The 53,377-nt window shown below is 54.7% G+C and carries 42 protein-coding genes, 1 tRNA gene and 3 pseudogenes; 22 read left to right on the top strand and 24 right to left on the bottom strand.

Features of this window, described 5'->3' with window-relative positions; all coding sequences use genetic code 11:
* Positions 1–414 precede the first annotated feature (414 nt).
* Complete coding sequence (locus BMX68_RS26015; protein WP_017131496.1) at positions 415–666, bottom strand: hypothetical protein; 252 nt, start codon at positions 664–666, stop codon at positions 415–417.
* Positions 667–773: 107 nt separating this feature from the next.
* On the opposite strand from BMX68_RS26015, the gene BMX68_RS21560 reads away from it, so the two are divergent.
* The 8 genes and pseudogenes from BMX68_RS21560 to BMX68_RS25695 all read left to right on the top strand — a co-directional run.
* Entirely contained in the window at positions 774–1,085 is a 312-nt protein-coding gene (locus tag BMX68_RS21560; RefSeq protein ID WP_017131495.1) for a hypothetical protein, read from the top strand.
* A gap of 336 nt (positions 1,086–1,421) precedes the next feature.
* The gene (locus BMX68_RS21555) at positions 1,422–2,111 is read left to right on the top strand and encodes a fumarylacetoacetate hydrolase family protein (protein ID WP_017131493.1); all 690 of its coding nucleotides are present in this window, start codon (positions 1,422–1,424) and stop codon (positions 2,109–2,111) included.
* A gap of 295 nt (positions 2,112–2,406) precedes the next feature.
* Positions 2,407–3,311 (top strand): annotated as a pseudogene (locus BMX68_RS21550) (helix-turn-helix transcriptional regulator).
* 140 nt (positions 3,312–3,451) lie between these two features.
* On the top strand, positions 3,452–4,207 hold the full coding sequence (locus tag BMX68_RS21545) for a YkgJ family cysteine cluster protein (protein ID WP_026013118.1): 756 nt from the start codon (positions 3,452–3,454) through the stop codon (positions 4,205–4,207).
* Positions 4,208–4,376: 169 nt separating this feature from the next.
* Positions 4,377–4,820, top strand: a complete 444-nt coding sequence (locus BMX68_RS21540; RefSeq protein ID WP_017131491.1) for a CBS domain-containing protein — start codon at positions 4,377–4,379, stop codon at positions 4,818–4,820.
* Between the two features lie 321 nt (positions 4,821–5,141).
* Positions 5,142–5,738 (top strand): lipopolysaccharide core heptose(II)-phosphate phosphatase PmrG, encoded by a 597-nt coding sequence (gene pmrG, locus BMX68_RS21535; protein WP_017131490.1) that lies wholly within the window; start codon positions 5,142–5,144, stop codon positions 5,736–5,738.
* A 302-nt stretch (positions 5,739–6,040) separates the two neighbouring features.
* Positions 6,041–6,207: pseudogene (locus BMX68_RS26785) on the top strand (hypothetical protein); the annotation flags it as partial.
* A pseudogene (locus BMX68_RS25695) lies at positions 6,191–6,496 on the top strand (hypothetical protein); the annotation flags it as partial. The pseudogenes BMX68_RS26785 and BMX68_RS25695, both read left to right, overlap by 17 nt.
* Positions 6,497–6,565: 69 nt before the next feature.
* Here the strand turns inward: BMX68_RS25695 and ggt are convergent.
* Entirely contained in the window at positions 6,566–8,293 is a 1,728-nt protein-coding gene (ggt, locus tag BMX68_RS21525; protein ID WP_060782546.1) for a gamma-glutamyltransferase, read from the bottom strand.
* A gap of 231 nt (positions 8,294–8,524) precedes the next feature.
* Between ggt and BMX68_RS21520 the strand changes: the two genes are divergently transcribed.
* Together BMX68_RS21520 and BMX68_RS21515 are read left to right on the top strand one after the other, a co-directional pair.
* Positions 8,525–9,970, top strand: coding sequence for a SulP family inorganic anion transporter (locus BMX68_RS21520; protein ID WP_017131486.1), 1,446 nt, complete (start codon positions 8,525–8,527; stop codon positions 9,968–9,970).
* Between the two features lie 304 nt (positions 9,971–10,274).
* The gene (locus BMX68_RS21515; protein ID WP_017131485.1) at positions 10,275–10,673 is read left to right on the top strand and encodes a hypothetical protein; all 399 of its coding nucleotides are present in this window, start codon (positions 10,275–10,277) and stop codon (positions 10,671–10,673) included.
* A 5-nt stretch (positions 10,674–10,678) separates the two neighbouring features.
* On the opposite strand, the gene BMX68_RS21510 is transcribed toward BMX68_RS21515, so the two are convergent.
* The 5 genes from BMX68_RS21510 to BMX68_RS21490 all read right to left on the bottom strand — a co-directional run bounded on the left by BMX68_RS21510 (position 10,679) and on the right by BMX68_RS21490 (position 15,603).
* Positions 10,679–11,659, bottom strand: coding sequence for an arsenic resistance protein (locus BMX68_RS21510; RefSeq protein WP_017131484.1), 981 nt, complete (start codon positions 11,657–11,659; stop codon positions 10,679–10,681).
* Positions 11,660–11,906: 247 nt separating this feature from the next.
* Positions 11,907–13,262, bottom strand: a complete 1,356-nt coding sequence (locus BMX68_RS21505; protein ID WP_017131483.1) for an MATE family efflux transporter — start codon at positions 13,260–13,262, stop codon at positions 11,907–11,909.
* Positions 13,263–13,350: 88 nt separating this feature from the next.
* Positions 13,351–14,385, bottom strand: coding sequence for a hypothetical protein (locus tag BMX68_RS21500; RefSeq protein WP_017131482.1), 1,035 nt, complete (start codon positions 14,383–14,385; stop codon positions 13,351–13,353).
* Between the two features lie 90 nt (positions 14,386–14,475).
* A complete protein-coding gene (locus BMX68_RS21495; protein ID WP_017131481.1) occupies positions 14,476–15,006 on the bottom strand; it encodes a DUF3087 domain-containing protein in 531 nt (176 codons plus the stop codon).
* A 129-nt stretch (positions 15,007–15,135) separates the two neighbouring features.
* Positions 15,136–15,603 (bottom strand): Lrp/AsnC family transcriptional regulator, encoded by a 468-nt coding sequence (locus tag BMX68_RS21490; protein ID WP_017131480.1) that lies wholly within the window; start codon positions 15,601–15,603, stop codon positions 15,136–15,138.
* A 143-nt stretch (positions 15,604–15,746) separates the two neighbouring features.
* Between BMX68_RS21490 and BMX68_RS21485 the strand changes: the two genes are divergently transcribed.
* Positions 15,747–17,009: a Zn-dependent hydrolase gene (locus BMX68_RS21485; protein ID WP_017131479.1), complete on the top strand. Its 1,263-nt coding sequence runs from the start codon at positions 15,747–15,749 to the stop codon at positions 17,007–17,009.
* Between the two features lie 46 nt (positions 17,010–17,055).
* On the top strand, positions 17,056–18,276 hold the full coding sequence (locus BMX68_RS21480; RefSeq protein WP_017131478.1) for a diaminopropionate ammonia-lyase: 1,221 nt from the start codon (positions 17,056–17,058) through the stop codon (positions 18,274–18,276).
* 186 nt (positions 18,277–18,462) lie between these two features.
* Here BMX68_RS21480 and BMX68_RS21475 read toward each other — a convergent pair whose 3' ends face one another.
* From BMX68_RS21475 to BMX68_RS21465, 3 genes are all read right to left on the bottom strand, one after another.
* On the bottom strand, positions 18,463–19,311 hold the full coding sequence (locus tag BMX68_RS21475; protein WP_017131477.1) for a TIGR03915 family putative DNA repair protein: 849 nt from the start codon (positions 19,309–19,311) through the stop codon (positions 18,463–18,465).
* The gene (locus BMX68_RS21470) at positions 19,308–20,528 is read right to left on the bottom strand and encodes a putative DNA modification/repair radical SAM protein (protein WP_017131476.1); all 1,221 of its coding nucleotides are present in this window, start codon (positions 20,526–20,528) and stop codon (positions 19,308–19,310) included. Before BMX68_RS21470 ends, BMX68_RS21475 begins: the two co-directional genes overlap by 4 nt.
* Before the next feature lie 201 nt (positions 20,529–20,729).
* Positions 20,730–20,806, bottom strand: a tRNA-Val gene (locus BMX68_RS21465).
* Between the two features lie 183 nt (positions 20,807–20,989).
* Here BMX68_RS21465 and BMX68_RS21460 point away from each other — a divergent pair.
* Positions 20,990–22,273, top strand: coding sequence for an NAD(P)/FAD-dependent oxidoreductase (locus tag BMX68_RS21460; protein ID WP_074862601.1), 1,284 nt, complete (start codon positions 20,990–20,992; stop codon positions 22,271–22,273).
* A gap of 67 nt (positions 22,274–22,340) precedes the next feature.
* Here BMX68_RS21460 and BMX68_RS21455 read toward each other — a convergent pair whose 3' ends face one another.
* The gene (locus BMX68_RS21455; protein WP_017134029.1) at positions 22,341–23,084 is read right to left on the bottom strand and encodes a peptidase C39 family protein; all 744 of its coding nucleotides are present in this window, start codon (positions 23,082–23,084) and stop codon (positions 22,341–22,343) included.
* Between the two features lie 169 nt (positions 23,085–23,253).
* Between BMX68_RS21455 and BMX68_RS26010 the strand changes: the two genes are divergently transcribed.
* Positions 23,254–23,421, top strand: coding sequence for a hypothetical protein (locus BMX68_RS26010; RefSeq protein WP_017134030.1), 168 nt, complete (start codon positions 23,254–23,256; stop codon positions 23,419–23,421).
* A 58-nt stretch (positions 23,422–23,479) separates the two neighbouring features.
* Here BMX68_RS26010 and BMX68_RS21450 read toward each other — a convergent pair whose 3' ends face one another.
* Together BMX68_RS21450 and BMX68_RS21445 are read right to left on the bottom strand one after the other, a co-directional pair.
* The gene (locus BMX68_RS21450; RefSeq protein ID WP_017134031.1) at positions 23,480–24,229 is read right to left on the bottom strand and encodes a TerC family protein; all 750 of its coding nucleotides are present in this window, start codon (positions 24,227–24,229) and stop codon (positions 23,480–23,482) included.
* Between the two features lie 28 nt (positions 24,230–24,257).
* Positions 24,258–24,500, bottom strand: a complete 243-nt coding sequence (locus tag BMX68_RS21445; RefSeq protein ID WP_017134032.1) for a hypothetical protein — start codon at positions 24,498–24,500, stop codon at positions 24,258–24,260.
* A gap of 138 nt (positions 24,501–24,638) precedes the next feature.
* Here BMX68_RS21445 and nhaR point away from each other — a divergent pair, with 138 nt between their 5' ends.
* Positions 24,639–25,544, top strand: coding sequence for a transcriptional activator NhaR (nhaR, locus tag BMX68_RS21440; RefSeq protein ID WP_017134033.1), 906 nt, complete (start codon positions 24,639–24,641; stop codon positions 25,542–25,544).
* 120 nt (positions 25,545–25,664) lie between these two features.
* Here nhaR and BMX68_RS21435 read toward each other — a convergent pair whose 3' ends face one another.
* Positions 25,665–26,819, bottom strand: coding sequence for an MFS transporter (locus BMX68_RS21435; protein WP_017134034.1), 1,155 nt, complete (start codon positions 26,817–26,819; stop codon positions 25,665–25,667).
* 286 nt (positions 26,820–27,105) lie between these two features.
* Positions 27,106–27,612: a DUF1993 domain-containing protein gene (locus tag BMX68_RS21430; protein ID WP_017134035.1), complete on the bottom strand. Its 507-nt coding sequence runs from the start codon at positions 27,610–27,612 to the stop codon at positions 27,106–27,108.
* A gap of 130 nt (positions 27,613–27,742) precedes the next feature.
* Here BMX68_RS21430 and BMX68_RS21425 point away from each other — a divergent pair, with 130 nt between their 5' ends.
* A complete protein-coding gene (locus BMX68_RS21425) occupies positions 27,743–28,393 on the top strand; it encodes a YceH family protein (RefSeq protein ID WP_017134036.1) in 651 nt (216 codons plus the stop codon).
* Between the two features lie 1,268 nt (positions 28,394–29,661).
* The gene (locus tag BMX68_RS21415; protein ID WP_060783757.1) at positions 29,662–30,618 is read left to right on the top strand and encodes a hypothetical protein; all 957 of its coding nucleotides are present in this window, start codon (positions 29,662–29,664) and stop codon (positions 30,616–30,618) included.
* 333 nt (positions 30,619–30,951) lie between these two features.
* Here BMX68_RS21415 and BMX68_RS21410 read toward each other — a convergent pair whose 3' ends face one another.
* Complete coding sequence (locus tag BMX68_RS21410; RefSeq protein ID WP_060783758.1) at positions 30,952–31,671, bottom strand: helix-turn-helix transcriptional regulator; 720 nt, start codon at positions 31,669–31,671, stop codon at positions 30,952–30,954.
* 724 nt (positions 31,672–32,395) lie between these two features.
* A complete protein-coding gene (locus BMX68_RS21405; RefSeq protein ID WP_060783759.1) occupies positions 32,396–33,100 on the bottom strand; it encodes a LuxR family transcriptional regulator in 705 nt (234 codons plus the stop codon).
* A 1,523-nt stretch (positions 33,101–34,623) separates the two neighbouring features.
* On the opposite strand from BMX68_RS21405, the gene BMX68_RS21400 reads away from it, so the two are divergent.
* Positions 34,624–35,724 carry a hypothetical protein gene (locus tag BMX68_RS21400; protein WP_060783760.1) on the top strand — a complete coding sequence of 367 codons (1,101 nt, stop codon included), beginning with the start codon at positions 34,624–34,626 and terminating at the stop codon, positions 35,722–35,724.
* 654 nt (positions 35,725–36,378) lie between these two features.
* Here BMX68_RS21400 and BMX68_RS21395 read toward each other — a convergent pair.
* Positions 36,379–37,521 (bottom strand): hypothetical protein, encoded by a 1,143-nt coding sequence (locus BMX68_RS21395; protein WP_017134038.1) that lies wholly within the window; start codon positions 37,519–37,521, stop codon positions 36,379–36,381.
* Between the two features lie 71 nt (positions 37,522–37,592).
* The gene (locus BMX68_RS21390; protein ID WP_074862598.1) at positions 37,593–42,479 is read right to left on the bottom strand and encodes an RHS repeat-associated core domain-containing protein; all 4,887 of its coding nucleotides are present in this window, start codon (positions 42,477–42,479) and stop codon (positions 37,593–37,595) included.
* 790 nt (positions 42,480–43,269) lie between these two features.
* On the opposite strand from BMX68_RS21390, the gene BMX68_RS21385 reads away from it, so the two are divergent.
* Positions 43,270–44,199: an AEC family transporter gene (locus BMX68_RS21385; protein ID WP_017134040.1), complete on the top strand. Its 930-nt coding sequence runs from the start codon at positions 43,270–43,272 to the stop codon at positions 44,197–44,199.
* A gap of 151 nt (positions 44,200–44,350) precedes the next feature.
* Entirely contained in the window at positions 44,351–45,406 is a 1,056-nt protein-coding gene (locus BMX68_RS21380; RefSeq protein WP_017134041.1) for a permease, read from the top strand.
* Between the two features lie 19 nt (positions 45,407–45,425).
* Here BMX68_RS21380 and mnmH read toward each other — a convergent pair whose 3' ends face one another.
* The 3 genes from mnmH to fabV form a co-directional block, all read right to left on the bottom strand.
* Positions 45,426–46,520 (bottom strand): tRNA 2-selenouridine(34) synthase MnmH, encoded by a 1,095-nt coding sequence (gene mnmH, locus BMX68_RS21375; RefSeq protein WP_017134042.1) that lies wholly within the window; start codon positions 46,518–46,520, stop codon positions 45,426–45,428.
* Complete coding sequence (selD, locus tag BMX68_RS21370) at positions 46,520–47,554, bottom strand: selenide, water dikinase SelD (RefSeq protein WP_017134043.1); 1,035 nt, start codon at positions 47,552–47,554, stop codon at positions 46,520–46,522. The genes mnmH and selD overlap by 1 nt, the downstream gene beginning before the upstream one ends.
* A 284-nt stretch (positions 47,555–47,838) precedes the next feature.
* A complete protein-coding gene (fabV, locus tag BMX68_RS21365) occupies positions 47,839–49,035 on the bottom strand; it encodes an enoyl-ACP reductase FabV (RefSeq protein WP_017134044.1) in 1,197 nt (398 codons plus the stop codon).
* 523 nt (positions 49,036–49,558) lie between these two features.
* On the opposite strand from fabV, the gene ppnN reads away from it, so the two are divergent.
* On the top strand, positions 49,559–50,932 hold the full coding sequence (gene ppnN / locus BMX68_RS21360; RefSeq protein ID WP_017134045.1) for a nucleotide 5'-monophosphate nucleosidase PpnN: 1,374 nt from the start codon (positions 49,559–49,561) through the stop codon (positions 50,930–50,932).
* Between the two features lie 70 nt (positions 50,933–51,002).
* On the opposite strand, the gene BMX68_RS21355 is transcribed toward ppnN, so the two are convergent.
* Both BMX68_RS21355 and tam read right to left on the bottom strand, forming a co-directional pair.
* Positions 51,003–51,638, bottom strand: a complete 636-nt coding sequence (locus tag BMX68_RS21355) for a DNA-3-methyladenine glycosylase I (protein WP_017134046.1) — start codon at positions 51,636–51,638, stop codon at positions 51,003–51,005.
* Positions 51,639–51,728: 90 nt separating this feature from the next.
* The gene (gene tam / locus BMX68_RS21350; protein WP_017134047.1) at positions 51,729–52,493 is read right to left on the bottom strand and encodes a trans-aconitate 2-methyltransferase; all 765 of its coding nucleotides are present in this window, start codon (positions 52,491–52,493) and stop codon (positions 51,729–51,731) included.
* Positions 52,494–52,978: 485 nt separating this feature from the next.
* Between tam and BMX68_RS21345 the strand changes: the two genes are divergently transcribed.
* On the top strand, positions 52,979–53,377 hold a 399-nt coding region (locus BMX68_RS21345; protein WP_177178871.1), incomplete at its 3' end, for a ribonucleotide-diphosphate reductase subunit beta.

Raw genomic sequence — 53,377 nt, 5'->3', positions numbered from 1 at the left:
GAAGGTGGCTCCGATCGTTTGATCGAAAACCGCATGGCTGAAGGTGGCTCCGATCGTTTGATCGAAAACCATGCATGAGTGGCTTTACCGCAACATCCAACCCAAAGCCCGGCCTTGTCAGCCGGGTTTTTTTTCGTGCTTTTGTCCCGTCCTGAATAAGCTTTACACCTTCCGGTCTATTTTCAGGAGGGCGCAATGAGTTCTGGGAAAAAGGCGCGACCGGCACGTACTTCCTGAAGAACCAAGACCACATGGTCATATTTCGCCTACTTGGTCCCTTTTCAGTGTTACAAGAAGTGTTGGATCAGCAATATGTAGTGCTATAAAATATTCACTACAAAACGATTGACGCCTGCTTTCCGCACTTGCATGATGAGCTCGTCTCCCTGATCGGGAGCGTTGCAAAAGTGGTTGTTACAACAAGCTCGACAAGCCGTCGAGCTGTTCCGGATCTGTACTGCCCACAAGGCAGATTGATGAAGCTGACCTGTCGTGATCGTCCAAACGGGCGAGAAGCACCGGCCTAACGTCCTCAAAATGCTTGTGGCTGACTCCGTTGCTGTGGTCGGCGCCGTTCAAGGATTGCGCTGCCGCTTCGTCTCGTTGAAACGCCATGTAGCGGCATTTTTTAGTCACTACATGAATCACGCCCAGGGCCGGCGCCATGCTTCACGGACACGATTGTCCGCGCATGGCATCGCAGCAATTCGCCGTCTTGGCAATGATGCACACGTAAACCAGACAGATTAACGAGTGGTCAAAGGGGCTTTAACATGAATCTGAACAATCAACCGACTATCGATGAACTGGCTCGACTATTCGCCTCGCGCAAAGACAGCCACGACGATCATATCCTCTGGATTAACCGGGCCGGGGATGTAAGACTCGACGCCCGCTCACCCTACACCGACGAGCACGCCTTTACCCAGGCCCGCTCCGAACTGTTCGCCTACCTCAAGATGTACCGTCGCGGCCAGGGCTACGTTGGCAAGAAAGCGGCAGCGGACAAGGATTTCATAAGCGACGTCCTACAAGCGCTGAAGGCCAAATGGGCTTTCCACCAAGCCTTGGCGAAGAGCGCCTAGCCGCTCACTCCGAATGTTGTGGCGAATGGGCTTACCCATGCTGGGTCGAAGTGCCCCTGAAACCAGAAAATTCGCGGCATCAGTCAAACCGGGGCAATTGGTTTGGTAGCTGCTTCGCCGCTCAACGCGGCGAGGCGGCGTTCCACCAAACGCCTTATCGCCATAATTCTTCAGTCAATACTCCTTGATCGCCACACTTTGCGCCTCTCACAGAAGTATGACTGCCTGGGAAAGTCCAGAAGCTTGTTGGATTTGTCCAATTTACGCCGCTCCTGCTGCCCCACACTTGAGTCGTGACCAATCACCCACGGCCAGACTTCCACGAGGAAAACCCGCATGAGCGACTATGTATTCACCCCCCATCCCACCCCTTCCATGGCCGTCGAAGGCGAATCGACACGTTTCCCCATCCGCCGGGTGTTCTGTGTCGGTCGCAACTACTCCGAACATGCTCGGGAAATGGGCCATGACCCTGACCGCGAGCCGCCGTTCTTTTTCATGAAACCCGCCGATGCGGTGGTGCCGGCAACTGGCGTGATCACTTACCCGCCACTGACTCAGGACTTGCACCACGAAATCGAACTGGTGGTAGCCATCGGTGAAGGCGGTACCGGAATCGATCCGGCCGACGCTCTTCGCCATGTCTGGGGCTACGGCGTCGGCCTCGACCTGACCCGTCGGGACATCCAGGCCCAAGCCAAGAAGCTCGGCCGGCCATGGGACTGGGCCAAGGGCTTCGACGAGTCGGCACCCTGCACCGCCTTGCGCCGCGCCACGGCACTGGGGCACCCAGACAGCGGGGCCATCTGGCTAAAGGTCAACGATGTCGAGCGCCAACGCGGCGACCTGACGGACCAGATCTGGTCGGTCCGCGATGTGATCAGCCATGTATCGCACTCGGTCGGACTGCAGCCTGGCGACCTGATCTTCACCGGCACACCGGCGGGCGTCGGCCCGTTGCTACCAGGCGACCGGGTCAACGCCGGAATCGAGGGCATCGCCAGCTTCGAGTTGACCATCGGCTAGTGACCTGTACGGTGAGTTTATTAGCTTAAGTTCAAATGCCAGAAGTCCATGACCAAGGCGCTGTGACGAGTCATAGCCGGGATATGGCGAGGAACAGCAACGTCGGCCATGGGTTTCTGGCATTCGAAATTGGCTAATAGAACTCACCACACAGGCCACTAGCCCTGATCGAGGACTGGTAGCCTATGTGATCTGCACCCGCCCGCGCTGCGATGCAAGCAGGTCCTCGCTCGAAAACATTTCGTACAAAGCCTAAAATGACGACATCCCGCTTCCGCCATCCAGGACCGTGTCGATGTCGATCCCTTCACGTGTGCGCACCTACGGCATGCAACAACGTAGCGACCGCACGGATTTCTATATTCGTGACAAACAGGCCCGGCCAGCCATTGTCACCCCGCACCGGCATGACTACTTCCAGATCCAGATCAATCTCGGGGGCGATACCGTGCAACACATCGGCGGCGCCATCCGGCCTTATCCGCGCCAGGCATTGGCCTTTATCCTGCCCCATCGTCTGCACCTGATTCCGCACCCGCAAGAGAGCAACTTTGTCCTGATCAATTTTTCCCAGGCGTTTTTTCTGCCTCACCTGGACTGCGATCCGTTGGACCTGGAGGATCTTTCCATTCATGACCTACCGCAGTTGTCGCCGTTTCAGCATCAGGAGCACCTGGATTTCATCCTCGCCGACCACGACTTTGCCGAGGTCCAGGCGTTGTTGGAGAAAATGCGCGAACTGGATCGGGGCCGCGATCTCGGCACTCGCCAGGCACTCAAGGGCTGCCTGTGCAACTGACCGGCAAGGTTTGTAGCCTGTATGCCGATGAACTGCTGACCCTATCAGCGAACAGGGCGGCGCGGCGTGGGCGACGGGATGCGTTGGCGCGGGTATCGAGCTACCTGCGCGAGCATATCGCCGACCCGACACTGAACCTTAAAGACACCGCCGAAGCGGCCTTTCTGTCGCCCAACTACCTGACGCACCTGTTGCGCAAGGAAACCGGTAACACCTTCTCGGAGTTGGTCCTGGAGCGTCGCATGCACCTGGCGCGCACTTACCTGCTCAACAGCGAGCGACCGGTGAGCCAGATTGCCCAACTGTGCGGATTCGCCGACGACGCTTACTTCTCGCGTCGCTTCAAGGCCACCCAAGGCCTGCCTCCGGGGCAGTTTCGGCGCAGCCGGCACAGCATCTGAACAGCGGCGCCTGAAGTTTATTTCAGTCCGCCTGTAACGAAATGTAATATCACACCCTCCACAGGCAAAACCCCGTGCAATCACGGGTGCCGGCACGCGCGCGTCGGTTCAAAAAAAGAATTGGATGAGGTAGCGAGTTGATCAACACACGATTTTCCTGCGTGGGCTGCGGCAAGTGCTGTAACGATCATTACGTTCCATTGACCCTTGAGGAGTCCCGCCAATGGGCCGTGGATGGCGGTACAGTCATCGTGCTGCTGGAGGCATTCCTGGAAAACGGTCATGGCGTGGCCGAGGAGCAGTTCGAGCACGCCCACCGCCGTTCCGTGCTGATCACCAGTGGAACGATCCAAGCATGGTTAGCGGTGACGTTCGCGGCCTACAACAACGGGCCGTGTCGCCACCTCGATGTCGACAATCGTTGCGGTATCTACGAACGGCGACCGCTGGTCTGCCGTATTTATCCGGCGGAGATCAACCCGCATATCAGGTTGCGTATCGACCATAAGGATTGTCCGCCGCAATCGTGGGAACAAGGCTCGGTCCTGATTGCCGGCGGGAAATTGGTGGACCAGGAACTGGCCGAACTGATTGACCGCTCGCGCCAGGCCGACCGCGAGGATATCGCGGCCAAGGCGGCAATCTGTGTCCGCCTCGGTATCGCTACTACCGCCCTCAAGGGCAACGGCTTTGCCACTTATCTGCCCGATATGGACGCGTTCCTGGCCGCTATCGAGCAGACGGCAGCGGATCAGGCGGGCGAGCACCCACAACAGCAATGGGCTTTTCAACTGGCGGATATGCACAGCACCCAGGTACTGCTTGCCCACGGGGCTGAAATTACCTCATCGGGCACGGGTCACTACCGCTTTATCCCCTTGCAGGCTGTCGATTGAGGCTTGGCTCAATGAGCAGCGAAAAGATCGGGCCACGACTTTTTTCAGCGCCTATAGGCTGCTTTCTGCATCGTCCTCGCGGGATCCGTCTACGATTCTGTAAGAACGGTCGCGATGGAGTGTGGCCGTGTCATAGCCACCGCACGAGAGCCGCACGGGAGAGCCATCCATGAAAACCGTTGCAGAACTGCTGAAGCTCAAGGGTAGCCAGCATCAGGAAGTCTACACAATCCACAACGACCACACGGTGTTCGAGGCGCTGATCAAGATGGCCGAGAAAAACATCGGTGCCCTGCCGGTGATCGGCAAAAACGGCGAGGTGCTCGGCATCATCAGCGAGCGGGACTATGCGCGCAAGGTGATCCTCAAAGGACTCAGCTCGGTCTCCACTCAGGTCGGCGAGATCATGAACGCACCGGTCATCACCGTGGACTCCCACCAGAGTGTCGAGACCTGCATGGCCCTCATGACCGATAAACACCTGCGCCATCTGCCGGTGGTCGAAGAAGGCCAATTGATCGGCCTGCTGTCCATAGGCGACCTGGTCAAAGAGGCTATCACCGAACAGGCCGACCTGATTCGTCAGCTCGAGCAATATATCCGCGGCGAATAACCCTTCCCTCAGTGCGTCAACCGCCGCAATCCCCTGCCAAAATGTTTCCACACGCTGCAAAAGACAACGGAAATATGGGGATTGACGGACTTCCAAATTTTTCACAACGCTTTCACTTCGCTCCCACTTGCGCCTTCGTAAATTACTACCACGCAACATCCATTGGATATTGCGTGATGGTCATTGTCATTTTCCGGGCGGGTTTGCAAATACGCCTTTTCTGAATTGCCAGAGGGTGAGTTTGTGGTTATCCCTGATGTCATGCGACCGGTCATTCAATGCCGGTTCAAGCCTATGTTTCTGGCAGGTGCTATAGCACTTATGGCGTTGCTCATGACCGGCTTTGCCTTGTGGCCCAAATCGCACCTCGACCTGGCGCTCAACGACCCGATGAGCAGCGCCAGCGTTTATGCTCACTGGAAGGCTGGTGACATTATCGTATTGGTACGCCATGCCGAGCGCTGCGATCGTTCAAGCCATGCGTGCCTGGGTCCCGAGGATGGCATTACCCGACTGGGCAGCCGCTCCGCGGTCGACGTGGGCCAAGCCTTCCAGGCTGTCGGCATGGACAATACCGATGTGCTGAGCAGTCCGACCACCCGGACCACTCAAACCGCACAAGCAATGTTCGGCAAAACCGCGATCAGCGCTGACTGGCTGCTGAGCTGCGGGCCGGCCCTGGGCCGGGACGCAGTCGCGCACAAGGCAGCACATCGCAATCTGGTGCTGGTGACCCACAGCGGTTGTATTGATGACCTCGAAAAAGAGTTGGGTTATCGGCATGAGGTGAAAAGCGAATACACCAGTTCGATCCTTGTTTCCGTGGGCGCCGATGGTCAGTTGAAAATGCTCGGAGTCATCAATGCGGAGAATTGGCAAACCACTCTCGGCAACAAAAAAATGAACGGCATGCAATAAATATTTTGCAACTTTAAACGCCTAAAAAATGCAACAAGCCGTAGTGTGAATGCACTTTTTTAACAACTTTTCTTAAAACAATTCTCATCGTCTGAAACCGATCCACTGCACTCGCCACGGCCACCTTATCCAGTGGGCAACCGGACTTGAGTGCCCGTGGGCGAGCGTTCGTCAAAGGCCTGTCACACTTCACTATTAAACAACTCGATTGCTGAGCAACTTGATCACCGAACATCAGAGTTGCCAAGTTCTCACCTTTGGTTAAAACCGCTTGAAGCGGTATATACCGCTAAGGTCGGCTCATGAACACACACTGCTTTCCTCTCTCTCTCGCAACACTCAAGCGCTGGTCGCTACCGGTATTGATACTGGCCTTCGGGTTGTTCTACCTGCTGCCCACGATGTTCACGGCCTGTGGATTCCCGACGAAACCCGTTATGCCCAGATCAGCCAAGAGTTTCGCCTCGGCGTTGCTGTTCATGAGTTTCAGCCTGATCGCCGGTCAGGCCGGCTATGCCAACCTCGATCCGCGGTTCATGCTATACGGCCTGGATTATCCAGACGCCACGGGACGTCGCGTCACCTTCGAGGACATCGGCCAGTGGATGAATGAAGCACGCAGACAGAGCTCGGTCGGCGTGATCATGCGGGTCAGGAATGTTGAAGAAATACAGGAACTCGCGCTACTGCCAGTGGATGGAAAACGCTATAAGAATAGGGATGTCGAGATCATCATCTTCCCGCAAACCCGACCATGAACCGCCAACAACTCCGACTAAGCGGGACAGACTCGCAATGCACGCACCTGCCCCGCCACTTGCCAGAACTCAGTAACCCAGCGACAGCCCGGTATTGCGACGAGGGTCATTCGCCCCGTAGAAGCGGTTGTTACCCACCGGCTTGCCGTCGAGAGAAGGCGCGCCAACCAGGATGGCCGCCAGGTGATTCAACGGTTGGGGACCGGCAAACTTGTGGCCCCAACCTTCAAGAATCTTCTGCGTGTCCGGGCTTAGTGCGAAGGCCTCGATATTGGTTTCCTCCGGCAACCACTGCTGGTGGAAACGCGGCGCATCCACCGCTTCCTGAATATTCATCTTATAGTCAATGACATTGAGGATAGTCAACAAGGTCGCAGTGATTATCCGACTGCCACCCGGAGTACCGACCACCATGACGGTCTTGCCGTCCTTAGTGACGATGGTCGGGCTCATCGACGACAGTGGCGTCTTGCCCGGAGCGATAGCGTTCGCTTCGCCCTGGACCAGACCGTACATGTTCGGCGCACCGACCTTGGAGGTGAAGTCGTCCATCTCGTCATTGAGGAGGATCCCGGTCTTGCTCGCCATGACGCCAGCACCGAACCAGCCGTTGAGGGTATAAGTCACTGACACCGCGTTGCCCCATTTGTCGATGATCGAGTAATGGGTGGTGTTGTTACCTTCATGGGGCGCCACGCCTGGATTGATGTCCTTGGAGATCCCGGCTTTGTGCGGATCGATGGCGGCTCGTAGCTTCTCGGCGTAACCCTTGTCCAACAGGTGGGCTACCGGGTTCTTGACGAAATCGGGATCGCCCAGATAGCTGTTGCGGTCGACATAGGCGTGACGCATGGCCTCGATCTGATAGTGCAGGCCCTGGGCCGAATGATAGCCCAGCTTGTCCATCGGATAGCCTTCGAGGATATTCATAATCTGGCAGATCACCACCCCGCCCGAACTGGGTGGGGGAGCCGAGACGACATGATAGCCACGATAATCGCACTCGATGGGCGCCAGTTCGCGGGTCTTGTACTTGTCGAGGTCGACCTGGGTAATAATGCCCTTGCCGGCCTGGCTCGAATCGACAATAGCCTTGGCGACCCAGCCCTTGTAAAAACCATCGGTGCCCTTGGCCGAGATCTCGCGTAGCGTCTTGGCCAGGTCTTTCTGCACCAGTTTCTGACCCACCTGCATCGGCTCGCCCTTGTTCAGGAAGATCGAGCCCGAGTCGTGGATATCCTTCTTGAAGTCGGCGGTAGCGGTGTGCAGCAGGTCGATATCGCCCTGCTCCAGCACAAAACCTTGCTCGGCGAGCTTGATCGCCGGGGCGATAACTTCAGCACGTTTTTTTGTGCCGTATTTTTCCAGCGCCAGCTCCATGCCTGAAACGGTACCCGGCACGGCGACCGCCAGATGCCCTTTGGCACTCAGGTCCGGAATGACATTACCGTCCTTGTCCAGATACATGTTGGCGGTGGCGGCCAGGGGTGCTTTTTCGCGGAAATCGAGGAAGGTCTTGCGGCCATCGGCCAACTGCACGGTCATGAAACCGCCACCGCCGAGGTTGCCCGCCGCCGGGTAGACCACCGCCAGCGCATAACCCACCGCGACGGCGGCATCAACCGCGTTGCCGCCGGCCTTGAGTACGTCGACACCGACATGAGTCGCCAGATGCTGCGCCGTAACCACCATGCCGTTTTCCCCGGCGACGGGTGTCTGGGAAGCGGCGTGGACAGGGGAAACAGCCAAAATCAGCGCTATCGCCAGAAGCGAGCGCGAAAGGGGTTCAAACTTCATAAGCCGACTCTCTTGCTTTTATTTGCTGGAAACACAGGCTCCTGCCTGCGCGGGCTTGTACAAAGTAGCTGCTGTAGGACTATTCAACTAGTATCCATCCCCGATTTTTTTCGCCATACCGGCCAACAACGCAGTTGTACCGGACTGGCCGCATCGTCGGTATTTGCGTACCATTCCTTGCTCTTCGCCCTGCCCTCGCTTGCCCCCGCTGGCTTCCACTTCAGGTAAACCATGAAACCCGCCCGTCTACGCGCTGATGTCCTGGCCGGACTCACCACCTCCTTTGCCCTGGTGCCCGAATGCATCGCCTTTGCCCTCGTCGCCCACCTCAACCCACTGATGGGCCTGTACGGCGCTTTTATCATCTGTACCCTGACCGCCCTGTTCGGCGGACGCCCGGGGATGATCTCCGGAGCCGCCGGGTCCATGGCCGTGGTCATCGTCGCGCTGGTGGTACAGCACGGCGCGCAATACCTGTTGGCAACGGTGCTGCTGGGTGGTTTGATCATGGTTGCGTTCGGCCTGTTGCGCCTGGGCAAGCTGGTGCGCATGGTGCCGCACTCGGTGATGCTCGGCTTCGTCAACGGGCTGGCGATCATTATCGCCCTGGCCCAACTGGAGCAATTCAAGGTGGGGGATGGTTGGTTGAGCGGCGAGCCATTGGCATTGATGCTCGGGCTGGTAGCGCTGACCATGGCCATCGTCTACCTGCTGCCACGCCTGAATCGTGCGGTACCGCCGGCGTTGGTGGCGATCCTCGGAGTCGGCCTGCTGGTCTACCTATTTGGCCTGCCGACTCGCACCCTGGGGGACATGGCTCATATCGCCGGTGGCCTACCCGCCCCCACGCTGCCGCAGATTCCGTGGAATCTGGAAACCCTGCATATCATCGCTCCCTACGCGCTGTTGATGGCGCTGGTGGGCCTGCTGGAAACCCTGCTGACTCTCAACCTCACCGACGAAATCACCGAGACCCGCAGCTATCCGGATCGCGAATGCGTGGCGCTCGGCGCGGCCAATATGGTCTCCGGCCTGTTCGGCGGCATGGCCGGTTGCGCCATGATCGGCCAGACCGTGATCAACCTCAGTTCCGGTGGCCGTGGCCGCTTATCCGGCGTGGTAGCTGGGGTGATGATCCTGCTGTTCGTGTTGTTCCTCTCTCCGTTGATCGAGCGCATCCCGCTGGCCGCGCTGGTGGGGGTGATGTTCGTGGTGTCCCAACAGACTTTCGCCTGGGCCTCGTTGCGAGTGTTGAACAAGGTGCCGCTCAACGATGTACTGGTGATCATTGCCGTCACGCTGATCACCGTATTGACCGACCTGGCGACGGCGGTTTTGTGCGGGATCCTGATAGCCGCGCTCAACTTCGCCTGGCAGCACGCCCGCGAGTTGTATGCCGACACCCATGAAGAAGCCGACGGCAGCAAGCTGTACCGCTTGCATGGCACACTGTTCTTTGCCTCGACGACGCCGTTCCAGAACCTGTTCGATCCCAGCAACGATCCACAGAAGGTGGTACTCGATTGTCGCCACCTAAGCTTCGTCGACTACTCGGCGATTGCCGCGCTAAAGAGCCTGCGCGAGCGTTATGCCAAGGCAGGCAAGCATTTACGGGTGGAGCATCTGTCCGAACGCTGCAAGCAATTGCTGAAACGGGCTGGGGTGCAGCACGGGTAAAACGGTCCCGAGCCGCCCTTTCACCAAGGTGATCTATTGCTATCAACTGCCCTGAACCTATTGGGTTTCCGCCGCCGACAGCCTGTAGCCTGACAGCATAAAGATTGTTTATTCAATAGCGCTTTATACCCGACCCAACCGACAACAACTCAAAGAACAATTACAGATTATCGAGACAAAGCCTACACCCATCGAAACAACAGTCCTGCACAATATTCAATACAAAACACCCTATCCACCTAGCCGTTTCGGTCAGTAACCGCTGATGGAAAGCGCAACGTGTGATGAAACAAGGAATGTCAGGATGAAAGCCCTTTTATTGATAATCGCCGGCCTGCCCCTGGTCGCCTGTGGCAACGATGCCACGCCCACCGTCCAGACGGTACTCAATGCCCTGAAAGCCAACGGTGTCCCTTTCGGTGCCGTGAGCTATCCCAAGCGCAAGCCCCTGAGCCTGCTGCCCAACACCTACAAGGAACGGGTGGAAGTGGCCTTTCCGAGTATTGCGCCCAAGGGCGGACAGTTCTTTGTCTGCGAAACCCGTGAGTACTGTGACCATCTGCAAGAGCATTTCCAAGCCTTGGAGGCCCTGGCGGGGCCGCATGTCTATCGTTCGAAAAGCGGCCGGGTCCTGGCACAGCTCTACAGCACACTGGAACAACCGGTCGCCGATCAGATCCGTGCGGCCATCGAGGAGCTGTGATCCGCTCAGCTGGCCGGCCCTTGCGGCTGATTGCGCCAGACCAGTGTCGGAATGACGCGGATATAGATCAACTGTGCCACCAGCTCGAGCAATGTCTGGGTGATCACGGCGGTGGCGGCCAGACCGCGGATATCCTCGGGCAACGCCAGGGCCAATGGCAGCACCACCAGGGAATTGCGCGTCGAAGCACTGAAGGTGACAGCGCGCGCGGTGCTCGCCGGCAATCCACAGAGTCGCGAAGCCAGAGCCCCCATGACCGGCGCCAGCAGCATGAAGCCGATATACACCGGAATCACTGGCGCGAGCCGGTCGATATCGCGCACCACCGAGGTAACCTGGGAACCGACCACCACCAGCAAGACCGCCGCCATCGCCGGCACCGGCAACCAGGCCCAGGCCTCGTTCCAGACATTGACGATCCGTGAGCGCCGGGACAGCGCGCAAGTTGCCACGGCCAACAGCAGAGGCGCAACGATCAGTGCAAGAAATGTCTCGACAAACGGGTCGATGGAGATCACCACCCCGGCCTGGCTACCCAGCATAAAAGCCAAGTAAATCGGCAACAAAATCAACTGAAGCAACAAGAGGATCGGCGTGGCCGCCAGAATGCTCCGCGAGTCACCCTTGCCAATATGAGTGAACACCACCACATAGTCGATGCAGGGTGTCAGTAGCACCATCAGCGCCCCCGTCAGAATCGCTGGATGTGCCACCAGGCCTCGGCTCAGGGCCCAGACCAGCAGCGGAATCAAAACGAAATTGGCTAGCAGCAACGCCACCATGAAGTCCCGGTCTCCGAGGCCACGGCGTAGATCGAGAAAGGGGATTTGCAGGAACATTGCATACATCAATAACGCGATGCTCGGTGTTACCAGGGCGTTTAGTCCCTGGGCGATACCAGGCGCCTTCAGTCCGAGCAACGCCGCAATGACCACGGCGACGAAGTAGACCGGTATTTGGCTCCGCTCAAGTGTGTCGCGATTCAAGACACGTTCCCCTGCCGCAAAAAAGCCGTCAGCCTATGCAAACGTAAAATGCTCGTCTAGCACCAAATGACTCAATCACGAAGAACCGCCTCACCACGTTGTTCAGCACGCATCCCTGTCAATGAACACTCAGCTAGTGCCTTGGTGTGAGAAACGCCAGGCACCGCGCCCCTGTCACGCCATCGTGCGCCATTTGAGCGAGGTTCCAATACCCTCCTAAGAGAGATACCACCAGGCTCATTCAGGGTCAGATCAAGCGCTCGATTCGCTTGTGGCGCCATACCAACCGGTAGTAAGCCACCTGCAAAAGCAACATGCCGATATACGTCGCCGGAAATGCCATCCACACACCTTCCAGGCCAAGGTGGGCGTCGAGCAGGTAGGCCACCGGCAATTCGATCCCAAGGATGCAGAAGATGATGATCACAACTGGCACCATTACCGTGCCGCTGGCGCGCATGACGCCGCCGATCACAGCCTGGTAACCGAACACCAGCAGGCTCCAAAGCATGATATGCAGCAGATGCTCGGCAGTCGCCTGAGTGGAGGGCTCGGTGATGAACAGACCCAGCAACCAGTGGGAAAGCCCATAGCCGAAAACTATCAGGCCACCGGTCAGACAGGTGTTGATCAACAGGCCGCTACGTAGGATCGCACCGATCCGTTCCTGGCGCCCGGCACCGATCGCCTGAGCACCGAGAATCGAGGCAGTGATAGCAATCGACAGCGCCGGGAACTGCACATAGTTGACGATCTGCGTGACCGCACCATAGGCCGCCGTGGCTTGGGAACCGTGGCGGTTGACCAGCGAGAGAATCACCAGTTCGGACAACGACAACACGATCATCTGCAGTCCGGTGGGCAAGCCGATGCGCAGGACCTTGCCGAGGATCGCCCGATCCAGGCGCATTGCCGTCAACAGGGCGCGGTCCGGAGCCATGACGCTGTTCTTGTGCCGCAGGCGCAGCGCAAGGAACAGCATGGCGCAAGCCGTCCCCGCCAGGCCGGCCAATGCGGCGCTCCGAATACCCATCTGCGGCAACCCCAGCCAGCCGCGAATCAACGCCGGAGTCAGCAACAAACCGACCCCGGTAGACACCAGCAACGCCAGCAGCGGCGATACCGTATCACTGATCCCGCGCAGCAACTGCGTGAACAGCACAAAAACCAGCAGCAACGGCATGATCAGCATCATCATCTGCGCATAACCGACAGCATCGTCCAGCACATCGGCAGGTGTTCCAAGCCCCTGCAACGCCGGTCGGGCGAAGATACTCCCGAGCACCGCGGCCGTCAGCCCGATCAACGCACCCAGCGCCAGCGTCGTGCCAACAACTGACTTGACGGTTTGCGGCTCACGCGCCCCCCAGGCCTGGCCGATCAGTACCGAGGCACCGGCGCCCAGGCCGATGATCAAAGCAATGAAGAAGAACACCACCGGGAACATGCCGGACACCGCTGCCAGGGCTTGGGTGCCGAGCATCTGCCCGATATAGATACTGTTGAGGGTGCCGGAAAATGACTGCAGGAAGTTGGACAGCACCATGGGTGCCAGGAAAACCAGGTAGACCTGCCAGAGAGGGCGTTGTGGGCGTGAGGACATGAAAGACTCGAATCCCTGATGATGTGTATCGACGTAGGCGCCGAGTCTATCTTAATAGAAGACGTCGAGATGAGTTGGCGTCAGCTGTTCAGGGGCGAGAAGACTTCCAGGATACCGGCTCGGGTAACACCGGTTCCCTGGCGGGAATCGCCAGGTTGCCTTCGATCTGCGCCGAGAGATAATAGACGCCAGCCATGACCCCGGTGCCGGGGTTGTTCAGCGACTTGAGCCAGGCCTGGTCGAAGGCCGCTCCCAGGGTTTGGCGAATCTGCGCATCAGTATTGGGCCGGTTGTTCTGCAGGCTCATCGCTCGGACGCCTGCCATGCCGATGGAAATCATTGCCCCGGCCACGCGTCCCACCGCCGCCGCGACAGCACCGACGGTGCCTCGGCCTGCAAACTGAGCCTCAAGCTCCTCGTGCGTCTGCTTAGCCACCGCCGAAATGCCGACACCCGGCTGGTCTGACACGCTTCCGGCGGCGGCGTGCACCCTTTCGATCAATGCCCCATAGGCTGGCAGTGTGCTCAGGGGCTGGGCCTGCAGCAACTGATACAGGGAAGCATTGCGCGCTGAGGGCGGGCCCAGTGATAGGGCGGGAATGGCATGGAGGTGTCGACTCCATTGCTCTGGTGGCACACCATAACGCTGGGCGATGGCCTGCGCCTGATGCCCCAGCAGTTCCACATAGAATTGCGCCGATTGTTCAACAATCGCCTCGGGATCGATCTCTACCGCGACCGGCGCCAGCACGCGCCGTTGATATTGATCTTGCAGATACGCCGCCAGGCGCATGGCCGATGGGTCAGGTTCGCCGCGCTCGTTGAGCTTGTACCAACCGACCTTGATCGACAGCCACTCCTGGGTCCAGTAGTTGTTGTACCAGGGCAGGAATTTTTCCTCGGTTTGCTGGTAAACCCTTGTTCGCCAGTGGTTCATGGCGCCGTGCGCATAGACTTCAGCCTGGCGAGTAGCCTCCTGTGAAGCGAGCACCAGCTCGACGTCGATTTGCTGCCAGGTTTGTGGGGTGAGGCTGATCGCCGCTGGAACCTGTCGGGCACGCTCATGGGCGGTGCATCCGACCAGCACCACGATCAAGGCGACGATCCATCCACGCCGGCTCACGCTTGCCACTCCTTGAAACAGGCACGGCCACGGTCGGCCGCACGCCTTGGAATACCTTGAGTATAGGTCGCGAAAGCCCCGCGGCGGGCGTTAACGCGTCTCGGTTTTGTTGATCGATTCCAGCCACCGCAGATCCAGGCCCAGTTGTTCGGTGTCGAGTCCGAGCGCTTCCATAGCAGACTTGTGCTGTTCGATCTCATGCAACATCTGGTCGTGGCTGCTGGAGTTGCCATCCAACTGATGCATCTGGGTCAACCCCAGGTGATAGAAGCGCAGCAGCTTCATTGCCAGTGGATCATGCGCCTGCACGTTGGCCGTCACCCGGTGCATGACGTTGGTGATTCGCATCAGGCTGCGCTTGAGCTGCCAGCCGTAGACGGCCGCCGCCATCCACGGCTGCTTCCAGAACACTTGGCGCATCAGCGCCGCCATCAGCAGGACCGCCACGAACACGCCAGCGGCGTTGAGCCGCAAGTTATCGCCACCGGGGGTGCCGAACAGCATCACTGTCAACCCAGACAACAGCATCGCCAGCAGGACGAAAATCACCGCGATGATCAGGGTAGCGCGACGGGTCTGCTGTCGATAGGTCTCGGGATTGAAGGGCTTGATTTCGAACATGAGGGAGACGCCTGAAGTGAGGGTAGTCCGGCATTATCGGGTCGAATGGGCGACGCGCCGACATTCAAGTCAATCAAAAGTGTTTCAGTACTGTCGATGAGCAGTGTCGATGATAGCCGCGCCGTAGCGCTACACCTCGTCGACCGGCACTTGCAGGCCGACCTTGACGCTGCTCATGGAGACCAGCGTCTTGAAGCGTTTGACGTTGTTGTTCTCGAAGAACAACCGCCGAGTCAGCTCGGTGTAGTGCTCCATGCTCCTGACCGCCAGGATCAACACGAAATCCCATTCTCCGGTCGTGTAGTAGCACTGTTGGACTTGAGGACAATCGGCAAAGCCGCGCTTCATCGCATCCAGCAGATCCAGGCGCTCGCTTTCCACCTCGACCTCGGCAATGATCGTCAGCGGATAGCCCAGCGCGACAGGATCGACCAGGGCAACGCTCTTGCGGATGGCACCGATCTGGCTCAGACGCTTGAGCCGACGATTGACTGCGGCGGAGGACAGATTGACCCGTTCGCCCAATTGGCTCTGGGACAGTCCCGCATCTTCCTGGACCGCGGCGATCAGTTGGCGGTCGAACTCATCCAGGCCCACGGTACACCTCGCATTAAGATTGATGAAAGCCTCTGCATGATGCAAAAAACCATCGCCTACACCCTCAATATCAAGAAAAGAGTGCGCAGAGGGCGAGATATTATTTCATTCATACCCAAAACCTCTACACAAGAGAGTTGCCAATGAGCTGTTCCACCTTCCCCGCCGCCCTGCGCTTGAACAGCGCCGAACTCCTGCGACAGATTGAGGCGCTTGGTGAGATCGGTCGCGATCATGAGGCCGGGGGACGCACACGCATCGCTTTTTCCGATACGGAAAAGGCTGGGCGCGACCAGTTGGTCGAATGGATGAACGAGCTGAAACTCATGGTGCAGATCGACCGCATCGGTAATATCTTCGGCACCCTGCAACCTCGACACGACACCCCGCTGGCACCGTTGATGGTCGGTTCGCATATTGACACCGTGACCAACGCCGGCGCGCTGGATGGTTGCTACGGCGTACTGGCAGGGCTAGCGGTGGCCCGTGCCTTTCGCGAGGCCGGCCAATACCCTGCCCGACCGCTGGTGATTGCTGCTTTCAGCAATGAAGAAGGTGTGCGCTACCAGCCGGACATGATGGGTTCACTGGTGCACGCCGGTGGCCTGACACTCGAAGCCGCGCTGTCGACCCAAGGCACCGACGGCACTCGCCTGGGTGATGAACTGGCCCGTATCGGCTATGCCGGCCAATTGTTGCCAGGCACCATCAGGCCCCATGAGTACCTGGAACTGCACATCGAGCAAGGGCCGATCCTGGAGGCGGAAAATACCCTGATCGGCGTGGTTGAGAACCTGCAAGGCATTTCCTGGCAACGGGTCACGGTACAGGGCAACGCCAACCACGCCGGCACCACCCCGATCAGCCTGCGCCATGATGCCGGCTGGGCCGCCTGCACCCTTGTCAGCCAATTACGCGATCTCGCCCAGGCCTCGTCCGGCACCACCCTGGCGACTGTCGGTTGCATGCGTTTTGAACCGGATGTGATCAACGTGATCCCGCGCAAGGCGACCTTCACCATCGACCTGCGCGATCCGGACGAGGCTCGTCTGCGGGCCGCCGAGCAACGCTTGAACACGATCATTGGGCACGTCGCCGAGCAGGAAGGCGTACACATCCAGTGTGAACAACTGGTGCGCTTCCAACCGGTGGTCTTCGATGCTGGGCTAGCGGACGAAATCGAGACCTCGGCCCGGCGTCTGGGGTTCTCGTCGCGGCGCATGACTTCCGGTGCCGGGCATGACGCGCAGATGATCGCCCGCATCGCCCCAGCGGCGATGATCTTCGTTCCCAGCCGCGGCGGCATCAGCCACAACCCACGGGAACACACCGACGACGAGCAACTGCTCAAAGGCGCCGAGGTGTTACTCGATGTCGTGACTCGGCGCCTCGCCGTCAGCCGCTGATGGCCGGCAAACCCTGCCTCCGTTTCCCCCTCCTATGGAGTCTGCAATGCTGATCAGCAATGACAATGCCTGCCGCCAGCGCTACCCCGATGAGCTGAAGGCGATTCTCAGCATCGAGCAGGCCCACCAGAGCCGTGCCTGGCTAGCCAACTGGAGCCAGTTGAACCCAGGCCCTACGCCGTTGTTCGAATTGCCGGACCTGGCGGCCAGCCTGGGCATCGATCAACTGTACGTGAAGGATGAGTCGGCACGCTCCAAACTGGGCAGTTTCAAGGCCCTCGGCGCGCCGGTCGCCCTGGTGCGTCTGCTGCTTGGGCAGTTTAGCTCGAGGCACTTCGAAGTGCGCCGCTTACTCAATGGCGAATATCGCGACGCGCTGGCCGATTTCACAGTCATCAGCGCCACCGACGGCAATCACGGACGCGCCCTGGCTGCGGCGGCACAAAGTGTCGGTTGCCGTTGCGTCATCGTGTTGCATGCCAATGTCAGTCACGAACGGGAAACCGCCATCGCCGCTTATGGCGCGCGGATCGTGCGTATCAGCGGTCACTATGACGACTCCGTCGAAGAAGCCGCGAGGTTGGCGACCCTCAACGGCTGGTGGGTCGTTTCCGATACGTCCTATGAAGGGTACGAAGAGATCCCCCGCGACGTGATGCAGGGCTACGGCACCATTGCCGCCGAAGTGCTCGAACAGCGCCTCGAACAACCTGCCTTTACCCATGTACTGTTACAAGGCGGGGTCGGTGGTTTGGCCGCGGGTATTGCCAGCTACTTCTGGGAATACCATGGACAGGCTCGACCGCATATGACGGTGGTGGAGCCGCGACAAGCCGACTGCCTGTTGCAGAGCGCCCTGAGTGGTCATGCCAGCCGTACCCAAGGTTCGGTGGACTCGGTGATGGCCGGATTGGCCTGCGGCGAAACCTCACCCCTGGCGTGGAAATTCCTGCGTCCGGCCATCGATCATTTCCTGACCATCGAGGACCATGAAGCAATCAACGCAATGCGCATCCTGGCCCGTGGCAGCCGCCGCGACACACCGCTGATAGCCGGCGAGTCGGCGGTTGCCGGGTTGGCCGGATTGATTCACCTGATCAAAGTTCCGGCGCTCAAGGCCCAGGTTGGCCTCGATGAGCACTCACGGGTGTTGTTGATCAGCACCGAGGGCGCCACCGCTCCCTCTGTCTACCAGGCGCTGGTGGGAGAAACCGCCCAGGCAGTTGCCCGGCGTCAACGAGACTGGAAGCCCTGCCAGGCTCTATAGAGACGATCAACTGAACGTAAAAAGGCTCAGTAACTTACCTACAGCTTTGTCGCCGATTATCGAACCAGAATCGCTATCGTTTATGACGGGGCAACGGTGAGGCTCTCCTGATCGTGGGAAATACCTGGGCCGGAACTCTCCAGCAACGCCTGCACCCGATTGGGCCAAACCAAAAACCGCACGGTCCTAGCGCCCGCACCTGCCCTCCCTGGCTGCAATCTGCTTGCCGCCCTGCTGCCCTACTTCTTGCGCCTGCCCATCACGCTGCTTGCCTTGTCGTGCCAGGCCCACCAACCGTGGAATCAGCGGCCCTTCCGGCAGGTGCCGCCAGAAACGTCCGGGCAGGTGCTGGCGCATCGCATCGGGGTTGACCCGGGCCGGATTGAAGGTGTGTCGGTAGTAGGTTAGCCATAATTCGGCACCCGGATCGTCGGCATGGCGAGCCCACTGTCGCCACTCCTCGGGACAACAGCGTCGATAGTCCAACACCTGCCCATCGAAACGGATAGCGTCACGAGATGTCGCAATCAGCCAACGGTGCCGCCCCAATCGCTCGGCGAAATGGCCACTGGCGCTTTCGAGGATGTCGTGGGCCGGCTCGTGGAAAGCCACCAGATCCAGTTGCAGCCGTTCGGCGAGTGCTTCAGGCAATGGTACGAAACGCACAAAGGCATGCAGATGATGGGCTTCGCGGCGGACCTGCCGGATCCGTCGCTGCAGCTCGCTGCCCAGACGATCACCAGCGAGCATGGCGGTGCGATCGCCGTGGGCGACACGCCAGAGCACTTCGTAGAGCAGGTTCCAGCGCTGCTCACCGCGATAGCGCCCAGCCTGTTCGAGCTGGGCCAGCAAAGTCGCCGGGACTCGTGCGAAAAACAGCCCACAGCCTTCTGGCAACGGTGTCGGCACGGCCAGCAGATCGTCCATCGGACCTTGCGCCCAAGTCACATCGACCGGATCGATACCGTGGCCAAGCAGTACCCGCGCCTGATCGCGCCAGATGCCGAAGTCGTCATTACAGTCCAGCGCGATCATCCCCACAACCCCATCTGCAGCGGTGCCTGGGGCTCGCGCAAGCGCGCCCGCAACAGGCCGCTGCACATCTGCGCCTGAGGCGGTCGATAGTCGCTGGTGACGATGAAGGGCCGGGCCTTGTCCAACACGCAGCGCAGCTGGATCAGGTCGTCATAGCGGATACGTCGCTCACGGCGCAGCGCCACCAGGCGTTGCACGCTGCGCAGGCCAATCCCCGGAATACGTGCCAGCAACGCCGGCTCGGCGCGGTTCACATCCAGCGGAAAGATCTCGCGATTAGCCAGTGCCCAGGCGAGCTTAGGGTCAATGTCCAGCGCCAGGTGGGTGGATTGGGTCAACAGCTCGCTGGCCTTGTAGCCATAACCGCGCATGAGGAAGTCGGCCTGGTACAAACGATGTTCACGCAACAATGGCGGCGCAGCGAGAGGTACGCTGCTGGGGCTGTCGGGGATCGGACTGAATGCCGAGTAGTAAACGCGCCTCAAGCCATACCCCTGATAGAGCGATTCGGCGTTGCGCAGAATGGTACGGTCGTCGCTGGCATCGGCACCGACGATCATCTGGGTGCTCTGCCCCGCCGGGGTAAAGCGCGGCGCTTTGATCTCGCCGGCCACCGCCTGTTGGCCGTGGTGGATGGTGCCCATAGCCTGACGAATGGTGGTCAATTGCTTCTCCGGCGCCAACAGCTTGAGGCCCGCCGCCGTGGGTAACTCGATGTTCACGCTCAGGCGGTCCGCCAGGCGCCCGGCCTCCTCGATCAACAACGGGTCGGCGTCGGGAATGGTCTTGAGATGGATGTAGCCCCGAAACTGGTGCTCCTCGCGCAGCAACCGCGCCACCCGCACCAACTGTTCCATCGTGTAGTCGGCCGATCGGATAATGCCCGAGCTCAGGAACAGCCCGCTGATGCAGTTGCGCCGATAGAAGTCGAGGGTCAGACGCACCACCTCCTCCGGCGTGAAACGCGCCCTCGGCACGTTACTGGAACGGCGATTGACGCAGTACTGGCAGTCGTAGAGGCAGAAGTTGGTCAGTAGCACCTTGAGCAACGAAACACAGCGACCATCGGGGGTGTAGCTATGACAGATACCCATGCCATCGGTGGCACCGATCCCTTCACGACCTCGGGAGCTGCGCTTGGGGGCGCCGCTGCTGGCGCACGAAGCGTCGTACTTGGCGGCGTCGGCGAGGATGCCGAGCTTGGCGATAAGCTGCATGGGATCTATCTCTATACTGATTATTCATACAGTATTCCGAGATACGATTCCGTGCAAGCGTCTTCAAGAACCGGATAAAAAAGCGAATAGGTCGCTCATCATCAAAAACAGATAAACCTTATTCAGGACGGGACAACACCAACAAAAAAGGCCCACCTTTCGGTGAGCCTTTCTAGACCGCCCAGCAGAGCGGATTTTATCTGGTAGGCGCGATTGGACTCGAACCAACGACCCCCACCATGTCAAGGTGGTGCTCTAACCAACTGAGCTACGTGCCTGCTGTGAGGCGGCATTCTACGGATTTGCGCAAGTGTGTCAATCTCTTTTTGCCGCTAAGTCTATGAATAAGCGAATTTTTATTTTTGCCTTCGACAGCGCCGATGTTTCGAGTGGCTGGCGGGGGTATTGCATCTGAGGTAGGATCGGGCCACTCGTAAAAAATATAAAACAGAGGTTGCAGGATGGCGAACACCCCCTACCCCCAGTCCTATTACGCCGCATCGGCCAATCCGGCTACCGGGCGCCCGGCCCTCCAGGACGATATCGAGACCGACGTATGCGTGATCGGCGCCGGCTATACCGGCCTCTCCAGTGCTCTATTCCTGCTGGAAAACGGTTTTCGGGTCACGGTACTGGAAGCCGCCAAGGTCGGCTTTGGCGCCTCGGGCCGCAACGGCGGTCAAATCGTCAACAGCTACAGCCGTGACATCGATGTGATCGAACGCAGTGTCAATACCAAACAGGCGCAACTACTCGGGCAGATGGCCTTTGAAGGTGGCCGGATCATTCGGCAACGAGTCGCCAAGTACAACATCCAGTGCGACCTGAAGGACGGCGGCGTCTTCGCGGCCATTACCCCAAAACAGATGGACCACCTCCAATCCCAGAAGAAACTCTGGGAGCGTTATGGACATACCCAGTTGGAATTGCTGGATCGGCGCCGTATCCGCGAAGTGGTCGATTGCGGTCACTATCTGGGGGGCATGCTCGACATGAGCGGCGGCCATATCCATCCACTCAACCTGGCGCTGGGCGAGGCGGCGGCGGTCGAATCCCTCGGCGGCACGATCTACGAGCAATCGCCGGCAGTACGTATCGAGCGCGGTGCCCACCCGCAAGTGCATACGCCGCAAGGCAAGGTCAGGGCCAGGTTCATCATCGTCGCGGGCAACGCCTATCTGGGCAACCTGGTACCGGAGCTGGCCGCTAAGTCGATGCCGTGCGGCACCCAGGTGATCGCCACCGAGCCACTGAACGAAGAACTGGCGAAGTCGTTGCTGCCGCAGGATTACTGCGTGGAGGATTGCAACTACCTGCTGGACTACTACCGTCTTTCCGGCGACAAGCGCCTGATCTTCGGGGGAGGAGTAGTTTATGGCGCACGGGATCCGGCGAATATCGAGGCGATCATCCGGCCGAAAATGCTCAAGGCCTTCCCGCAACTCAAGCATGTGAAGATCGACTATGCCTGGACCGGCAATTTCCTGCTGACCTTGTCGCGCCTGCCTCAGGTGGGTCGCCTGGGTGACAACATCTACTACTCCCAGGGCTGCAGCGGCCATGGCGTGACCTATACGCATCTGGCGGGCAAGGTGCTGGCCGAAGCCCTGCGCGGACAGGCCGAGCGTTTCGATGCCTTTGCCGACTTGCCGCATTATCCGTTCCCCGGTGGCCGGCTGTTGCGCACGCCGTTTACTGCACTGGGGGCGTGGTACTACACGATGCGGGACAAACTCGGGGTTTAAGAGTCTGAAGGCGCTGCGCCCAACGACCGTTCCCAGGCGAAAACGTGGGAACGCTCATGGCAAGCGATCAATGCCCGGCAAGGGCCTTGGTCGCCTTGGCGGCCGCCTGCTCCTGTCCTGCCCGGGCCAATTCATCGGCGGCTTGCAACCAGCGCCGTTGATCGACTTGAGCCGGCAATTGTGCCGGCGACTGGATCAGCACCGCCCAGCCACCGGCACTCTTCCAGGCCGAAGTGAAGGTGGCGAAATCCATCAGCATCCGACGGTTCATCCCCGCCCGCAACAATACCGTCTGCTTGGTCCGGTTGTAGCCAGCCAATACGGCATAACGCGGCTCGGACCAGAAACGCCCCTCATTGAATCGCACCATCACCGGATAGCCGGCCGCGACCTGAGTCAACAACGCCGGCAACTCGGAGTCCAGCGGATAGACCACCATTGCATACTCGCGCGCCAGCACCTGCATATTGCGCTGCAGATCCGCCTCGCCCCCCGGCAACCTCAATGGCTTGTCCAGAAGCCCCGGCGTCACGCTCACGCCCTGCTGCGAAAGCATGCTGGCCAGCGCCCCCGGACCGCCCTGATAAGCCTCGCCACGGAAGAACGGCACCCCGTTAAGCTCCACACGCTCCGGCAAATTCTGGATTGGCGGCTGGACGCTGCCGGCACAGCCGCCCAGGGCTAACAACAAAGCTCCCACCATCAACAATCGACGGGATGGCATGGGGCGCAAATGGGTCAATCCCTCAAACATCTTCACTCTCTTGATCAGGTGCCAGGCAAGGTCAGCCCCGGCTCGGGTCTTGATCATAGGTCCCGCTTACGCGCAGGTATAGCTTTTCATCACAGTTTATCTAATGCCATAGAACGAAATGACTGGGCGAACACGACCTTTGGTCAATAGCCTGAAACATGCCAGCGGCTAGACTAATCCTCAAGCGAAACGAAGTGAGCGGCCCTTCGGGGCGAAGGAGGCACTGATGAGCCTTATCGTGACAGTTACACTGTTGATCCTGGGTTGGCTGGCGGTCGCGGCAGCCATGCTGTGGGCAATCCTGAGAATCTCGCGGCGCCATCCCCCGCAGGCCGCGCCCTCGCAACCGAAAGAAGCCGCCCCATCACAGGGACGCACCGTCAGCGCCCACTAATGAGATTTCCCACAAAAGCCGCCTGAAACCAGACGGCCTTGATGATTATGGAGGCGAATCAGGCCTCCACCGCCTCGCGATTTTGCCGGGCACGACGAGCCAGCATGTTCAGGCCCTCGATCACCGCCGAAAAGGTCATGGCGGCGTACACATAACCCTTGGGCACATGGGCACCAAAACCTTCGGCAATCAGCGTCATGCCGATCATGATCAGGAAACCCAGGGCCAGCATCACGACAGTCGGGTTGTCGTTGATGAACTTCGCCAGCGGCTCGGAAGCCAGCAACATCACGGCCACCGCCACCACCACCGCGATCACCATGATCGGCAGGTGTTCGGTCATGCCTACCGCAGTAATGATGCTGTCGATCGAGAAGACCAGGTCGAGCATCAGGATCTGGCCGATAGCCGCGGCGAAACCCAAGGCAACCCGCGAGCTCTTGTCCTCGGATTCCTTGGCTCGTGGGTCCATGCTGTGATGAATCTCCGTGGTGGCTTTCCAGACGAGGAACAGGCCGCCGGCGATCAAGATCATGTCCTTCCACGAAAACCCCTGGCCGAACACGTCGATCACCGGTGCCGTGAGCTTGACGATATAGGCGATAGTACCAAGCAGGGCCAGGCGCAGGATCAGTGCCATGCCGATACCGACTCGCCGCGCCTGGGTGCGAAACTGCGCGGGCAGCTTATTGGTCAGGATCGAAATGAAGATCAGGTTATCGATGCCCAGCACGACTTCCATGACGATCAACGTCGCCAGGGCAATCCAGGCGGTGGGGCTGACAGCGAGTTCCAACAGGTATTCCATGATTCAGTCCTGGCTCCGGGTAAGCGACTTAGATTTCCTGGGACGACTTTTCAGTCTCTTCCGCAGGTTTCGACGGGTTGAGCGGCAATCCCTTGATCACCTCACTGAGAGCCTGGTCGGCAGCCTTGTGCGTGTCGTCGAGGGCTTGCTTGGCCGTTTCAGCCGCTTTGCCCAGCAGTTGCTGGGCGCTTTTCTCCGCCTGGTCGCAACCACCGAGCAGCAGCAAGGTGGCCATCAGCAGCGAAGTAGTCATGATCGAAGGGTGTTTCATCCAGGGCTCCTACTAATTGTTCCCAGGCGCGCCTCTCAGTTGGCTCGCCGATAGCGCTGTATTGTAGAGAGCGCAATACTTCAGAAAAATTCGTATTTTCAAGCGCTATACTTCGGTTTTTACGAAGTGATGATCGCAATGCTCAATTATCGACAACTGCACTATTTTTGGGTGGTGGCCAAGACCGGCAGCATCGTGCGCGCCTGCGAACAACTGAACCTGACCCCACAAACCATCAGCGGCCAGATCAGCCTGTTGGAACAGACCTTCGGTGTAGAGCTGTTGCGCAAGGCCGGACGCCAACTCGAACTGACCGAGGCCGGCCGCCAGACCCTACCCTATGCCGAGCAGATGTTTCAGTTGGGCAACGAGCTGGAGGCCATGCTGCGGGCAGAACCCAAAGAACAGCAGGTGCTCTTTCGGGTCGGAGTGGCGGATGTGGTGCCCAAGTCCATCGTCTATCGACTGATTGCCCCGACTATGGAACTGGACGAACCGATCCGAATTACCTGCCGCGAAGATAAGCTCGAACGCCTGCTGGCGGACCTGGCCATCCAGCGCCTGGACCTGGTGATTTCCGATAGCCCGATGCCGACCCACTTGGATATCAAAGGTTACAGCCAGAAGCTGGGTGAGTGCGGGATCAGCTTTTTCGCTACCAGGGCGCTGGCGCAACGCTACGGCGACACCTTCCCGAACTGCCTGCAGGGTGCGCCGCTACTGATTCCCGGTCAGGAAACCGTCGTGCGCAGCCGGTTATTGCGTTGGCTTGCCGAACAGAAGATCCAACCGAAAATTGTTGGAGAGTTCGACGACAGTGCCTTGATGCAGGCTTTCGGACAATCCGGCAGTGGCTTCTTTATCGCTCCGAGTGTCATCGCCGATGAAGTGTGCAAGCAGTATGGCGTCAAGCTGATGGGCCAAACCGATGCAGTGAGCGAATCCTTCTATGCGATCTCGGTGGAGCGCAAGGTCAAGCATCCGAGCATCCTGGCGATCACCGAAGGCGCCCGGCGCGAGCTGTTCAGTGGCCTGTACGGTTAGGCAGTCCATGGCCGAGACGCTGGGACGAGTCATAGCCGGGCTATGGCGGGCAACGGCAACGCAGGCCAGGGTTGGGTGGTGACTGCCGAAATTGCCTAACAGAACTCACCACACAGGCCGCTAGGCAGTCACCATGCGCGACTTGACGCCGATCAGAATCAGGCTTAGCACCATCGCCAACAGGATAAAGCCGGCGGCAGCAAAACCGAGGCTGCCCAAGCCCACACTGTCGATCACCCGTCCACCCACTATGGCTCCCAGACCGATTCCCAGGTTGGCGCCGGCGATATTCAGTGATGCGGCAAAGGCCGGCGCGCGCGGCGCAACCTTCATCAGCCGGACATGACTAACCACGAACAACGCCGACTGGGTCACCCCCCAAACACCTAGCGCCACCGTCAGGCCCAACGTGGAATGAATATTGGGCACCAGCGCTACCATCGCACCGATCATAAAGGCGCAGAACACCAGCGAGGCAATCAACGGATGGCGGTCGACCAGGCGCCCGCCCAAGGAGTTGCCGATCAGCCCGACCGCGCCGAATGCCATCAGACACCAACCGACGATGGTGCCGTTGAAACCGGCCAGGCGCTCGAGAATATCCGCCAGGTAGGTGTAGACCGTGAACATGCCGCTGAAGACCAGGACCGACAGCATCACATGACCGATCATCAAGGGCTGACGCAGTATCCCAAACTGCGCGCGTAGCGACACCTGTTCCAGGTGCAAACGGGTCGCGGGCAAGTATCGCCACAGCAACAAGGCCTTGATCAAGGCCACCACCGCCAGGATCGAAAAAGCCACGCGCCAGCCCCACGCATCAGAGATCAACGTGCCCACTGGGATACCGAATACCGTGGCACAAACGATGCCCAGGCCGATCTGCTCAATCGCCCGGCCCGCATAATCCGGCCCGACAATATCCACTGCTGTTTCACTGGCAAGGGCCCAGAACACCGGCAATCCCAGTGCCGGCAGCAAACGGGCACTCGCCATGACCCAGATGTTCGGAGCCAGCGCCGCCACGGTATTAGCCAACCCGAACATCACCAGGATGGCAATGAACAGGCGCCGCCGTTCGAAGCGGGAAAAGTAGGCGGTCAGGAACGGACCAAAGGTCGCCACGGTGAAGGCAAACAGAGTCACCAACAAACCGGCCTGGGGAATGCTGATCTCCAAGTCGCGAGCAATCGAGGGCAAGATCCCGACAATGACGAATTCGGTGGTCAGCACGGTAAAACCGGCGGCCGACAACAGGAGAATGGGTAACAGCATGGATAACTCCGCAAACCAGAACGTCAGCGACTGCCCGAAGGCTCGCTGAAAAGAGGAAAAGTGAGGATGGAGCGATTGTAACAGAGCATTTATGACAAAACGCGAATCATGGTCTGTCGCTGAAGGATATTGTGAAGGGAAGCCATGACACGCGCCCGGGGAAATCGTGGGCCCTTCGTGGACAAGCTCCGCGCCACCGGGGCTATATTCTTCATAAGCTCGCTATCTTCGAGCACACGGCATTACCCCGAGGCACTTCAGTACCAAGCGCCCCAGGGCGATTACATTAAGCGCCGATAAAATCGCGCTTGCCGATTTCCACGCCGTTGTGACGCAGGATTGCGTAGGTCGTGGTCACGTGGAAGAAGAAGTGTGGCAGAGCATAGCTCAGCAGGTACGACTGGCCGCTGAAGCGCTTCTCTTTCGGGGTGCCCGGACGGGTTACGATCTCAATGCCCTCGTTGCCATCGATCTGCTCGGCACTAATGCTGTCCAGATGAGCCAATACCTTGCTGATCAGCGCTTGCAGTTCAGCGAAGCTGGTTTCGGTATCCGGGTAGGACGGTACCTCGATCTGCGCCAGACGCGAAGACACGCCCTTGGCAAAATCGACCGCGATCTGCACTTGGCGCGCCAGTGGGAACATGTCAGGAGCCAGACGAGCTTGCACAAATACGCTTGGGTCAATGTTCTTGCTCGTTGCGTGGGCCTGCGCCTTGTTCAGAACATCGCTCAGGGCACTGAGCATCTGTTTGAAGACTGGGACGGAGGCGGCGTACAAGGAAATGGTCATGAGAATCTCACAGCGAAGATGGCAGGAATGAAACCACGCGATTATAGACAGGCTCGGCGGCATGGCGGCTTGTCTTTTTACACCGGGAAGTCCTAGGCTAGTGGCCTTTCAACGCAGAGGGGACAGCACAATGAGCACCGAGCAAGAGACTTGCGTCGACCAATCACGACTGACCAGCACGGAAATCCGCATCCTCGGCTCCTTGATTGAAAAGCAGGCCACCAACCCGGAAACCTATCCGCTGACGCTCAATGCGCTGGTCCTCGCCTGCAACCAGAAAACCAGCCGCGAACCGGTGACCTACCTCAGTCAGGGCCAAGTCGGACAAGGCCTTCGCACCCTTGAAGGTCAGGGGTTCACTCGGCTGGTGATGGGCAGCCGAGCCGACCGCTGGGAGCATCGGATCGACAAGGCGCTGGAGCTAGTGCCAGCGCAGGTGGTATTGCTCGGTCTGTTGTTCCTGCGTGGACCGCAGACAGTCAATGAACTGTTGACCCGCAGCGGCCGAATGCACGAATTCGAGGACACCGAGCAGGTGGCGCACCAGCTGGAGCGCCTGATCGCTCGCGGCCTGGCACTGTTGATTGCACGCCAGGCCGGACAGCGCGAAGATCGCTACACCCACGCCCTGGGCGACCCGGTTGATATCGAAACGATCATCGCCGCTCGCCAGCAGGGCTCTGAACGCGGGAGTTCCGTCAGTGTGTCGGCGGAGCGAATCGCAGAGCTGGAAGCACGAATTGCTGAGCTGGAAGAGCGACTTACCCGGCTGGAGCAGTAACCTCCAGGATTCGGCTGACGCCATCAAACACGATCTACCCCTGCCCTCGAGTACCTGAAAAATCCGCGAGTCTACTTTCGACTCCGCTAAAGCAGATTTATTTATGGCGCAGCCTAATTCAAACTTGCGGTTTTTACAGGCTCGTATCTTATGCAAGCCATTGCCGCACCATCCACGTAAAAAGCCGGTATTATTTCCTCATAATCGATCTTTGCGAGTTTGTCATATATTTGCTTTAAGTCCCTAATCTGCTTGGCAGTTAGCGACAACGAGCCTTCTTGATATTCATCAACAAACTCCCGAAGATCTACCAAATGAAATCAATGACATCCTTTGTCCTTTTTACTCTAGTAGCTATATCCTTCGAAACGTAAATTGTAGCTGGTTTCCACTAGAAAAACGCTTTAACGCGCCATATGCAGAGAAATATTGTCCCCAGTTAATATTAATGCTGTCATTAACGGCAGAAAACTCATCAAAAAAGCTGGGGCGCTGTTTTTACTGAATTCAGTCTATTTTTTATTAACTTATCCAGCATCTCATAAAGCCTCTTTAAACTTCCAGAAGCTCCTGAAATATCAAATTAGCCGCAATTTGCCATTGAGCCAAAATAAGAAAACATAGGATAAACATCAATACTAAGTGCAGCATAGTCAAACAGCATCCTGAGGATGCTCATCGTTAGTAGTCACAACTTACCCTTCCCATTTAATAGATTACGACAGGATTCATTGCGTAATAATTTAGAAACACAAGCACTTAAAATATCGAACAGACTTATTTCTACAAAAATATAGCAATAATGCGCTACGATGAACTTAGCCTCGCTACTATTTCTGATAGATTTCTGGAAACTCATGAAAAATTTCCAAATACCTCCACCGCGCGTTTGATGTGCGAGCCCCAAGCAAGAGCAGGTGCCGAAGCTGAACGCCATATATTAGTGAATTGAACTGAGAGACCATGACACCTAGCCGCGATTCCTGTGGCTTGAGTCATCGTTTCGATAGCGTATTTGCAGCATCAATGCCCGAAAAAGGCGAGCACCCACTCTAAAAATGCCGGCCAAGAAAAGGTGTCATTTCTTCGGCCAAAGCGACTATCGCCCACTAATTTGTGAGCATATCCATAAAAATTTATAAAAATTAATAGTTACAGCGATTAAATGTAAAATTATAATCACAGTCAATCACGTCATTTATCACCACTTAGCTATTTCAGGACTTTACAGAGAGCAAATTATAAATCAGCCTATAGAGGCCCCACAAATGAGCTATCATTATATATTTCTCCAATTAAAATCCGACCGGGATTATGGGAGTTTAGTTAGGTCTAATATAGATCAGACAGCATGGACACCACCGAAAAAGATCAAAGCAACTGAGCTAGAGTGCAAATATGCCAATCCAACCGGCATCAGATACAAGGAAAAAATATACTTGGTTATCAGAGAAGATCGAATTGTTAATTTTTTCAATAAAATTATCTTCATTGAAATCAAAGAAGGCACTGTAATCGAAACAGACTTTACGTCTCATGAAACCATTGTTCCATTTCATATATCATCAGCTTCTTATGTGTTTTACCAAGAAAGTCGCGGGACCTTGAACGTGGCTTCTCTAGGCTGGGAAAACAACACCCCGAAACTCGCCAGCCTCAGCACTCTGGACAAAAAACTAAAATCTTATGACATCATTGGCTATCCATCTATTGCGCAATATGTTGGTCAACCGGGAAATAGCCCACGAGTTTTCTATGTCAATACCAATGGAAAGCTCGCTAGCTTTCAGATTAACTGTACTCGTCAAACAATTGGCAATCCAAAAGACTACGACCTGGAGATCGCTGGCAGCCCTAGCGCGGTAGTCTGGCAGGACAACTATATAGTTCTATATAGGACCAACAATAACAATTTGTATTGCGCCCTTTTTAACGCAATTGAATCCGGCGACGCCGAAGAAGGAGATTTCATTGAAAAATATAATCTTTCGGAGAGCAGCATAATCAGAGCATTTAGTTCACCTTCGATCATTCTCGACGATGAGAATAATTTACTATACATCTATTTTATAGGCGGAGACAGCAAACTCAGAAAGAGCACTATTGATATGAGTATGAAATTACCTAATATTTCAGTCTCCACGGTTATTGATTCTGAATATGATTTTTCTTATAGTTCAGGAGCCGCCCCATTTGCGATTTCCTCTGATAAGCGCCTAGATTAACGACTTAGCTCTATAACTCACTGCGTAGCACTGGAACGAATCACAATCCGACATGGGAGGAACAGCAGCTTGTGGTACCGAAATTGACGAACAAAACTAGCTGCACAGACACTAGTAGCCCTTGTAGTTATTTCGTTTACCCAAAAGCACCGCGAAGACAGTGCATTTTTTGAAATAGATAAAATATTAACCAACCAGGCTACTAGACCATGATCTTTTTATCGGCAATGACGCTCTTAGAAAACTTATCTGTCAATGACTATCTTGACCTCACCTCACAGAAAGATAATTTTGATTCAGTAAAAAGTCCAAGCTAGCTAAATTTCTAATCAATCATAAAAGACTCATGAGTGCGGCTTTTGCAATTATTTGTGTTTTGTTATGACACGCCATTTTTTTGCTTATAATCTTTAAATGATAATCAACTGCAGCTTTGGTGAGAAAAATTTCGCGTGCGATTTGTTGTGCTGTCATTCCGTCGGCTGTAAGGCGGAGTATGCCAAGCTGCTGAGGTGATAAGTCACTGGCGACAAGTTTATATTTTGTTTTTTTTCCTAATTCAGCTATGTCGATAGCTGTTTTGCAAATCAGATAAGCATCTGCCGCCATGGCTTGCACTTGCGCATCTGTTACCATAGTTTCACCTGCGAACGACATGTATGCAACAGAACCATCCTGCAATGGAAAACAATAAGTAACCCCATCCTTCATCTCATTGAAGTGACTAAGCAACTCATACATATGGGTTTTTTTTCGAAAAATTCTATGCCATATCATGTAATCCTGATCACCTATCGAATTGATTCTCGGATCAATTCTCCAGAATTCACGCTCACAATAGAGTTTTACCAACTCACGCGGATAATTACAGAAAGCATACAAGGGTGGAGAAGAAACAGGTAACGGTTGCCTCATTAGCAAACCAAAATAATTGAACCCTAACCTTTCTCGCACGAGAGTTTGAATCTCGTTGATCTTTGTTAGGTGCAACTTAACGCAGTGAAAATCCCAGGATTTATTATATCTGCCTAGCCGAGCAAAGTTGTCTTCCATGACTAATTCCTTTTGTCGCCAATCCGTTATTATTGTTCATAATTATCCAAGATAATATCTAGCCACCTGGTGCCCTGTATGGTGAGTCTGTTAGTCAGTTTCGATGCCACAAACCCCTGGCCTTGCATGGCTGTTTCTCGTCCTAGCAGGCTATGACTGGTTACAGCGTCTTGGCCATGAATTTTCGGCAGCCGAATTTGAACGAACTAACCCTACGGACCACTCGCAAATTAGTCACTATCACTAAGCCATTTAAATGGCCGTACCTTTACGCCCCTCACAATTTTTATGTATCAGTGTATCCCCATTGGCAGTTAACGCACAACTATGAAAATTACTAGTTTTCCTGAGCTGCAGTGAAAAACAGCCTTAACTCAAAATCGCCTGTAGACCGATTGCAAAGCAGCACGACCATTTTTCATAAGCATATCGTAGCTATATTATTTCAACGAATAATAATGCAATAAAAATATCGTACCTAATCATCTAACTGAATCGCTCTCGTTGCATCTTTTATATTGCAGATTTCTATTTTTTGTCAATAAAATAAACCATCTATAATTTCAGCCCGAATAAATTCGCACGGATAGTATTTATAATTTCGCCTCATATGCAAAATCCTTTTGCTTCTACCAAAAAAAATAGTAGCTTAAGGCATTATAGCAAATTTATGACTTGCAATATATAGGGGCGATTTGGCGCAAAAATCCCCCCTAATATAAGTTTACAATATACTCATTAGTGCAGCTTTAGCGATCGCCTGAGCTTTGTTTTTACAGCAGAGTTTCGACACTATATTTTTTATATGAAATTGTACAGTGCTTTGAGTTAAAAAAATATGTACCGCGATTTGCTCAGCAGTCATGCCATCTGCCGACAATCTGAGTATTCGTAGCTCCGGGGCTGTCAAAAGCCTCCCACACACATTATATGTTACTCGTCGCTTCTCCAACAAAACATTGAGTGCCGCTTTGTACACATTATACACTTTGAAAAATATCGATTGGGCATACATTTTTGTAACTGACTGCGGCCCTGCAAAAGAAATACTAGCGATAGAACCATTACACTGAGGAAACCGATAAGTTACCCCATCTTTAATTTCCTGGTTATCCTCTAGTAACTTAGCCACAGGATTTTTCTTATCTAAACTGAGGCTCCAGATCGTAAAATCCTCTCTGTTTAGATAATTAAAGACCGGGTCAATTCTCCAGCATTGTTTTTCGTCGTAAACTCGATTGAACTCCTCCGGAAAATTATTGAAGGTGTAAACTATTGGAGCTGAGGCCGGCAATGGAAGCTTGTGGGTAAAAGAAAAATAGTCGAATCCAACAGCCTCCTGAGCAAGCCTATGTAATTTATTCAATTCGCTTAAATGAACGTTGACCCGGTGAAAATCCCAAGACTTCTCATTATTCAGTCGCGACATTTGCCCTCCTCGGCCATTTGGCAACTTTTGACTCAAAACCGGAGCAGAATAGTTCTTATTGCATGAACTGATAACTTTTCAGCTATATGCAAAGGTCATCCTCAATTTAGTTCAGGTGCTTAAACTCAGGCACATGTTTAAATACCTATACCAAAAAGCTGAACGGGTTCGTGACAAAAAAATTTATATGCCAAATCCTTCCTCCTTGTGTGCTTACCTGCCACTTGGGATACTATTTGTACCTGCCCTGTACATATCACCACTCCTGTACAAACTCTACCTAGCTGTACAATTCCTTCTCGTTTGTGCACCTCTCCTTGCACCAATTTTTACTGTACAAATTTTAGAAACTGTACAGTTTTTATCATCTCGTAAACAAAACCATCAACAGCGCCGCCTGGCAACGAACCTCGCTCTGTAACTGGTTAGCCCCGTCTTCTTATCATTCTAATCGAGTATGATTCTTATTACGAGAGCATTAGACTTTAGTATAAAATGCTGGACAAATCTTGTTATACCGTTGGCAATAAATGGCGTCAACAAATCTCCGCAAAAATTTTGACGCGGCTGAGCATCGCGTAACAAAAATGTAATAATAGAGCTGGGCAATCAGGCAGCGAAGCTCAACGAGAGGAAACAACGAAAAATTATCAGGTAGGTAAAAGTGCCAATTGGCAATATGCGAGGAGGGATATCTCCTTCCGTCGAGGCGGTTAAATCACCGCCCTATCGGGCAATTTGGCACCGACGGCCACGGAGCTAAAACTTAAAGATGCTGAAGCAAATTTTCAATATCTGAGATAATAATTTGAACGACCAGGGTATTTACCATCGATATGATATCCCATGCGGTCAATCTCCTTGGTTGGTGATAGGTACGCTTCAGCCAACGACACCCTTTGCATTAGTAGTCTGTGTGACGAGTTCTACCAAGAAGGTAAGGCAAAGCAGACGAGCAAGCATCGTTGATAGATTGCCAATGGGCATCACGATACCTGCGCTTAACACCGCATGGGAAGTGCAAATATACCAGTCAGATTTGGCGTCATAAGCCCTCCGGCCAGCGCTACCGGTATTCGCCATCGCGGACTCTGGCCGGTCACGGCGCCTCGCCATGCACTTCTAGCATGCGAACTTGAATTAGGGTACTAACCAGAATTTTATAGTGAAATGAAATGCTCTCGCCAGTGCGCAGAGGATTCGATAACGATATCGTGGAAGGGGAATAGATCGAAACTCTAAAACTAATAAAAATAATAAATCCAGCAAGCGGAAAAATATATAGTATCCCTTACCGAGCAGCGCTAATTATTTCAATAACAAATGGAATTGGCGCCAATGCTGAAACACCGAATATCGGCACCGGTGGAGCCCATTATAAAGATGAACGCTTTCATCTTAGAGCTTTATAATTTCATAAATTAAACTGAAGAACCTTCCCGATAATATGCCGTATACAGAATAATTAAAAATTACATAGCAAACATATCATACTCACTTGTGAAAAAACCTAGGAGTACATCATGCTTGAATCGTTTACGTGGAATCCCCAAGAAAACCAAAACTACAGCCTACCGGGGACGAATGAAATCAGTCTTCCTTCCTTTAATAAGGACCCCGCAAAATCGTTTTCGATGACTCCTCCAGCCGGAACCTTGACATTACTTTCTAGCGAATCGTCAGAATGGGGAGGGAGCTTCGATGCTACACTCCCACCTTCTGAGATTAATCTTAGCAACTCCACGCTTATCATGCGAGCAGTGCCCAATCAGCCAACAGATATCGTTGATTTTTCTATTGGGCCATACATTCCAAAAATGATCCCACATCCGTTGGTGATATTTGTCATTAGCGATTCTTCATTCGAAGCAAAGAATTTCAATACTATCAAAGCGGGTGGTCCTGCCTCTTTGGTGATTGGTATGGCGGCGGCTATCCATCTCGATCTGACGCTGAAAGGCACCAGCCTTTATCAAGTCGAATGTCTCAACTACGCCAGTACTAAAAAAATGCAAGTCATGGGTTGCTCAACTGCAAAAATCCGGGCGGAGGATATTCTACTGACATTCAGTCAATATAATATTTCGAGATCCTCGCAACCTTCGTCACAACCTCTGTCGCAACCAGATCATTACTCTCTGAATGTGGAGGCGACAACAGGCACTATAACGTTAGCCGAAACCGGTATGGTATTCAGTGAAAAAGCATGGGGTAAATTAAAAAGTACAAACATTATCTTACGCAAGAACATTGGAATAGCCGTTAACGATGACGCATCTGTGACATTTGTCACTGACCTCGTCTCATTTTATGACGTCGCGACTACTGCACAATTTTCAATTGCCGATAATGCAAATATAACATTCCAGACCTATTCTGGAGGTTATCCCTTTGATTTTAAAAACGAAAAATTAGTATACCCTGAAGGCTTATTCAACCTTCAAAAAAATTGCAAAGGGAAAATCATTCTTTACGGTATCGGTAGCGCATTCGATAAAAGCGTTATGTTGAACAAGAAGATTGTTGCAGTCGACGGTGTACCGCAATCTGACGACAAAATGGTCAATTTTGAGTACGTTCGTGGCGAAGGTAACACTCAGAATATGGTGTTATCGCTCAAGTGAATTGACATATATCATTACGCTCAGCCATACATCCGTACTCATCAAGCAGAAAACAGAATGACTTTTGCTTGATGAGTACACTGCCGTATGTAATGACAACCTTGTCCAGAAGCTAGCTGTGAATGCACGAGAGCAAATTCCAAAAAACTTCACCCGCCCCCCATTCAACCGAAAAAAGTCATCGGCGCTAAACAACTAATACCCGTTGTTTAGCGCCGCTTGGTCGTAGCCCTTCGAATGGTGCCTCGCACGACGTAAGTGCCTCCCTTTTTCTCCAACCTATCATGGGTGTTTCAGCGATGGCGATCATCCACCCTTGCAAATCAATCAACCCTTGTGCATTCAACCTGAGATGTAGCTGTTGCGGTGAATGCTTCCAACCGGGTTTGAATTGGGTGCGCGATAGACTGTTGTTCAATTAGCGTCATCCGCTGGCCTGTGTCGAACGGCTCGGTTGGTCGCCGAACAGCCAGTCCTAGATGTGGGTGTGGATACAAACTTTGATGGGAACAGTGGTTGATGGAGCGCCTAGCTCATACGTGCGTTTTCCATCATATAGTGCTTCTTCGGCTTTAGTACAACTACCTCATTTTTCGACCCCAAAATGGGGCCGAAAAATGATGAGGGTAAAAATTTTACCTGGCAGCTAAATACCTAAACATCTATTAGTGCTACTTGAGCTTCCGGTACATCCGTTTCAAACATCTTCAGCTTAACCCGACAGGCGTTACCGTATTGCTCATACAACACTACATTAATAGGATAGTTTTGTGCCTGACCAGAAGATCCGGATAGAGTTTGCTTTACGATCACCACCGGGAGGCTTCCGGATACTCGTTGAGGGGAGAGCGATATAGGAAATTTAATTTTTCCAAGGCAATATCTATAACTTCGCCCAAGTAGTTTATACCTATTTGGTGCCTCTCCAAAAATATCTCCCTCTTCTTTATTTATGTCCCAAACATAATAAGTAAAAACCAGCCTGCTACCCAAGCAATACCTTCTAAGCCATTGCAGATCATGATTATAAAATACCCTTTCCAACTGTTTTATCTCATCAGGGGTTTTATGATCCTTACCGTCATCGCTATTCACAGGGGTTATTTTTGACTTAATGAATGATTTGTCATTTTCCTTAAGTCTAATAAATGCCTGTTTTGCATAGAAAGCGGGGCGCTCATCCGAATTGATAGAACTTTCGCAAGTGGTGTCTAACTCTTTCCAGGGAGAGTATTCAATTACGCAATCGTCTTTACCATAATTTCTAGGCTTAATGGTACGAAAATCGACATGAGAGCTGAGAGTCCCGCCGAATGCAGTGGTAAAAACCTGGCCACTTCCAGGCAGCGTTACTTTAACCGCAACTCGCTTAGCACGACTCGTTGTCTGAAACAAACAATGCACATAAAAATCAATAACCCTTACAGAAGCATCGGCGCCTTCAAGAGAATATAACTCATCTTTTACTGAATCAGGAAAGCCCATATTAGGTATAGAATCGAATCCATTCGGGCGATCCGCATAGTACCATCCCTCCTCCGTTGGAGGACTGTCGTCGTCAGAACTCTTAATTAGCTCTTTACTATCATCGTAATCGATGAGCTTTAAGCTCTGCCGCACCTCCGAGTCAGGCAGATCGCTTTCGCTAAGTGCATCTCCATTTGAATCAAGAGGTGAGATATATACCAAAACCTTTAACATATTCAAGCCATTGCTATATATAGGCAGCTCGCTTCTAATTGCCGATATAGAGAAGCGCCCGTTACGTACCCACTGTTTGCTTTCTGCAACAACCATAATACACCTCGTTTTCTACAGCATTAGAAACTAGCCGCAGTTACTTATAAATACTATATTGTGGCGTAACTTTATAACCTGCTTGGAATCGCAAGGAACACGTAAAAATTCTGCACCTGTTTTATAAGGGCGCTTGTTCGTTGCGGGCTGCCACTAGGAGGTGGAGCATCCCAACTAAAGCTGCGTGAAAACACACGCATATTAAACTCTTCCATAACGGGAATTTCGGCAACATCCCACGAATAAGAGCGCGGCAGTACTCTAGGCAATACAAAGTTACCCAGACTTGCCGCATCACTTACCAAGCCACTATAAAAGCTAATGTTTGACAAAACTGTGTTCGCGGTACTATCAGCGGCAGATGTCTGATCCAGAATTCGTTTTGCTATCAAGCTACCATAGCTGATGGTACCACTAACGTAGCTAGTAGCCGTTAAGCCAAGATTGACTCTTGACGCTACCCCCATGGTCCCAAGCGTGGTTCGTAAACCCAACTCTCGCACGGCGGAAGATACCCCCCTGACAACAGCAGAAGTGCCAAAAGAGAAGCCTACCATTCCTGTGCCCAAGGCGACCCATCTCAATATCCTGGCTACCTCGGGTAAATTGTCACCAATAGCATTTGCGACAATTGCACTTACTCCGGAAATCAGGCTAGCGCCTGTAGTACCCATGGCAATAGCTGTTGCCAGAACACCGCTGGCCGCTGCAATGGCGAGGCCACCTGTTATTAAAGTCAAACCGATACCAAGCCCCGAGGTGATCATTCCTACCCAGCCTTTCCAACTTATCTGTCCTGTAGGGTCAGAAAAGTTAATCGGATCATCGTGACAATAGGCATAAGCGTTAATCCCGGCGACACCTAGTGGACTATTTTGGGGGCCATCTGGGCTAGTGAAACGCATGAGTTCCGGAGAGTATGTACGATAGCCATTCCCGAGGCTATAACCGTCTAGTCCAGCATCTATCCATTCTCCGTTATAGCCAATCGCACTCAAATCAGATTTATTATTGACTTTCCCTCCATATGGAGTATAGACAGGGCAAGCTGAGTTCTTATTATCCCCCGCATACACAACACTTAATTTGTTATCTGTGCCGATAAGTAATGCGGCGTCATCATGCAGCTCAGCAACCATATGGCCATCGACTGAGTTAACAAAGCTTTTCCATTTATCTCCATTTATCTCATTACTAAGCCGGCCTCCCATGTAATAAAGCTTACTATCACCTACTTTAGCCAACTTATTAAACGCATCATATCTATATTCTTTTTCGCCATTTCTTTGCAGTCTGCCCAAATTGTCGTACTGCGTTACCTTATCGCCCTCCTTGATAAGATCGCCCAGTTCATTGTATTCGTACTTCAAAACACCAGGATAACTAGGGTGGGTATTATTAACTTCCGTTAACTGACACGGATCGTCGGCATTCCCATAGATGAAGCTAGCATTATTTTCTGTTTTGTCAGAAAAAAGGCTTTGTACTGATGTGATATTATCATAAGGATCAAAGATGAAATTTTGCTCCACAATAGAATTCGAATATTTATCTAATACCAAGGGCCAGCCGGTAGCGCTGTATTTCTTCAATCTGCCTGTTTTATCATAATCAAATAATTCATTACGAACTGTACTGGTCAGATTTTTTTGTGGAGTGATGGTTTTTCGGCTCTTAAGTTTATTATCAGCCCACCAGGTCTGGTTGATCTGCAGAACGCCATACTTACTATCTTTTATAACTCTCGAAACTTCGCGACCTACTTCATCGAAATCAAGATTTGTCTCCATACTATGAATATTTTTTTTATCAGTCGACTTCCATCCATTCAGACGACTAAAAGCATCATAGGTAAACGACACATCAATTGCCGAGGTGGTCATGGCCTTTATTCGACCATATTCATCAAAGGTATTTTGTTGCGACACCCCACAGGCGTCGATAACGCTATTAGGCCCGCCCCTTAATGTCCATGTATATTTCGTTGTTTTAGAAGTGGATGAGCCGGTGGTGACCTTTTCTGATTTCAGGTAGCCGCTAGGATAATACTCTCGTTGAATGTCACTCCCAGCAGTGGACGCTGTTTTAATAAGCCCATTTTCCGGATAGTATGAATATTGCTGTGTGATATCGACAGCCTGAACTCTTTCTGACTTACGTCCAAACAAGTTGGTATATGTAAAAGAGCGACTGGTGCCGCTGGGATCGACAATGGTAGAGGGCTCTCTGTCTGCGGGCGAACCATAGACCAAACTCCAAGAACGGCTACCTACTGAACTTCGCGTGAGCCTTCCCAGCCCGTCAAATACATTTGTTCCAAGCGAGCGGCCTTCGCTATCTAACAATGAGTGTGGGTACACCTGCTTGGCAGTTTCTGCCGTGGTTTTTAACGTCACATTAGTGACCAGCGGCTCTGCAGCAAAATCCACATATTCTTTTTCGATGAAAGTGCCATCAGGCTTGGTTATTTTCACAACCCTATCAAAGTGATCGTATGCGTAGGTTTGAACGTTGCCCAGTGCGTTTGTATCACTCACCAGCCGCTTCCAGCCATCACGTACCAATGTACGGCGGCTGATAGGTTTTGAATCGACACCGATGAGGGATATACCAAGAAGCAAGCCGGCGCGATTAAAAACCTCTTCTTTCCTGGCCGTTTCCAAACTACCCGACTTAGTGACACATGTTCTGATCATATTAATCGGATCATAAGCTACCAGCTCTTCCACACCAGTATTTGAAGCTCGTTTACACTCTCGCCCCCAGTCGTCATAAGAACACCTTATTTCGTTTTTCAGAGTGTCATTAACGCTACCATCATTGATTACATAATCAAAATTCGTCGTCATAGTTTCACGACCAAAAGCATATTCACACTCTAAAATCTTCAGCCACTGGCTTTTATTTGAACTTTCCTTACCGGTAATGGGAACTCTCTTGCACAAAAGGCGACCAAGACTGTCGAGCTCATGAAAAAATTTACTACCGTCATAATCGACCACAAGTAGGCTAAATGGCTTATACTTATCTTTTTCAATGGAATACTGATAGGTTCTTACTCTTTCAGGTCCTCTACTAAATTTATCGTTTGATTCACTGACTTCTACTTCTCTAATAACGCGCCCGGCTTTATCGTAATCCGTATTTTTTGTATTTCCATAAGCATCAACGTTGGACAAAACCCTACCGGTAAAGCGAGACGATACTTGAGAGGTTTTTAGCTGTTGATTGTCGTGGGATACAAAAGTGTCCGTACTCGTTATTTTTTCATCTGCGATGCTATATTTATAGCTATGCCGGCTTTTCAGCGTTTTTTTCTTCGCGAACCATTCCTCATCAATGGCAAGCAGCCTACCTAACTCTCGCTCCGTGGTGTCATAGGAGAAGGTTCGTTTGATAAGCTTTTCAGTCTCCCCATAAAATTGAGTCTCAGTGCTTTTTAATATTACAGAGGGTTTAGTTTTATCGGGCAAACTATAGGAAAATTGCACGGTACGTTTTAATTCACCTTGGTCTTGGCTACAAGGCACTTGTGTCATTGATTTAACAAACCGTTTGAAACCTGATGGCTCTGGAGGGCAGACAGAACCGGAGCTGACGTCTGAAAATCCTTCAGGGGGGTAATAACTCCAAGAAACACTAGGTTCTATTAGCTGGCCTGTAGATTCATCCTTGACAGACTTACTCGTTGGATTGGCAAACTCATCAAATGTTGTAGTGGTCGTGATAGTTGCTTTTTTACCTCGCGGATCAGTCCACTTTTCATGACTTGCTTTTGGCAGTTGAAAAAAGGCAGGCTGCTTATCAAATGACAAACCAATTTGTGCATAATATTCAGTCTTTATTTCTTGCTTACAACTATTTTTTGTTTTCTCCTCACTGATCTGACAATGATAACTATTGAAGGTATATTTTATATCTACAACCCCATCAATCGTTTTTTGATGTTCTTCTGTATAATATTGATAATCAGACAGCAAACCATATAAATTATCAACTTTGTCCGACCAAACCAAGCCAGAAAATGCACCAAGGAAATTTGTCTTAGAATAACCATAAGAACTTTCTGAGTCTGTTTCCCCATTACTTAAACGACGTATAAAACGGCTAACATAGGGAAGTTTCGGTAAATTTGCCGACTCAGGAAAGGCATTGCCATCAAGTAGATAATCTACCGTCTCTTTTGTACCACCTGGGTAAGTCGCCTCGACAAGCCAGCTCCCCCAGCCTTCCATTGACTCATATCTAAATTCCCATTTCAGTGGATTATTCATATCGATACAATAATTTAAAACGGTCTCCAGCAAGCCATTCTGAAAATTCAACTCGATACGATAACCCTCTGCGGTTCCTGGCAAAATATTTAGGGTGAGTTTTGAGCCCGGAGTGTTTCTCAGCGACAATAGAGGTTTGTCTCTACCGTAGGAGTCATAAACTATTTGAAGCAATGCAGTTTCATATAGGCCTTGCGAGGGGTACTCCCACTCCAGATACATTATTTTTCCTGTGTCGGAGTGTATTTCATACGGGGTTTTCCAGCCTGGCCCGGCTGAGCCGCCTTTAAGATACTCAACAACGCCATTTTTATAATAAATAGCATAGCTGTTTTCTTTAATTTTTTTAAATATAAAACTTTTCAACTTTTGCTGTTGAACCACTACAGAGGTTTTGTCTTCATAAACCTTATATTGATCTCCGGTCGAAAGAAAAAGCATGCCTCGATGGGTATCATAATAAGAGATTCCCGAAAGAAAACCCATGCCAAATCCACTATCAACCGTATTGAGTGGAGAATAATTAAGTGCCAGTGAAAAGTCCGGCCCTTGAAGGTCATTACCTGTTATTTTGGCAAGTTCCAAACTCACCCCGTACAACCCCGTGCGAGAATTCACACCGGAAGCAACAGCTCCAATAAAATTATTAGCCTGCGTGAAAAAATCTTTTTCTTTAGCCGCCATTTTCACTACTCCTTGTTGGACACTTAAAACACAGGATTTTATTCTTTTGGCATTGATTAGCCCTGCTTGACAATACTAATGCAAAGCCTATTAACTAAATCACTACCGCCAACCCCACTATATGAAACAAAATAGCCAGCAACACCGTTATTTTTAATAGTTTTCGACTAAATGGCTCGTGCTAATCTACACTACCCTGAAAGTCCGAAGATCATACTGATCAGAAAAACACTAATTCAGTTAGATTACTTCTCTGGCTTCGTGCGAACATCGTCAATTGATAAATTTAATCATCGCTCGCTATAAACCAAACTAGTTGGCAGGCGGTGGCGTTCCATTAGCTAATTGCTGTCAAAACCATGATCATCTTATATTTTTTAAACACAATATAATCGGGGCTTCTGATTCGCCTCTGCAATCCTGCAGAAAATAAATTCAAACTAGCAAATACAACATCGATCATGAAATTCGAAGGCAACAAAAAAATAAATATGGTGCACTCAATAGTGAGCAACAGATAAGCCCGGCAATCTTCTTGCCGAAGACTGTATTAATCACATGAACCTTACTCGTTTTGCTGGTTAATCTATCCAGACTGCGGGCACTCCTGGCCCGCAAGGGTTCGGTCAGCGATACCACGACGAGGTCGCGTCGCCTGCTTGGCGCGATCGACTCATGCGCCTTGGCTCATCAGTCTTTCTCATGAAATATCGCGGGTAAATATTGCAAGTTAACGATATCCCCCTTTACCCTTCCCCACCCCTCGCGCATGTCCAAGGCTCCGGCTTCAATGTTTTCCGTATTAAGCGTTCTGCTGCCCATCTTTGCCCTGATCCTGGTCGGTTTCATCTGCCGTCGCACTAATCGTCTGGGGCCTAATGCGGCCTCCGAAATCAACCGCATGGTGGTCTGGCTGTGCCTGCCGGCCTTGTTGTTCAAAGCCACGGCGACCTCCACCTGGGAGCAGATCTGGCACCCCGGCTTTGTTTTGGCATTTACCCTTAGTACGCTGGCGATGTTTGTCCTGACCCTGTTACTGCGCTGGCGCAAGGCCGGACATTTCGCTGAAGCGAGCATCGACGCCCTCAGTGCGTCCTATGCCAATACCGGTTATATCGGCATCCCATTGTGCGTGATGGTGTTGGGCCAAGATGGTCTGGAACCGGCGTTGATCGCTTCCCTACTGGTGGTCTGTGTGCTGTTCGGGCTAGCCCTGGTGTGTATTGAGATCGGCCTGCAGACCGAGCGCCAGATACATCGGATTATCTTCAAGGTGCTGCTAGCCCTGGCGAAAAACCCGCTGGTGGTATCGCCGCTGCTCGGAGCGCTGTGGGCCTGGGGCGGCGCGCCGTTGCCGGCGCCGTTCGAGAAGTTCCTCGGCTTGTTGGGTGCCGCCACTATCCCTTGCGCCCTGATTTCCCTCGGTCTGTTCCTCGCTCACAAGCAACAAGGGCCGCGCCAGGGTGTGGTGCTGCTGGTATTGATCAAGCTGATCGTCCACCCGTTGCTGACCTGGTTCCTCGCCTTCAAGGTCTTCCACCTGCCACCGCTGTGGGCCCATTCGGCCCTGCTGCTGAGCGCCTTGCCCACCGGCACCGGGCCGTTCATGCTGGCTGAGTATTACAAACGCGAAGCCTCGGTGGTGTCGAGTGTCATCCTGATTTCCACACTAGGATCGTTGGTGACCCTGTCGTTCTGCCTTTACCTGATCGGCAACTGACGACCGCCCTTCCGGGGCCACGTCTGAACGATTGTCAACTTCGGCAATCAGGCGCCCACAAGAATCATGGCATGACATAGGCTGGCTGCGGCCACAGGCTGAGTTATCATTCATCGATCAACCTTTCATTCCCCTCCGGATACTGCTCTTCATGACTTCTCTCTCCTCCACCGCCCCTGCTCGGGGTTGGTCGCTCTGGTGGAAGCCGCTGCTGTTTCTCGCCATTGCCGCCATCGGCCTGTACTACGTCAAGTGGTCGCCCTACTACGCCAAGGCCTTTGTCGCCGCCGACAGCCACAGCATCGGCGCGTCGATCATCAACGACAATCCAGACTCGCCGGTCACGGCGGCGTTAGCCTATGCCCAGGTATACTTTTTGGCGATCTGGAAAGCTGCTGTCCTGGCGGTGATTCTCGGCTCGTTGCTGCAGGTACTGATTCCCCGGGACTGGTTGTTGCGCCTGTTCGGCAGCGCCAGTTTCGGCTCGACCCTGCGCGGCGGGCTGTTCGCCCTGCCCGGCATGATGTGCTCATGCTGTGCGGCCCCGGTGGCCGCGGGAATGCGCCGGCAGAATGTTTCGGTCGGCGCGGCACTGGCATTCTGGATCGCCAACCCGGTGCTCAACCCGGCCACGCTGGTGTTCATGGGCTTTGTGCTGGGCTGGGGCTTCAGTGCGATCCGTCTGGTGGCCGGCCTGGTGCTGGTGTTTGGGGTGTCGCTGATCGCCCAGCGTATTTCACGGCCTGAAACGTTGCCCGGACCCGCTGTGGAGGCGGTGACGGCAGCCAGCAACGCGGACACTCAAGGCTTTTTTGCCCGCTGGGGCAAGACTCTCTGGAAGCTGTTCTGGAGCACCATTCCGATCTATATCCTGGCGGTCCTGCTGCTGGGTGCCGCGCGGGTCTGGCTGTTTCCCCATATCGATGGGGCAATGGGCAACGGTCTGCTGTGGTTGGTGCCACTGGCGATCATCGGTACGTTGTTCGTGATTCCGACGGCCGCCGAGATTCCCATCGTACAGACTATGATGACTCTCGGCCTGGGCACCGCTCCCGCCGTCGCGCTGCTGATGACCCTGCCGAGCATCAGCTTGCCGTCGCTGTTGATGCTGCGTAGGGATTTCGATGCTCAGGTCCTGATCACCGTGGCGGGGCTGACGATGCTGGTGGGGATCGTCAGTGGCCTGGTGGCTGTCCTGGTTCTCTGACGCACCATGCCCTCGGCTCTCAGGTGTTCCTGCGAGCCCTGAGGTACTCCAGCACCGCCGCCTGCTCGCCGGCAAACTCGATTCGTGTGCCTTGGTTTTCCCGTTGGAAGGCATACATCGGGTCGTAGTATTCGTTGAGCAGGCCCAAAATCCAGGCACGGTGCAAGTCAACGCTACCACTGCGCTCCTGTTCCGCCAGGGCATCGGCCATCAACCCGCGTATGCGCCGATGGCGCTCGCCGCCCAGGCGTTTGTGGATATTGTCCAGGCTCGCCAGCAGCCGCTCGGCAAACAACGGGTAACCCTGCTCCCCATGGAGCGCGATAAACTCCGCGCAGAGCTGCACCACATAGTCGCGTAGGATTCGCTCGACGCGACTTTCCAAGCCGTCTTCGAGCCAGACCATGGAGAATCGCTGCATCCCCTGATACAACGCCAGCGGCAGAGCACAGCGCCCGACCATGCGGCTCTCATCTTCCAGCACGAACTGCTCGATGCCCCTTGCGCGTTTTTTCAGCAGATCCACGGCCAGACGGCTTTCGAAGTCGATATTGGACGGTTGCCCGGTGGCGCGCTTGCCGAAACTGGAGCCACGATGATTGGCGTGCCCTTCCAGGTCCAGGCTGTTGTCCAGTTGGACGATCACGTCAGTCTTGCCGGTACCGGTCATGCCCCCCAGCAACAGGAAATCAGCCTGCGCCACCGCCTGTTCGACACTCTGCAGCAGGAAGGTGCGCATGGCCTTATAGCCGCCGCTCACACGCGGATAGTCGATCCCGGCGTCCTTGAGCCACTGCTGGACGATCTGCGAGCGCAAGCCGCCACGCAAGCAATACAACACACCATCGGGATGGGCCTGGGTGAAATCGACCCAGGCCTGCAACCGGGCTGCCTTGATATCGCCGGACACCAACTGGTGACCGAGGACAATGGCCGCCTGCTGACCGTGCTGTTTGTAGCAAGTGCCGACCCGCTGGCGTTCCAGATCGGTCATCAACGGCAGGTTGATCACGCCGGGAAAAGCCCCCTTGGCAAATTCAACCGGTGCCCGGGTATCCATCATCGGTACATCGTTGAGAAACAGTTGGCGGTAGTCGGTGATATCGCCGGGCATCAGCACACCTCTACCGCGTGGTGCTGTCGCTCTACCAACTGGCCGATGGGCTCCAGGGCCAGGCCCAGTTCGGCGGCGACGGCAAGAAACTCCGCCTGACCTTCGGCCGTGACCGCCACCAGCAGGCCACCGCTGGTCTGCGGATCGCACAACACGCGCTTATGCAGCTCACGCAAGGGACCGATTTTGTTCGCATAGCTGTCGAAATTGCGCAGCGTGCCGCCGGGAACACAACCTTGATCCAGGTAGTACTCCACCGCTGGCAGGCGCGGCACCTGCTCATAGACGATGCGTGCGGTGAGGCCACTGCCGTCGGCCATCTCCACCAGATGCCCCAACAGGCCGAAACCGGTGACATCGGTCATCGCGGTCACGCCCGCCAGCTTGCCGAAGCGGCTGCCGGGCTTGTTCAACGTACACATCCAGTCACGGGCCACGCCGACGTCCTCATTGCGCAGCTTGCCTTTCTTTTCCGCAGTGGTCAGCACGCCGATCCCCAAGGGCTTGGTCAGGTACAGGGTGCAGCCGGCGGTGGCGGTGTCGTTGCGTTTCATGTGGCGCTTGTCCACCAGCCCGGTAACGGCCAGACCGAAGATCGGCTCGGGGGCATCGATCGAGTGCCCGCCGGCCAGCGGGATACCGGCGGCGTCACAGACTGCACGTCCGCCACGGATCACTTCGCGAGCAATCTCCGGTGCCAGGACATTCACTGGCCAACCAAGAATCGCGATGGCCATCAATGGGTCACCGCCCATGGCATAGATGTCGCTGATGGCATTGGTCGCGGCAATTCGGCCGAAGTCGAAAGGATCGTCGACGATTGGCATGAAAAAGTCAGTGGTCGAGACCACCCCGCGTTCTTCGTCAATTGCATACACCGCCGCGTCGTCGCGGGAGGCGTTGCCGACCCAAAGCTTCGGGTCCAGGTGCTGCGCGCCACTGCCGGCGAGGATCACTTCCAGCACCTGGGGAGAAATCTTGCAACCACAGCCTGCGCCGTGGCTGTACTGGGTCAGGCGAATCGGTTCGCTCATCGGTACACCTCGCGGTCTCAAAGTCGGCGAGTCTAACAGACCCTCCGTCGTTCAGTCCGTGCAGCCTATGGCCCAATCCTGAGCATGACCGCTCCGTTTGGTATCCATGGGGCCACCGGGCAGCGAAGCGTGCCCAGAAATTCATTCGCGGCGCTCTGGGCCGTACCGTGCCTCTCGATGAAGTGGCCAAGCACAGCGACGTGTGGATCTGAGGCACCTGAACTGACGCCTCCGATCACCCGCGGTCACCGACCTGCGTGATGCCCGCAGGTCGGCATATAGCTTCAGGCCTGTATCAGGTCGACGATTGCCACGTCCGGGCTGACGTCCGCGTCGTAGTCCACGCCTTCGACACCGAAACCGAACAGACGCAGGAACTCGGCCTTGTAGCCGGCGAAGTCGGTCAGTTCGTTGAGGTTCTCGCTAGTGACCTGGTCCCACAGCTTGCCAACCAGGTTCTGTACTTCTGGGGCCAATTCCTTGTAGTCGGCACGCAGGCGGCCGTCTTCGTCGAGAATCGGCGTCGGCGAGTACAGGCTGTCTTTGTACAAGCCATAGACCTGTTCGATGCAGCCTTCGTGGACGCCCTGCTCCTTCATCACCTTGAACAGCAGCGACAGGTACAACGGCATGATCGGGATCGCCGAACTGGCCTGGGTCACCACGGCCTTGAGTACCGATACCCGTGCGTCGCCGCCCTTGGGCGCCAGACGCTCGCGAATCTTCAGGACTTTCTGGTCCAGGTCCTTCTTGGCCGCGCCAATGGAGCCGTTCCAGTAGATGTCGTGGGTCAGCTTTTCGCCCAGGTAGGTGAAGGCGGTGGTTTTCGCGCCGTCAGCCAGCACGCCGGCTTCGTCCAGGGCATCGATCCACAACTGCCAGTCTTCGCCGCCCATGACCTTGACGGTGCCGTCGATTTCTTCCTGGGTCGCTTGCGCCAAGGTGGTCACGTTGACCTCTTCCTTGTCGGTGTTCAGACCCCGCTGGGTGATCGATTGACCGATCGGCTTGAGTGTCGAGCTGTAGACCTCGCCGGTCTTTGGATCGGTGCGGCGCGGCGCGGCCAGACTGTAGACCACCAGATCGATCTTGCCCAGGTCGCGCTTGATGGTTTCGATGGTCAGGCGCTTGACCTCGTCGGAGAAGGCGTCGCCGTTGATGCTCTTGGCGTACAGGCCGTCGGCATCGGCAAACTTGTGGAACGCCGCGCTGTTGTACCAGCCGGCGGTACCGAGCTTGCCTTCATCGCCTTCACGCTCGAAAAACACCCCGAGGGTCTTGGCGCCGCAAGCGAATGCGGCGGTAATGCGCGCGGCCAGGCCATAACCGGTGGACGCGCCGAGCACCAGGACGTTCTTCGGTCCATCATTGACCGGGCCTTGCTGGGTGACGTAGTCAATCTGTTGCTTGACGTTGGCTTCGCAGCCCACCGGATGGGTGGTCACACAGATAAAGCCACGAACGCGTGGTTTGATGATCATAAGGTCCTCTTTTCTCTTAGGCCGATATCGACACTGACGACTGCAGCGTCGCGGATTCTAGTCATAGACGTTCAAAAAGCCCATGCGTCACTGCTTTTACAACAGCGGCCCGCGCGGGGAAAGCAAAATCCCCGACCTTGCATCGCCTGGATCTTGATTGTGCAGCGTGAGCGCAACATTCTAGCGCCCATCCACGCCAGAGGAGCCTGCCTGATTATCGGTGTCAGGGCTTACGCCGAATACACGTAGATGGGTGACATGGGGCATGTGGTGCGCAACGAAGGCGAAGTCCAGACACTGATCGCTCCCGCGATCGCCGACGTACCTCGGATGGCAGAGACACACCTTGACGGCTGATTTAGCTATGCTAGTGGCCTGCCGGCGCAGATGAAATGCCTGGCGATACAACGCAGCGCATGATCGCGCCTTGCCTCACCCCCGGCGTCAGACCACGCTTGACGCCGGCCTTTCTGATGCCCCAGGCACCTTGGCGCCCGGTCGCATCGCTTTCATGGAATAGAGAATGACCCAACGATCTGTAATCAATGCTTCAGTCAGCCCAAAAGGCAGCCTTGAAACCCTTTCCCAGCGTGAAGTGCAACAACTGAGCGAGGCCGGTTCCGGCAGTGTCTATACCTTATTCCGCCAGTGCGCCCTGGCCATTCTGAATACCGGCGCCCATGTCGACAACGCCAAGACGATCCTCGAAGCCTACAAGGATTTCGAAATCCGCATTCACCAGCAGGACCGTGGTGTGCGCCTGGAACTGCTGAACGCCCCGGCTGACGCCTTCGTCGACGGCGAGATGATCGCCAGCACCCGGGAAATGCTCTTCAGCGCCCTGCGCGATATCGTCTACACCGAGAACGAGCTGGAAAGCCAGCGCATCGACCTGGACAGCTCCCAGGGCATCACCGACTACGTTTTCCACCTGCTACGCAATGCCCGCACCCTGCGTCCCGGCCTGGAGCCGAAGATGGTGGTGTGTTGGGGTGGCCATTCGATCAGCAGCGAGGAGTACCAGTACACCAAGAAAGTCGGCCACGAACTGGGCCTGCGCAGCCTGGACATCTGCACCGGCTGCGGTCCCGGGGTGATGAAAGGACCGATGAAAGGCGCGACCATTTCCCACGCCAAACAGCGCATCACCACGGGCCGTTACCTGGGCCTGACCGAACCGGGCATCATCGCCGCCGAGGCGCCGAATCCGATCGTCAACGAACTGGTGATCATGCCCGATATCGAGAAGCGTCTGGAGGCGTTCGTGCGGGTCGGCCACGGCATTATCATCTTCCCGGGCGGTGCCGGTACGGCCGAGGAGTTCCTCTACCTGCTGGGGATCTTGATGCACCCGGACAACCGCGACCTGCCGTTCCCGGTGATTCTCACCGGACCGAAAAGTGCGCAAGCCTACCTGCAACAGTTGCACGCCTTTGTCGGCGCGACCCTGGGAGAAGCGGCGCACCAGCACTACCAGATCATCATCGACGATCCGGCACAGGTCGCCCGGCAAATGGCCCAAGGTCTCAAGGCCGTCAAGCAGTTCCGCCGCGAGCGCAACGACGCTTTCCATTTCAATTGGCTGATGAAGATCGATGAAGGTTTCCAGCGGCCATTCGATCCGACCCACGCCAACATGGCCGGCCTGAAGCTGCACCGCAACCAACCGGCCCATCAGTTGGCGGCCGACCTACGTCGAGCGTTTTCCGGGATCGTTGCCGGTAATGTCAAGGACAAGGGCATTCGCCTGATCGAGGAGCATGGTCCCTACGAGATCCATGGCGATGCCGAGGTCATGAAGCCGTTGGACAAACTGCTCCAGGCCTTCGTCGCGCAACACCGGATGAAACTGCCGGGCGGCGCCGCCTATGAGCCTTGCTACCGGGTCGTTAGCTGAATCAACGGATCCGCCAGGGCTCTTCTGGCGGCTACCTCGGCCGCCAGACCCTGAGCGAAAGCCTGCCGATTCAGGGACGCTTGAGTGCCTGGCGCAGGTGCTCGATTTCAGCCTGGCAGGCACAGCCGGCAAGGTGATCGTTAACCATGCCCGTAGCCTGCATCAAGGCGTAGATCGTGGTGGGACCAATGAATGTCCAGCCGCGTGCCTTCAAGGCCTTGGACAAGCGCACGGAGGCCGGCGAGGTCGGGTTGGCGTTCCAGTAGTCGAAGTCCACCACGGCGGGCCGCTCATCCGCGGATGGCTCGAACGACCACATCCAGGCCGCCAACGATCCAGTCTCATCCACCAATTCGCAGGCACGCTTGGCATTATTGATCGTCGAGAGGATCTTGCTGCGATTACGCACGATGCTTGGGTCATCCATCAGCCGGGCCACGTCCGCGTCGCCGTACTGAGCCACGCGCCTGAAATCGAATTGATCAAAGGCTGCGCGGAAGTTCTCGCGCTTGCGCAGGATGGTGATCCAGGCCATGCCTGCCTGAAAACCCTCCAGGCAGATTTTCTCGAACAGAAGAATATCGTCGGTGATGGGACGTCCCCACTCCGCGTCGTGGTAACGGGCATACTCGGGCTTGGAAGAACGCCAGAAACATCGGGTGATACCCGCCTCATCGACCGTCAGCCCCTGGGAAGTCGTATCCATGCCTTACCTTGCCTTTGTTCGCTAGGAGTCATGACCAATCTTGACACAACGTGTGACACTCTTGCACCGATTCTTTTGCGACAACGCCAATCAACGCATCGCGACCACAAACAACCGTGGGAACGGCAACAGCACGGTGCCATCAACCGACGCCGGATAGGCTTCGCTGATCGCCGCCAGGTAACGCTGCAGGTAAGCGGTCTTTTCCGCCTCGTCCAGCAGCGCCAGGTACGGTCGCAGAGCGGAGCCCTTGAACCACTCGACGACCGCCGCATGCCCACCCGCTAGCGGATGGTGGTAAGTGGTACACCAGACATCCACTGTCGCGCAGTGCCGCCGCAGCAACTCATAATAGAAAGTCGCATCGTGCCGTGGCGGATGGCGAACTGCGCCGATCTTGGCCGTCCACGGCCCGTGCGCCGCCACTTCGCGGGCCAGCCGGTGGGACGGTTCCTGCATATTATCCGGGGTCTGCACCGCCAGAGTGCCACCGGCGACGAGCTTGCTCACCAGATGAGGATAAAGCGTGGCGTGATCCTCCAGCCACTGCAGCGAGGCATTGGCCAGAATCACATCGAAGGCTTGCTCAGGGTCCCAGGTCGCAATATCGGCCTGTTCGAAATTCAGCTCGGGCAAACGTTGCCGGGCACTGGCCAGCATCTCCTCGGAACTGTCCATGCCAGTGACCCGCGCCTCGGGAAAACGCCGCGCCAGGACCTCGGTGGAATTGCCCGGACCGCAGCCCAGGTCGACGGCCACCTGCACCGACTTCGTCGCAATCGCGGCGACCAGATCGCGGACGGGACGGGTACGTTCAGCTTCAAAGGTCGAATATTGCTTGGCTGACCAGCTCATCACGCTTCCTCTTGTGTGTGGGGAGTGAGCACCGCGTAGGGTTTGCAAACCATGCTGACAAATGCCAGCAAAGGCAAGCGGCTACACGCCGAAACCAGGCGCAGAGTCTGCGTGCGGTATTGTGCCGTGGCGTTCGCATCACCCCTATACCAAATAGGAAGTGCTCAACACCGGTGTTGTCAGCCATGAATCCTGCACCACATGCCGTAGAGACAACTCAATCGCTTCAATAGCCCAGCGCTACCGCCGCCTCTTGGATTGACCCTTCGATAAAACCACCATATAGTGTGCCCACTTAAAATAAAAACACTACATGCTGTGCCATACCACTCCTACGGCACCGCTCACTTCCCTGGAGCGCCAGGGTTTTCCGATGCCTGCTTGTGCTGTGAATCCTGTTGACCGGGAGTTGCAAACGCGTGCCTACCTGCCTGGGGAGAAGGCAGTGAATCGGGTCTACACACACTTCATACAAGGAATATCCGATGCTCAGCTGGGACGAATTCGACAAAGAAGAAGGCGAAGTAACGGTCAAGGGCGCCAACGCCGGCCATGCCACCGAAGCCAACATGGACCGCCTGGACAACGCCGGCGGTGCCGCCGCCCTCGAAGCCCGTGCCGTGACCGCCAACGACTCCGCCGCGATCATCCGGGCCAAGGCCGCTCTCGACGCCCTCGATGTCGCCGAAGGCCTGGCCGAACTCGAAGGCGCCTCGGCTCGGGTCGCCGTCGATGAAAAGCGCATGATCAACTGCCGCGCCGACCTCAACCAGCTCGTCCCCTTCAAGTACGACTGGGCCTGGCAGAAGTACCTCGACGGCTGCGCCAACCACTGGATGCCGCAAGAGGTCAACATGACCGCCGACATCGCCCTGTGGAAAAAC

This window comes from Pseudomonas agarici, from assembly GCF_900109755.1.
Classification (GTDB): Bacteria; Pseudomonadota; Gammaproteobacteria; order Pseudomonadales; family Pseudomonadaceae; genus Aquipseudomonas; species Aquipseudomonas agarici.
This window is presented reverse-complemented; position numbering and strand designations above follow the sequence as displayed.

Bases quoted from the DNA above. Each gene is read 5' to 3' on its own strand.
- BMX68_RS26015 (WP_017131496.1), bottom strand. From the start codon at position 666: ATGGCGCCGGCCCTGGGCGTGATTCATGTAGTGACTAAAAAATGCCGC.
- BMX68_RS21560 (WP_017131495.1), top strand. From the start codon at position 774: ATGAATCTGAACAATCAACCGACTATCGATGAACTGGCTCGACTATTC.
- BMX68_RS21555 (WP_017131493.1), top strand. From the start codon at position 1,422: ATGAGCGACTATGTATTCACCCCCCATCCCACCCCTTCCATGGCCGTC.
- BMX68_RS21540 (WP_017131491.1), top strand. From the start codon at position 4,377: ATGAAAACCGTTGCAGAACTGCTGAAGCTCAAGGGTAGCCAGCATCAG.
- pmrG (WP_017131490.1), top strand. From the start codon at position 5,142: ATGGCGTTGCTCATGACCGGCTTTGCCTTGTGGCCCAAATCGCACCTC.
- ggt (WP_060782546.1), bottom strand. From the start codon at position 8,293: ATGAAGTTTGAACCCCTTTCGCGCTCGCTTCTGGCGATAGCGCTGATT.
- BMX68_RS21520 (WP_017131486.1), top strand. From the start codon at position 8,525: ATGAAACCCGCCCGTCTACGCGCTGATGTCCTGGCCGGACTCACCACC.
- BMX68_RS21515 (WP_017131485.1), top strand. From the start codon at position 10,275: ATGAAAGCCCTTTTATTGATAATCGCCGGCCTGCCCCTGGTCGCCTGT.
- BMX68_RS21505 (WP_017131483.1), bottom strand. From the start codon at position 13,262: ATGTCCTCACGCCCACAACGCCCTCTCTGGCAGGTCTACCTGGTTTTC.
- BMX68_RS21495 (WP_017131481.1), bottom strand. From the start codon at position 15,006: ATGTTCGAAATCAAGCCCTTCAATCCCGAGACCTATCGACAGCAGACC.
- BMX68_RS21485 (WP_017131479.1), top strand. From the start codon at position 15,747: ATGAGCTGTTCCACCTTCCCCGCCGCCCTGCGCTTGAACAGCGCCGAA.
- BMX68_RS21480 (WP_017131478.1), top strand. From the start codon at position 17,056: ATGCTGATCAGCAATGACAATGCCTGCCGCCAGCGCTACCCCGATGAG.
- BMX68_RS21475 (WP_017131477.1), bottom strand. From the start codon at position 19,311: ATGATCGCGCTGGACTGTAATGACGACTTCGGCATCTGGCGCGATCAG.
- BMX68_RS21470 (WP_017131476.1), bottom strand. From the start codon at position 20,528: ATGCAGCTTATCGCCAAGCTCGGCATCCTCGCCGACGCCGCCAAGTAC.
- BMX68_RS21460 (WP_074862601.1), top strand. From the start codon at position 20,990: ATGGCGAACACCCCCTACCCCCAGTCCTATTACGCCGCATCGGCCAAT.
- BMX68_RS21455 (WP_017134029.1), bottom strand. From the start codon at position 23,084: ATGATCAAGACCCGAGCCGGGGCTGACCTTGCCTGGCACCTGATCAAG.
- BMX68_RS26010 (WP_017134030.1), top strand. From the start codon at position 23,254: ATGAGCCTTATCGTGACAGTTACACTGTTGATCCTGGGTTGGCTGGCG.
- BMX68_RS21450 (WP_017134031.1), bottom strand. From the start codon at position 24,229: ATGGAATACCTGTTGGAACTCGCTGTCAGCCCCACCGCCTGGATTGCC.
- BMX68_RS21445 (WP_017134032.1), bottom strand. From the start codon at position 24,500: ATGAAACACCCTTCGATCATGACTACTTCGCTGCTGATGGCCACCTTG.
- nhaR (WP_017134033.1), top strand. From the start codon at position 24,639: ATGCTCAATTATCGACAACTGCACTATTTTTGGGTGGTGGCCAAGACC.
- BMX68_RS21435 (WP_017134034.1), bottom strand. From the start codon at position 26,819: ATGCTGTTACCCATTCTCCTGTTGTCGGCCGCCGGTTTTACCGTGCTG.
- BMX68_RS21430 (WP_017134035.1), bottom strand. From the start codon at position 27,612: ATGACCATTTCCTTGTACGCCGCCTCCGTCCCAGTCTTCAAACAGATG.
- BMX68_RS21425 (WP_017134036.1), top strand. From the start codon at position 27,743: ATGAGCACCGAGCAAGAGACTTGCGTCGACCAATCACGACTGACCAGC.
- BMX68_RS21415 (WP_060783757.1), top strand. From the start codon at position 29,662: ATGAGCTATCATTATATATTTCTCCAATTAAAATCCGACCGGGATTAT.
- BMX68_RS21410 (WP_060783758.1), bottom strand. From the start codon at position 31,671: ATGGAAGACAACTTTGCTCGGCTAGGCAGATATAATAAATCCTGGGAT.
- BMX68_RS21405 (WP_060783759.1), bottom strand. From the start codon at position 33,100: ATGTCGCGACTGAATAATGAGAAGTCTTGGGATTTTCACCGGGTCAAC.
- BMX68_RS21400 (WP_060783760.1), top strand. From the start codon at position 34,624: ATGCTTGAATCGTTTACGTGGAATCCCCAAGAAAACCAAAACTACAGC.
- BMX68_RS21395 (WP_017134038.1), bottom strand. From the start codon at position 37,521: ATGGTTGTTGCAGAAAGCAAACAGTGGGTACGTAACGGGCGCTTCTCT.
- BMX68_RS21390 (WP_074862598.1), bottom strand. From the start codon at position 42,479: ATGGCGGCTAAAGAAAAAGATTTTTTCACGCAGGCTAATAATTTTATT.
- BMX68_RS21385 (WP_017134040.1), top strand. From the start codon at position 43,270: ATGTTTTCCGTATTAAGCGTTCTGCTGCCCATCTTTGCCCTGATCCTG.
- BMX68_RS21380 (WP_017134041.1), top strand. From the start codon at position 44,351: ATGACTTCTCTCTCCTCCACCGCCCCTGCTCGGGGTTGGTCGCTCTGG.
- mnmH (WP_017134042.1), bottom strand. From the start codon at position 46,520: ATGCCCGGCGATATCACCGACTACCGCCAACTGTTTCTCAACGATGTA.
- selD (WP_017134043.1), bottom strand. From the start codon at position 47,554: ATGAGCGAACCGATTCGCCTGACCCAGTACAGCCACGGCGCAGGCTGT.
- fabV (WP_017134044.1), bottom strand. From the start codon at position 49,035: ATGATCATCAAACCACGCGTTCGTGGCTTTATCTGTGTGACCACCCAT.
- ppnN (WP_017134045.1), top strand. From the start codon at position 49,559: ATGACCCAACGATCTGTAATCAATGCTTCAGTCAGCCCAAAAGGCAGC.
- BMX68_RS21355 (WP_017134046.1), bottom strand. From the start codon at position 51,638: ATGGATACGACTTCCCAGGGGCTGACGGTCGATGAGGCGGGTATCACC.
- tam (WP_017134047.1), bottom strand. From the start codon at position 52,493: ATGAGCTGGTCAGCCAAGCAATATTCGACCTTTGAAGCTGAACGTACC.